At 61.7% G+C, this 45,174-nt stretch carries 45 protein-coding genes (1 of these 45 only partly in view); 17 read left to right on the top strand and 28 right to left on the bottom strand.

What is annotated here, in order from left to right; genetic code table 11:
• Positions 1–342: 342 nt before the first annotated feature.
• Positions 343–1,404 carry a DNA polymerase IV gene (gene dinB, locus ACODTD_RS18270; RefSeq protein ID WP_011332757.1) on the top strand — a complete coding sequence of 354 codons (1,062 nt, stop codon included), beginning with the start codon at positions 343–345 and terminating at the stop codon, positions 1,402–1,404.
• Between the two features lie 48 nt (positions 1,405–1,452).
• Here the strand turns inward: dinB and ACODTD_RS18265 are convergent, their stop codons facing one another.
• From ACODTD_RS18265 to ACODTD_RS18250, 4 genes are all read right to left on the bottom strand, one after another.
• A complete protein-coding gene (locus ACODTD_RS18265) occupies positions 1,453–2,406 on the bottom strand; it encodes a hypothetical protein (RefSeq protein WP_489105076.1) in 954 nt (317 codons plus the stop codon).
• 17 nt (positions 2,407–2,423) lie between these two features.
• On the bottom strand, positions 2,424–4,139 hold the full coding sequence (locus ACODTD_RS18260; RefSeq protein WP_285356680.1) for a proline--tRNA ligase: 1,716 nt from the start codon (positions 4,137–4,139) through the stop codon (positions 2,424–2,426).
• 115 nt (positions 4,140–4,254) lie between these two features.
• A complete protein-coding gene (locus ACODTD_RS18255; RefSeq protein WP_011332760.1) occupies positions 4,255–5,814 on the bottom strand; it encodes an AmpG family muropeptide MFS transporter in 1,560 nt (519 codons plus the stop codon).
• Positions 5,815–5,857: 43 nt separating this feature from the next.
• Positions 5,858–6,199, bottom strand: coding sequence for an MGMT family protein (locus tag ACODTD_RS18250; RefSeq protein ID WP_011332761.1), 342 nt, complete (start codon positions 6,197–6,199; stop codon positions 5,858–5,860).
• A gap of 177 nt (positions 6,200–6,376) precedes the next feature.
• On the opposite strand from ACODTD_RS18250, the gene ACODTD_RS18245 reads away from it, so the two are divergent.
• The gene (locus ACODTD_RS18245; RefSeq protein WP_011332762.1) at positions 6,377–7,384 is read left to right on the top strand and encodes a DUF481 domain-containing protein; all 1,008 of its coding nucleotides are present in this window, start codon (positions 6,377–6,379) and stop codon (positions 7,382–7,384) included.
• Positions 7,385–7,499: 115 nt separating this feature from the next.
• Here the strand turns inward: ACODTD_RS18245 and ACODTD_RS18240 are convergent, their stop codons facing one another.
• A complete protein-coding gene (locus ACODTD_RS18240) occupies positions 7,500–7,709 on the bottom strand; it encodes a cold-shock protein (RefSeq protein WP_002554837.1) in 210 nt (69 codons plus the stop codon).
• A 353-nt stretch (positions 7,710–8,062) separates the two neighbouring features.
• On the opposite strand from ACODTD_RS18240, the gene dcd reads away from it, so the two are divergent.
• Together dcd and ACODTD_RS18230 are read left to right on the top strand one after the other, a co-directional pair.
• Positions 8,063–8,629, top strand: coding sequence for a dCTP deaminase (dcd, locus tag ACODTD_RS18235; RefSeq protein WP_007954988.1), 567 nt, complete (start codon positions 8,063–8,065; stop codon positions 8,627–8,629).
• A gap of 106 nt (positions 8,630–8,735) precedes the next feature.
• Positions 8,736–8,945: a hypothetical protein gene (locus ACODTD_RS18230; protein ID WP_011332763.1), complete on the top strand. Its 210-nt coding sequence runs from the start codon at positions 8,736–8,738 to the stop codon at positions 8,943–8,945.
• Between the two features lie 39 nt (positions 8,946–8,984).
• Here the strand turns inward: ACODTD_RS18230 and pdeM are convergent, their stop codons facing one another.
• The 11 genes from pdeM to ACODTD_RS18175 form a co-directional block, all read right to left on the bottom strand.
• On the bottom strand, positions 8,985–9,641 hold the full coding sequence (pdeM, locus tag ACODTD_RS18225; protein ID WP_221615137.1) for a ligase-associated DNA damage response endonuclease PdeM: 657 nt from the start codon (positions 9,639–9,641) through the stop codon (positions 8,985–8,987).
• Positions 9,638–12,127: a ligase-associated DNA damage response DEXH box helicase gene (locus tag ACODTD_RS18220; protein WP_285356688.1), complete on the bottom strand. Its 2,490-nt coding sequence runs from the start codon at positions 12,125–12,127 to the stop codon at positions 9,638–9,640. Before ACODTD_RS18220 ends, pdeM begins: the two co-directional genes overlap by 4 nt.
• A gap of 59 nt (positions 12,128–12,186) precedes the next feature.
• Positions 12,187–12,951: an ABC transporter ATP-binding protein gene (locus ACODTD_RS18215; RefSeq protein ID WP_039771333.1), complete on the bottom strand. Its 765-nt coding sequence runs from the start codon at positions 12,949–12,951 to the stop codon at positions 12,187–12,189.
• Between the two features lie 13 nt (positions 12,952–12,964).
• Positions 12,965–14,083: a succinylglutamate desuccinylase/aspartoacylase family protein gene (locus tag ACODTD_RS18210; RefSeq protein WP_085655626.1), complete on the bottom strand. Its 1,119-nt coding sequence runs from the start codon at positions 14,081–14,083 to the stop codon at positions 12,965–12,967.
• Between the two features lie 12 nt (positions 14,084–14,095).
• A complete protein-coding gene (locus tag ACODTD_RS18205) occupies positions 14,096–14,806 on the bottom strand; it encodes an ABC transporter permease (RefSeq protein WP_011332767.1) in 711 nt (236 codons plus the stop codon).
• On the bottom strand, positions 14,803–15,531 hold the full coding sequence (locus ACODTD_RS18200; protein WP_085647837.1) for an ABC transporter permease: 729 nt from the start codon (positions 15,529–15,531) through the stop codon (positions 14,803–14,805). Before ACODTD_RS18200 ends, ACODTD_RS18205 begins: the two co-directional genes overlap by 4 nt.
• A 56-nt stretch (positions 15,532–15,587) precedes the next feature.
• Positions 15,588–16,370 (bottom strand): transporter substrate-binding domain-containing protein, encoded by a 783-nt coding sequence (locus ACODTD_RS18195; protein WP_011332769.1) that lies wholly within the window; start codon positions 16,368–16,370, stop codon positions 15,588–15,590.
• A gap of 333 nt (positions 16,371–16,703) precedes the next feature.
• A complete protein-coding gene (locus ACODTD_RS18190) occupies positions 16,704–18,392 on the bottom strand; it encodes an ATP-dependent DNA ligase (protein ID WP_011332770.1) in 1,689 nt (562 codons plus the stop codon).
• Positions 18,389–19,423 carry a ligase-associated DNA damage response exonuclease gene (locus ACODTD_RS18185; RefSeq protein WP_489105075.1) on the bottom strand — a complete coding sequence of 345 codons (1,035 nt, stop codon included), beginning with the start codon at positions 19,421–19,423 and terminating at the stop codon, positions 18,389–18,391. Before ACODTD_RS18185 ends, ACODTD_RS18190 begins: the two co-directional genes overlap by 4 nt.
• Before the next feature lie 208 nt (positions 19,424–19,631).
• Positions 19,632–22,082: a penicillin acylase family protein gene (locus ACODTD_RS18180; protein WP_489105074.1), complete on the bottom strand. Its 2,451-nt coding sequence runs from the start codon at positions 22,080–22,082 to the stop codon at positions 19,632–19,634.
• A gap of 143 nt (positions 22,083–22,225) precedes the next feature.
• Positions 22,226–22,870 (bottom strand): glutathione binding-like protein, encoded by a 645-nt coding sequence (locus tag ACODTD_RS18175; protein ID WP_201816822.1) that lies wholly within the window; start codon positions 22,868–22,870, stop codon positions 22,226–22,228.
• Positions 22,871–23,017: 147 nt separating this feature from the next.
• On the opposite strand from ACODTD_RS18175, the gene ACODTD_RS18170 reads away from it, so the two are divergent.
• Positions 23,018–23,575 (top strand): cysteine hydrolase family protein, encoded by a 558-nt coding sequence (locus tag ACODTD_RS18170; RefSeq protein WP_489105078.1) that lies wholly within the window; start codon positions 23,018–23,020, stop codon positions 23,573–23,575.
• Positions 23,576–23,722: 147 nt separating this feature from the next.
• On the opposite strand, the gene ACODTD_RS18165 is transcribed toward ACODTD_RS18170, so the two are convergent.
• From ACODTD_RS18165 to ACODTD_RS18150, 4 genes are read right to left on the bottom strand one after another with little or no spacing between them, the layout of a single operon-like run.
• Complete coding sequence (locus tag ACODTD_RS18165; protein WP_003198420.1) at positions 23,723–23,926, bottom strand: SEC-C metal-binding domain-containing protein; 204 nt, start codon at positions 23,924–23,926, stop codon at positions 23,723–23,725.
• 5 nt (positions 23,927–23,931) lie between these two features.
• Positions 23,932–24,417 carry an LEA/WHy family protein gene (locus tag ACODTD_RS18160; protein WP_489105073.1) on the bottom strand — a complete coding sequence of 162 codons (486 nt, stop codon included), beginning with the start codon at positions 24,415–24,417 and terminating at the stop codon, positions 23,932–23,934.
• Positions 24,418–24,448: 31 nt separating this feature from the next.
• The gene (locus tag ACODTD_RS18155) at positions 24,449–24,925 is read right to left on the bottom strand and encodes a YchJ family protein (protein WP_011332777.1); all 477 of its coding nucleotides are present in this window, start codon (positions 24,923–24,925) and stop codon (positions 24,449–24,451) included.
• A 4-nt stretch (positions 24,926–24,929) separates the two neighbouring features.
• A complete protein-coding gene (locus ACODTD_RS18150) occupies positions 24,930–25,427 on the bottom strand; it encodes a DUF6231 family protein (protein ID WP_011332778.1) in 498 nt (165 codons plus the stop codon).
• A 199-nt stretch (positions 25,428–25,626) separates the two neighbouring features.
• On the opposite strand from ACODTD_RS18150, the gene ACODTD_RS18145 reads away from it, so the two are divergent.
• The 4 genes from ACODTD_RS18145 (at position 25,627) to ACODTD_RS18130 (ending at position 28,326) form a co-directional block, all read left to right on the top strand.
• On the top strand, positions 25,627–26,322 hold the full coding sequence (locus tag ACODTD_RS18145; RefSeq protein ID WP_011332779.1) for a PA1041 family peptidoglycan-binding anchor lipoprotein: 696 nt from the start codon (positions 25,627–25,629) through the stop codon (positions 26,320–26,322).
• Between the two features lie 89 nt (positions 26,323–26,411).
• Positions 26,412–27,134, top strand: a complete 723-nt coding sequence (locus ACODTD_RS18140; protein ID WP_007952001.1) for a PA1041 family peptidoglycan-binding anchor lipoprotein — start codon at positions 26,412–26,414, stop codon at positions 27,132–27,134.
• 162 nt (positions 27,135–27,296) lie between these two features.
• Complete coding sequence (locus tag ACODTD_RS18135; protein ID WP_011332780.1) at positions 27,297–27,575, top strand: DUF1145 domain-containing protein; 279 nt, start codon at positions 27,297–27,299, stop codon at positions 27,573–27,575.
• Entirely contained in the window at positions 27,568–28,326 is a 759-nt protein-coding gene (locus tag ACODTD_RS18130; RefSeq protein WP_285356705.1) for a collagen-like protein, read from the top strand. Before ACODTD_RS18135 ends, ACODTD_RS18130 begins: the two co-directional genes overlap by 8 nt.
• 45 nt (positions 28,327–28,371) lie before the next feature.
• On the opposite strand, the gene ACODTD_RS18125 is transcribed toward ACODTD_RS18130, so the two are convergent.
• Entirely contained in the window at positions 28,372–28,836 is a 465-nt protein-coding gene (locus ACODTD_RS18125) for a CopD family protein (protein ID WP_011332782.1), read from the bottom strand.
• A gap of 99 nt (positions 28,837–28,935) precedes the next feature.
• On the opposite strand from ACODTD_RS18125, the gene dinG reads away from it, so the two are divergent.
• The 5 genes from dinG to pdxH all read left to right on the top strand — a co-directional run bounded on the left by dinG (position 28,936) and on the right by pdxH (position 36,788).
• Complete coding sequence (dinG, locus tag ACODTD_RS18120) at positions 28,936–31,080, top strand: ATP-dependent DNA helicase DinG (RefSeq protein WP_221615141.1); 2,145 nt, start codon at positions 28,936–28,938, stop codon at positions 31,078–31,080.
• Between the two features lie 95 nt (positions 31,081–31,175).
• Positions 31,176–33,656, top strand: a complete 2,481-nt coding sequence (locus tag ACODTD_RS18115) for a beta-galactosidase (RefSeq protein ID WP_011332784.1) — start codon at positions 31,176–31,178, stop codon at positions 33,654–33,656.
• Positions 33,657–33,762: 106 nt separating this feature from the next.
• A complete protein-coding gene (locus ACODTD_RS18110) occupies positions 33,763–34,908 on the top strand; it encodes an EstA family serine hydrolase (RefSeq protein WP_011332785.1) in 1,146 nt (381 codons plus the stop codon).
• A 113-nt stretch (positions 34,909–35,021) separates the two neighbouring features.
• Positions 35,022–36,116 carry an OmpA family protein gene (locus ACODTD_RS18105; RefSeq protein ID WP_011332786.1) on the top strand — a complete coding sequence of 365 codons (1,095 nt, stop codon included), beginning with the start codon at positions 35,022–35,024 and terminating at the stop codon, positions 36,114–36,116.
• A gap of 24 nt (positions 36,117–36,140) precedes the next feature.
• Positions 36,141–36,788, top strand: coding sequence for a pyridoxamine 5'-phosphate oxidase (gene pdxH / locus ACODTD_RS18100; RefSeq protein WP_011332787.1), 648 nt, complete (start codon positions 36,141–36,143; stop codon positions 36,786–36,788).
• A gap of 5 nt (positions 36,789–36,793) precedes the next feature.
• On the opposite strand, the gene ACODTD_RS18095 is transcribed toward pdxH, so the two are convergent.
• Positions 36,794–37,030, bottom strand: a complete 237-nt coding sequence (locus tag ACODTD_RS18095) for a hypothetical protein (RefSeq protein ID WP_007959143.1) — start codon at positions 37,028–37,030, stop codon at positions 36,794–36,796.
• 166 nt (positions 37,031–37,196) lie between these two features.
• On the opposite strand from ACODTD_RS18095, the gene ACODTD_RS18090 reads away from it, so the two are divergent.
• Positions 37,197–37,661: an outer membrane lipoprotein gene (locus ACODTD_RS18090; RefSeq protein WP_007969461.1), complete on the top strand. Its 465-nt coding sequence runs from the start codon at positions 37,197–37,199 to the stop codon at positions 37,659–37,661.
• 64 nt (positions 37,662–37,725) lie between these two features.
• On the opposite strand, the gene ACODTD_RS18085 is transcribed toward ACODTD_RS18090, so the two are convergent.
• The 3 genes from ACODTD_RS18085 to nhaA all read right to left on the bottom strand — a co-directional run bounded on the left by ACODTD_RS18085 (position 37,726) and on the right by nhaA (position 40,492).
• Complete coding sequence (locus ACODTD_RS18085; protein ID WP_011332788.1) at positions 37,726–37,977, bottom strand: pyocin S6 family toxin immunity protein; 252 nt, start codon at positions 37,975–37,977, stop codon at positions 37,726–37,728.
• Between the two features lie 18 nt (positions 37,978–37,995).
• Positions 37,996–39,183, bottom strand: coding sequence for an S-type pyocin domain-containing protein (locus ACODTD_RS18080; RefSeq protein ID WP_221615143.1), 1,188 nt, complete (start codon positions 39,181–39,183; stop codon positions 37,996–37,998).
• A gap of 121 nt (positions 39,184–39,304) precedes the next feature.
• The gene (gene nhaA, locus ACODTD_RS18075; protein WP_011332790.1) at positions 39,305–40,492 is read right to left on the bottom strand and encodes a Na+/H+ antiporter NhaA; all 1,188 of its coding nucleotides are present in this window, start codon (positions 40,490–40,492) and stop codon (positions 39,305–39,307) included.
• 244 nt (positions 40,493–40,736) lie between these two features.
• On the opposite strand from nhaA, the gene ACODTD_RS18070 reads away from it, so the two are divergent.
• Positions 40,737–41,831, top strand: coding sequence for a PLP-dependent cysteine synthase family protein (locus ACODTD_RS18070; RefSeq protein ID WP_074691413.1), 1,095 nt, complete (start codon positions 40,737–40,739; stop codon positions 41,829–41,831).
• 66 nt (positions 41,832–41,897) lie between these two features.
• On the opposite strand, the gene ACODTD_RS18065 is transcribed toward ACODTD_RS18070, so the two are convergent.
• The 3 genes from ACODTD_RS18065 to ACODTD_RS18055 form a co-directional block, all read right to left on the bottom strand.
• Positions 41,898–43,511 (bottom strand): NAD(P)/FAD-dependent oxidoreductase, encoded by a 1,614-nt coding sequence (locus ACODTD_RS18065; RefSeq protein ID WP_011332792.1) that lies wholly within the window; start codon positions 43,509–43,511, stop codon positions 41,898–41,900.
• 95 nt (positions 43,512–43,606) lie between these two features.
• On the bottom strand, positions 43,607–44,260 hold the full coding sequence (locus ACODTD_RS18060) for a COG3650 family protein (RefSeq protein WP_011332793.1): 654 nt from the start codon (positions 44,258–44,260) through the stop codon (positions 43,607–43,609).
• Positions 44,261–44,319: 59 nt separating this feature from the next.
• Positions 44,320–44,919, bottom strand: a complete 600-nt coding sequence (locus ACODTD_RS18055) for a short chain dehydrogenase (RefSeq protein ID WP_011332794.1) — start codon at positions 44,917–44,919, stop codon at positions 44,320–44,322.
• A gap of 103 nt (positions 44,920–45,022) precedes the next feature.
• Here ACODTD_RS18055 and ACODTD_RS18050 point away from each other — a divergent pair, with 103 nt between their 5' ends.
• Positions 45,023–45,174 carry the start of a LysR family transcriptional regulator gene (locus ACODTD_RS18050; protein ID WP_041475158.1) on the top strand. The gene runs 757 nt beyond the window's last position, so only the first 152 of its 909 coding nucleotides appear in the window; the start codon lies at positions 45,023–45,025; its stop codon lies beyond the right edge, outside the window.

Below are 45,174 nucleotides of genomic sequence, written 5' to 3'. Positions count from 1 at the left end.
GATTTGAACCGACGACCTTCGGGTTATGAGCCCGACGAGCTACCAGACTGCTCCATCCCGCGTCTGTGTGGCGGCATTCTACAGAGGATCGCCGGGGTGTCAACCTTCAATTCGGATAAAACCTCTTCAGCTTCAATCGGTTAGCGCTGACGGACGGTCTTTTCAAGGGCTGCAGGTCAGGCAGGGCAAGGGTTTCAGCTCTATTGGAGGTTGGCTTTCGATTGAGAAAATAAATTCAAAATCCGTTTCCTACAAACTGAAAAGAACATTCTTACCACTGGTGCTATATACAGGTGTCAGTGAGATACTGCCGGTCCGGCTCGCCATGTTTCCTTTTCTGTCATGACTCAGCGAAAAATCATCCACGTCGACTGTGACTGTTTCTACGCCGCCATCGAGATGCGGGATGACCCGAGCCTCGCCGGCAAGCCGTTGGCGGTGGGTGGCTCGGCAGACAGGCGCGGAGTGATCGCCACCTGCAACTATGAGGCGCGGGCTTACGGGGTTCGCTCGGCGATGTCGTCCGGACACGCCCTGAAGCTGTGCCCGGACCTGACTATCGTCAAGCCGCGAATGGACGCCTATCGCGAGGCGTCGAAGGAAATTCATACGATCTTCAGCGATTACACCGACCTGATCGAGCCTCTTTCCTTGGACGAGGCCTACCTCGACGTCTCGGACAGCGCGCATTTCGGCGGCAGCGCCACGCGGATCGCCCAGGATATTCGTCGTCGGGTTTCCAATCAGTTGCACATCACTGTCTCCGCCGGCGTGGCGCCGAACAAGTTTCTGGCCAAGATCGCCAGCGACTGGAGAAAACCCAACGGCTTGTTCGTGATCACCCCGGATCAGGTCGAAGAATTCGTCAGTGGCCTGCCGGTGAGCAAGTTGCACGGGGTGGGCAAGGTCACGGCCGACAAGCTGGGCAAGCTCGGTATCAATGACTGCCTGCAATTGCGCGAGTGGGACAAGCTGGCGCTGGTGCGGGAATTCGGCAGTTTCGGCGAGCGCTTGTGGAGTCTGGCCCGTGGGATCGATGAGCGGTTGGTGCACAACGACAGTCGTCGTCAGTCGATCAGCGTCGAAAACACCTACGATGTCGATCTGCCGGATCTGCGCAGCTGCCTCGACAAGCTTCCGGAACTACTGGAAACCCTGAAAACCCGCATGGCGCGGATCGACAGCAGCTACCGGCCGGGCAAGCCGTTCGTCAAAGTGAAGTTTCACGATTTCACCCAGACCACGCTTGAGCAGGCCGGGGCAGGGCGGGATCTGGGCAGTTACCAGTTGATGCTGACCCAGGCGTTCAATCGCGGTGGTAAGCCGGTGCGGTTGTTGGGGGTGGGTGTGCGGCTCGAAGATTTGCGCGGCGGTTTTGAGCAGATGGAGTTGTTTGAGCGATAAGCGGACAAAAAACTGCCCGAAGCAGGTTCGGGCAGTTTTTCAGGGGATTCAGTTCGGCCCCGGATCCGCCACCAGACGCCCCGCATCCCGGGTCAGGGACTTGAGGAATTCAGCTTGCAACTCGGGATCGTTGCGGGTCAGTTCGATCAGGCTTTGTTCCAGCTCACTGGCTTCTTCTTCCAGACCCAGTTCCGACAGACGCTTGACCCGGTGCACCCACTGGCTCACTTCGTCGTCTTCCAGATCGTCGTAGATCAGCCCGTGAGCCTCCAGCAGCTTGCCGCGCAGGTGAGTGCTGATCGCCAGGGACGAATCGGAATGCACGTCATCTTTGCCGTCTTCGACGCTGATCTGCAGTTTGCCCACATGATTGAGGTCGTTTTCGGCGAACGGGCTGTCCAGCAGGTTCAGACGCAGCATGCCGTTGCGATCGGTGGTCATGTCGAAGGTCTGTTTACCAGCCTTGACCTGAACCGGACGCTCGCTCCAGGGCAGGCTCGAATACTCCGTGCGCTTGTCGCGCTGGACTTCATCGATGCCGGCCAGGTTCTGCTGCGCGCGACCGTTGGATTGCACGTTCATGAACGGGTTGAGCCCGGCGAAACCGTAGCTGAGCCAGTCCCGTGTCACGCTGTCGGGCAGATTGCCGAGGGCAAACACGTTGACCACGTTCGCGCCGATGCCGCCGACCACCGCCACCGCACCCAGCGGGATCTCGTAGATCTCCCGCCACGGCTGGTAAGGCGTGTAACGGTCGTAATGGCGGGTGACTTCGAACTCGGTGACTTCGAAAGTCTTCTGTTCGTTGATCTTCACGCGCCGTTGCGGCAGCTCAAGCACCTTGGGCTCGCCGACATCGATCTGCAGGCTGTGATCGAGCAGTTTGCGCTCGACACGTTCCTCGTGCTCGCTGCGTTGTGACATGTGATTGGCACAGCCGCTGACCAGCAGGGTGCCGCACAGGGCGGCACCACCGAGGCCTAAGGTGTTTCGCTTGAACATGACGTCTCTATCTGGTTTCAGCGGCGGATACGGGCCTGAAGGAAGGACAGCACGTCGGCAACCGGCAGCGCTTGCGCCTGGCCTTCGGTACGGCTCTTGTATTCCAGGTTGCCTTCGGCGAGGCCGCGGTCGCTGACCACGATCCGGTGTGGAATGCCGATCAGCTCCATGTCCGCGAACTTGATGCCCGGGCTGGTTTTCTTGTCGCGGTCGTCCAGCAGCACTTCGAAGCCGGCCGCGGTCAGTTCCGCGTACAGCTTGTCGGTGGCTTCACGCACCAGCTCGGTTTCATAGCGCAGTGGCACCAGAGCGATCTGGAACGGTGCCAGGGCGTCGCTCCAGATGATGCCGTTCTCGTCGTTGTTCTGCTCGATGGCGGCAGCCACCACGCGGGACACGCCGATACCGTAGCAACCCATTTCCAGGGTCACCGGCTTGCCGTTCTCGCCCAGCACTTCGCACTTCATCGCCTTGCTGTACTTGTTGCCCAGCTGGAAGATGTGTCCGACTTCGATGCCGCGCTTGATTTCCAGGGTGCCCTTGCCGTCCGGGCTCGGGTCGCCGGCCACGACGTTGCGCAGGTCGGCCACGGTCGGAACCGGCAGATCACGCTCCCAGTTCACGCCGAAGTAGTGCTTGTCGTCGATGTTGGCACCGATGGCGAAGTCGCTCATCAGCTCGACCGAACGGTCGATGATGATCGGCAGCGGCAGGTTCAGCGGGCCGAGGGAACCGGCGCCGGCGCCAATGGCGTCACGCAGTTCGGCATCGGAAGCCATGACCAGCGGGCTGGCAACGCCTGGCTGGTTGGCAGCCTTGATTTCGTTCAGCTCGTGGTCGCCACGGATGATCAGGGCGATCAGCTTGCCTTCTTCTTCGGCGTGCACGATCAGGGTCTTGATGGTCTTTTCAATCGGCAGATTGAATTTCTCCACCAGGGCCGCGATGGTCTTGGTGTCTGGCGTGTCGACCAGACGCAGCTCTTCGCTTGGCGCGGCGCGCGAGGTTTCACGCGGCACGGCTTCGGCTTTCTCGATGTTCGCCGCATACTCGGAGCCGTTGCTGAAGACGATATCGTCTTCGCCGGACTCGGCCAGCACGTGGAATTCGTGGGAACCGGCGCCACCGATCGAACCGTTGTCGGCTTCCACCGGACGGAATTTCAGACCCAGGCGGGTGAAGATGTTGCAGTACGCTTCGTGCATGCGGTCATAAGTGATCTGCAGCGACGCCTGATCCGCATGGAACGAGTAGGAGTCCTTCATGATGAATTCGCGACCGCGCATCAGGCCGAAGCGTGGACGGATTTCGTCACGGAATTTGGTCTGGATCTGGTACAGGTTGATCGGCAGCTGTTTATAGCTGCTCAACTCGTTGCGCATCAGATCGGTGATCACTTCTTCGTGGGTCGGGCCCGCGCAGAAATCACGACCGTGGCGGTCTTTGATGCGCAGCAGTTCTGGGCCGTATTCTTCCCAGCGCCCCGATTCCTGCCACAGCTCGGCCGGTTGGGTGCTCGGCATCAACACTTCCAGAGAGCCGGCGGCGTCCATTTCTTCGCGAACGATGGCTTCCACCTTGCGCATCACTCGCAAGCCCATCGGCAGCCAGGTGTACAGGCCCGAGGCGAGTTTGCGGATCATGCCGGCGCGCAGCATCAGCTGGTGGCTGATCACGACCGCGTCGGAAGGCGTTTCTTTCTGTGTGGCGAGCAAAAATTGACTGGTGCGCATGGTTGGCCGTTGTCGGTTGCTATGACTGGAAATGACGGAGCAGTGTAACGGCGAGATCCGCCGACGTACAGAAGTGCAGCCCCGGCGCGAACCCTCTCGCCGGGTGCGAGATGTCTTACGATTCTTCCACGACGGAGGTCGGTGCGGGTTCCGGCGTCGGCGTCGGGCCTTCTCGGCGGCTTTCCTGGAACCAGTGCAGGGCGATCAGCACCAGGGTCGGAACGCCGAGCAGCGCGGTGATCAGGAAGAAGTTGTGATATCCGAATTTTTCCACCATCACCCCGGAGTAGCCGCCGATCAGGCGTGGCAGCAGGAGCATGATCGAGCTCAGCAGGGCGTACTGGGTGGCGGAGAATTTCAGGTTGGTCAGGCTCGACAGGTAGGCGACGAACGCCGAGGTGGCCAGGCCCGAGCTGAAGTTGTCGAGGGAGATCGTCACCACCAGCATCTGCAGGTTCGGGCCCATGTCGGCGAGCATCAGGAACAGCAGATTGGTACCCGCCGACGCGGCACCGCCGATGAACAGGATCGGCAGGATGCCGAAGCGCACGATCAGCAGACCGCCCATGCCGGCGCCAACGAGTGTCATGATCAGGCCGAAGATCTTGCTGACGCTGGCGATCTGGTCCTTGGTAAAGCCCTGGTCGATGTAGAACACGTTGGCCATCACGCCCATCACCGTATCGGACATCCGATAGGTAGCGATCAGGCCCAGCAGCAGCAGTGCCTGCCAGCGGTAGCGCAGGATGAAGTCGTTGACCGGTGTCAGTACCGGCGCCAGGCCACGGCGACCCATGGCCGAGAGGCACAGGCAGGTCAGCGTGGTGTAGAGAATGGCACGCAGGAACGCCCGGTCTTCCAGCAGCAGGTCCAGCGGACTCATGTCACCAAACAGCACGCTGGCGAAATCGGTGTTGTAGAGCTGGGTAAACATTGCTGGCACAGACACCAGCAAAATGATCAGCACGAACACTGACATCAACTGATGCATGAAGGTGTAACGCCCCGCCTGCAACTGGGTGCGCAACGGCACCGGCGGCTCGCGCATCAGCAGAGTGGTGAGCAGGGCAGGGACCATCAGGGCGCCGAACAGCACGTAGGTGCCGGTCCAGGCCGAATGCTGGTACTTGAATCCTGTAGAGCCGAAGCCCTCGGCGAAGAACAGCGCACCCGCGGTCGCGAGCAGGGCGGCGATCCGATAGCCGGACATATAGCTGGCGGCCAGCGCGGCCTGACGGCTGTCTTCGGCGATTTCCAGGCGATAGGCGTCGACGGCGATATCCTGAGTGGCGGAGGCGAATGCAACCACCACCGCGATAGCGATCAGCCAGGACAGGTGTTTTTGCGGGTCGCAAAAGCCCATGCCGATCAGACCGAGGATCACCAGCGTTTGTGAAAGTACCAGCCACGAACGGCGACGACCCAGCTTGCCGAGCAACGGCAGGCGCCATTGGTCGAGCAGGGGCGACCAGACCCATTTGAAGGCGTAGGCCAGACCGATCAGGCTGGCGTAGCCGATCGTCTCGCGGGCCACACCGGCTTCACGCAGCCAGACCGAAAGTGTCGAGAACACCAGCATGTACGGCAGGCCGGCGGCGAAACCCAGCAACAACAGCACGAGCGTCGAAGGACTGGCATAGGCGGCGAGCGCGGCGCGCCAGGTTTTACGGGGCATGGGCTGAAGTCTGCCTCAAGATTGCGAAAACAAAGCGCGCACTCTAACCGCTGTGCTCTACCGGACGCCAGCCATGGCGCCGAATATCCACGCGATTGTTCAGGACGGTGATGCCCTCCATGCGCAATCGCGCGCGCTGTTCGTCCCCGGACGGGCTGCCCGCCGGCAGGCTGATCCGACCGCCGGCGCCGAGTACGCGGTGCCAGGGCAGCTTGGTGTCGCCGGGCAATTGGCTCAGGGTCCGGCCGACCCAGCGGGCGGCGCGCCCCAACCCCGCCAGTTCGGCCAACTGACCATAGCTGACGACTTTGCCCTCGGGCACTTGGGCGAGGGTCGAATAGAGTGCCGTGCGTCGGATTTGCGGATCGTTTTCGCAGGCATGCATCGGGTCTGTCACGTGCGCGGTTCCTGAACTTGATCGCCTTATGGCCGTAAGCGTAATCGGTGGATGGGCAATTGAGAAATGAACTCAACAGAATTAGCCGGGTCACTCCTTGTCAGGGAATTATTCCTACGGATAATGCCGACCCTTTTTTCGCAAACTTGAGTCTTCGATTCGCTTATGTTGTCCAGAACCCTGCTGTGCCTTGCTGTCTTCAGTGCGTCCACACCTTTGCTTGCCGACACCGTCTGGTTGAAGAACGGTGACAAGCTGAGCGGCAAAATCACGCTGTTCGACGGCGGCAAGTTGCTGGTCCAGACCCAGTACGCCGGTGCCGTCACCATCGACTGGAAGCAGGTCAAGACCCTGGAAAGTGATCAGGAGTTGCTGGTCAAACAGGACGCCTACAACGGCGAGAAGGCCAAGTCGCTGAGCGCCGCCGAAGACGGCAAGGTCACCCTGGCCAACGGCGAAGCGCCGAAAACCGTGGAACTGGCGAGCATTCAGCAGATTCTCAAGCCCAAACCGGTGGTCGAGGATCTGGTGTGGAAGGGCAACGTTGACCTGGCGCTCGACTACCAGCGTGCCGAGAAAGATACCGATGATTACGATGTCGGCTTCAAGACCACTGCTCGTCACGGCCGCTGGCGCCATACCGCCGAAGGCGAATACAACCGCGAAGTGCAGGACGACGTGACCACCACCGATAACTGGCGCGCCGAGTACTCGCTCGACCGCTTCCTCACTGATCAATGGTTCTGGCAGGGCCGCCTGAACTACAAGCGTGATCACATTGAAGAGCTGGCCCGCCAGCGCGTGGTCGGTACCGGTCCGGGTTACCAGTTCTGGGACGATGAACTGGGAGCGTTCTCCCTGGGTTCGCTGCTCAACCGAACCGATTACGAGTACCGCGATGGCAGCAAGGACAACTTCTATTCGGTCGCCATGAAGTGGGACTACAACCGCTACCTGATCGGCAAGAAGGTCGAGTTCTTCACCAATGGCGAGGTCGGCAAGCCGTTGTCCGGCGTGGCCGACTACGCGCTGGATGCGGAAATGGGCCTGCGCTACAAGGTCACCGACTGGGCCTCGCTCAACCTCAAGGCCGAACGCGACATCATCAGCGGCACCGAGGATGCAGACCTGAGCAAGACCCGCTACACCGCCGGCTTCGGCGTCGCCTGGTAAACAACAAAAAAGATCGCAGCCTTCGCAGGCTGCGTTTTTTTGCGCCTGGAAAAACAGACGCCCACAAAAAAGCCCCGCTTTTGAGGGCGGGGCCTTTTACTAAAGAAGCTACAAGTTAGATAACTTGTACTTCTTCAGCTTGCATGCCTTTCTGACCGCGGGTAGCGATGAAAGAAACCTGTTGGCCTTCTTTCAGGCTTTTGAAGCCGTCGGATTGGATAGCTTTGAAGTGAACGAACAGGTCGTCACCGGATTGTGGAGTGATGAAGCCGAAGCCTTTTTCATCGTTGAACCACTTAACGGTACCGGTTTGGCGATTAGACATGGTGTAACTCCTTGAACAAAGATAACTGCGACTCAGGAAGAACCCTGGCCGAGACTGAGTGCAAAGAGCAGGAAAAATTCTTGTAGATGGTTGGATCGAAATTCAACATATCGTGTAGAGATTCTCAGTGACACAAGCAGCACAGTGGCGCCACCTTAACCCTTTTTCCGGAACGTGCCAATGCTTCTTGCGAAGGTTTCTCTGTTTTAGGGATCGACGGTGTGACGGTTCGTCGCCAGGGCGCGTAATTCCTGCACGTTCGCCGAGATTTGCAGCCCGGACTTTGAACCCGGCAGCGCGCCCGGTAAGATGCCGGACAGATTTTTTCCACCTCGCTATTCAGGACACCCGCCATGAGCATCAAATCGGACAAGTGGATTCGCCGCATGGCGCAGGAACACGGCATGATCGAGCCGTTCGTCGAGCGCCAGGTACGTGGCAGTGACGACAGCCGTGTGATCTCCTACGGTGTGTCGAGCTACGGCTACGATGTGCGTTGCACCAATCATTTCAAGGTGTTCACCAACATCAATTCGGCCATCGTCGATCCGAAAAACTTCGACGCCGGCAGTTTTGTCGACGTCCACAGCGATGTCTGCATCATTCCGCCGAACTCCTTTGCCTTGGCCACGACCGTTGAATACTTCCGTATTCCACGCAACGTCCTGACCATCTGCCTGGGCAAGAGCACTTACGCCCGTTGCGGCATCATCGTCAACGTCACCCCGCTCGAGCCCGAGTGGGAAGGCCAGGTGACCCTGGAGTTCTCCAACACCACCAACCTGCCGGCGAAGATCTACGCGAATGAAGGCGTGGCGCAGATGCTGTTCCTCGAATCCGACGAGGAATGCGAAGTGTCCTACAAGGACCGTGCCGGCAAATACCAGGGCCAGCGTGGCGTGACCCTGCCGCGCACCTGATCCGTCCATCCGGCAGTTACCGGGAATTCTTCGGCGGGTAGACACTCTATGAGGTGTACTGCCCGTTTCGCGAACAGCGGGACGGGCCTTCGCCGAGGAGTGCTCCATGAAGATCGATCCGCAAATCACTGCCGAACTGGCAAGGCTCGAGCCCAATCAGGTTGGCGTAATGGCCTGGTCGTTGTTGGCACACCCACCCATCACCACGGCCGGCGGAATCCCTCACCAGCCCGATCCCGATACCCCCAACGAAGAACCGACCGAGCCCGGCGAACCTACGTTGCCGGACAAACCGCCACCCGCGCCCGTCGCGTGATTGAATGCATGGCCCGTCGGCTGAATCCTGAACAGGACTTCAGCCGACGGGCCATATTTCGTTGTCGCCAATGACAAAGATCCGACAGCTGTCTTCCTTCTCCACTGGAAAACCACCGGTGAAGGCACCAAAGGCCGGCAGCAGGCTGATGCGTTCTCCGAGCCTGAAACACGCCAGCCGTAAACGCTGACGCCCCTTGCCGATCAATCGATAAACCGGGTGTACGTGCCCTGCGAGGACGTGCCGCTCAGGGTGCGGATCCGGCTCGTGTTGCAACGCGAAGGGCCCTAGCAGCAACGGCTCTGGCACCACCCGGATGTTCAGCGCTAGCGGCGGATCGCCCGCCCGCTTGTCGTGATTGCCGCGAATCAGCGTCATCGGCAGGTCGGCATGACGCGCCCGCCACTGCGCCAAAGCCTGCAAGGTGTCGGGGGCGTGGGAGCCAGGTCCGTGCAGAAAGTCCCCCAGAAAGATCAGTTGCCGACACGGCAGCTTCGCCAGCAATTGCTCGATCACCGCGATATTGCTCGTCGTAGTGCCCTGCGGAACCGGTTGGCCAAGTCGACGATAAGCGGCTGCCTTGCCGAAATGCACATCGGCAATCAGCAGCGCCTGTTGCGCTGGCCAGTAAAGCGCCTTTTCCGGCAGTAACCAGAGTTCTTCGCCTGCCAGACGCAAGGGGTAGGGCGCGTTCATCGGGATTGGCCTGTGTCGGCGGTTTTCTCCAGATCGCCAACCATGCGCCGGATCCGGTCGGCAAGTTTTTCCGAACTCATGCTTTCGCGCATGCGCTCCACCAGCAATGGAAAGCCGAGCGGTGTAGGACGTTTGATCAAGTGCATGTCCAGTTTCATCCGATTGATCCGCTCCAATGTCTGTTCAAGTCGACGAATATCCAGTTCTTCCCGCAGGACTTCTTCCCCGGCCTGCGCCAGTAGCAGGTTGTCGGCGTCGTATTGTTTGAACACTTCAAAAAACAGCCCGCTGGAGGCCTGCACCTGACGTGTACTTTTCGGCGCGCCGGGGTAACCGGCGAACACCAGGCCGGCTATCCGCGCGATTTCCCGAAACCTGCGCAGCGCCAGTTCGCCCGCGTTGAGGCTGGCCAGCACATCCCTCAACAAACCTTCGGGACTGAGCAGGGCCTGATTCAGCTGTACAGACCAGTCAACGGGCGTGGCGCTGAGCAGTTCCAGTCCGTAATCGTTGACCGCAATCGAGAAGGTCACAGGCAAGCGCTGACTGGCCCGCCACGCCAGCAGGCTGGCCAGCCCCAGATGCACCTGGCGTCCGGCAAACGGGTAGAGGAAAAGGTGCCAGCCTTCGCGGGATTTCAGCACTTCGGCCAGCAGGTTGTTGTCTGTCGGCAGGCCCGACCAGCGCATCTGTGTTTCCAGCAGCGGGCGCAAGGCGTGCATTTCCGGGCCGGCAAACTCACCGTGTGCCGCCGCGCTGAAGCGGCTGACCACGGCTTCCGCCAACTCATTGGAGAGCGGCATGCGTCCGCCATTCCAGCGCGGTACGGCGGCTTTTTTTGCGGTGCTGCGTTTGACGTAGGCGGTCATGTTTTCCACCCGCACCAGTTCCAGCAAGCGCCCGGCGAACAGAAAACCATCACCGGGTTTCAGGCGTGCGATGAAGCTTTCTTCCACGCTGCCCAGTTGTTTGCCGCCACCGCCCTTGCTCCAGAATTTCAGGTGAATGCTGGCATCGCTGACGATGGTGCCGATGCTCATGCGATGGCGGCGCGCCAGGCGGGCATCGGGGACGCGCCAGATCCCGTGCTCATCCGGCTCGACCCGGCGGTAATCCGGGTACGCCGTCAGCGACATCCCGCCGTGGCGTACGAACGCCAGCGCCCAGGCCCAGTCTGCTGGTGTCAGGTCGCGATAGGCCCAGGCACCACGGACTTCTTCGTACAGCTCATCGGGAACAAAGCCACCGCCCAGGGCCATGCTGACCAGATGCTGCACCAGCACATCCAGCGGTTTGTGCGGTGACAGTCGCGGTTCGATCCGCCGCTGTGCCACGGCATCGCCAGCGGCCGCAGCTTCAATCAGCTCCAGGCTGTGGGTCGGCACCAGCGTGACCCGAGACGTTCTGCCGGGCGCATGCCCCGAACGTCCGGCACGCTGCATCAGCCGCGCCACGCCTTTGGCCGAGCCAATCTGCAGCACCCGCTCCACCGGCAGGAAATCCACCCCCAGATCCAGGCTTGAAGTGCAGACCACGGCTTTGAGTTGGCCGTTCTTCAGCGCCTGCTCGACCCAGTCGCGGGTGTCGCGGGACAGAGAGCTGTGGTGCAGGGCAATCAAACCGGCCCAGTCCGGCCGCGCTTCCAGCAAGGCCTGATACCAGATTTCCGATTGCGCCCGGGTGTTGGTGAACACCAGGCTGCTGGCGCAGACGTCCAGTTCGGCGACCACCTGCGGCAACATCTTCAGACCGATGTGCCCGGCCCAGGGAAATCGTTCGATGGCCGGTGGGAGCAGGGTATCGACCTTGAGCGACTTTTCGCTTTGCCCCTGAATACTCACGCCGCCGCCCTGTGGGATCAGCACCTGTTCGGCGTGGGACTGATTGCCGAGCGTCGCGGAAACGCCCCAGACGATCAGCCCCGGCTGCCAGCGCCGTAGCCGGGCGAGGGCCAGTTGCAATTGCACGCCGCGCTTGTTGCCGAGCAATTCGTGCCACTCATCCACCACGACCATACGCAGCGTCGACAGCGCCGTTTGCGCGTCGGCCCGGGCGAGCATCAGGGTCAGGCTTTCCGGGGTGGTGATCAGCGTGGTGGGCAGGCGCCGGTTCTGCCGGGCGCGTTCGCTGCTGCCGGTGTCGCCAGTGCGCAGGCCGACGCTCCAGGGAATCTGCAGATCGTCCAGCGGCGCTTGCAGGGCGCGCGCGGTGTCGGCAGCCAGCGCGCGCATGGGGGTGATCCACAAGACTGTCAGCGGTTCGGCCGGCGGTGGGCGTTTGCGGGTGGTTTCAGCAGCAGGCCTGGAGCGGGCAAACCGATTGAGCGCGGCAAACCACACCGCGTAGGTTTTACCGGCGCCGGTACTGGCGTGCAGCAGGCCGGACTCGCTCCGTTTGACCGCGGCCCACACCTGTTTTTGAAAGGCGAAAGGCTTCCAGTCGCGGGCGCTGAACCAGTATTTGGCGAAGTCGGTGGAAGTGCCCATGCCGGCGACGTGTGCTCTGAAGGTGTTCCTTCAATGACCGCGCCGGCCGGGCAATAGTTTTACTTGAGATTGCCGCTGAGGAATTGCTTCAGGCGTTCGCTTTTCGGATTGCCCAGCACTTCTTCGGGTGCGCCTTCTTCTTCCACCAGCCCCTGATGCAGGAACAGCACCTGGCTTGAGACCTTGCGCGCAAAGCTCATTTCATGGGTGACCATGATCATGGTCCGGCCTTCTTCGGCCAGGCCCTGAATCACCTTGAGCACTTCGCCGACCAGCTCCGGGTCAAGTGCCGAAGTCGGTTCGTCGAACAGCATGACTTCCGGCTCCATCGCCAAAGCCCGGGCAATCGCCACCCGCTGTTGCTGGCCGCCGGAGAGAAACGCCGGGTACTGATCGGCCACCCGTGCCGGCAGGCCGACCTTTTCCAGATAACGCCGGGCGCGGTCGTCGGCTTCCTGTTTGCTGCAGCCCAGCACCCGGCGCGGGGCCATGGTGATGTTTTCCAGCACGGTCATGTGGCTCCACAGGTTGAAGTGCTGAAATACCATTGCCAGCCGGGTGCGCAGGCGTTGCAGTTCATCGGCGTCGGCGACGTGCATGCCGTGGCGGTCGGTGACCATGCGGATCGCCTGGCCATCGAGGCTCATCGCGCCGTCGTTGGGTTGTTCGAGAAAGTTGATGCAGCGCAAAAAGGTGCTTTTGCCCGAGCCGCTGGCGCCGATCAGGCTGATCACGTCACCGGTCCTGGCCTTGAGCGACACGCCTTTGAGCACCTGATGGTCGCCATAGCTTTTGTGCAGGCCTTCAACGGTCAATTTGTACATGGGACAGGCATCCTCAAGGCGAAAGTAGATAGCCGCTGCGATAGGCTTCGGCGCCCGCGACGTGGGCGATCACCATCCCGGCGGTGGCCATGCGCCGCAGCGAGCGGGCGTAGAGCAGACCGGAAGCGGTGCAATGGACTGGTGTGACCCGGTCGCTGATCGGGTCGATGATTTCGGCGATTTTCTGCCCGGCTTCCAGAAGCTGGCCGGGTGTGGCGGTGTAGACGAGCAGGCCGCCGACGGGAGTGGCCACCGGTTCTACGCCGGCCAAAGGTGTGGCGGGATGTGGCAGGGCCGGCAAGGCTTTGGGCTCGCCGACGATGGCTCCGAAATGAATCAGGTAATCGATCAGCGCCTGGCAATCGCGACTGGCCAGCGGATGGGTGACATCCCCCTGGCCACGCAACTCGACGGTGACCGAGAAACTGCCGAGCGGAATCTCGAAGTGTTCGCCGAAGCGCTCCTTCAATTGCCACCACAGCAGGGTGAAGCACTCATCGAACGACTGGCCGCCGGAGTCGGTGGCCAACAGGCTCGCCTGGGATTCGATGTAGCGCGCCAGCGGCTCGACCTGCGGCCAGGCCTCGGGCGTTGTGTAGAGGTGAACCACGGATTCGAAATCGCAATGCAGGTCGAGCACCATGTCCGCATCGCAGGCCAGCCGTTGCAGGGTCAGGCGCTGGGATTGCAGTTGGGTGCTGGCGGTCTGGCGGGCGAGGGCATTGCGCAGGCTGGCGCGGATCAGCTCAAGGTTGCGCTGCGGGTCGTCGCACAGCTGTGTTTCGATCTCGTTGCCGATTTCCTCGCTGAGGTCGACAAACCAGCGGTTGAAGTTCTGCCCGCTCTCCAATTCGTAGCGGCCCAGCGGCACATCCATCAGCACCTGTTCGAGGCCGACCGGGTTGGCCACCGGCACCAGCACGATTTCGCTGCGCAGGCGGCCGGCGGCTTCCAGCTCCGCCAGGCGCTGCTTGAGGTGCCAGGCCACGAGCATGCCGGGCAGTTCGTCGGCGTGCAGCGAAGACTGGATGTAGATCTTGCCTCGGGCCTTGTCCGGGCCAAAGTGAAAACTGTGGATCTGTCGTGCGGTCCCCGGCAGCGGGGCCAGCAGGTCGTGTATCTGATGACGCATCTCTAATGGGTCCTAGTGGGTCGGGCCGAGGAAGGCCAGCCATCGGCGTTCGGCAAGGCGGAACAGGCCGACCAGCGCAAAGGTGATGGTCAGGTAGATCAGCGCGGCGATGCCGAACGACTGAAAGGTCAGGAAGGTCGCCGAGTTGGCGTCCCGCGCGACTTTCAGGATGTCGGGGATGGTCGCGGTGAAGGCCACGGTGGTCGAGTGCAGCATCAGGATCACTTCGTTGCTGTAGTACGGCAACGAACGGCGCAGCGCCGACGGCATGATCACGTAGGCATACAGCTTCCAGCCGGTCAGCCCGTAGGCCTTGGCCGCTTCGACTTCACCGTGGTTCATGCTGCGGATCGCCCCGGCGAAAATCTCCGTGGTGTAGGCGCAAGTGTTGAGGGCGAAGGCCAGGATCGTGCAGTTCATCGCATCGCGAAAGAAACTGTCGAGCAGCGGCTGCGCGCGCACGGCGGCCAGGCTGTAGATCCCGGTGTAGCAGATCAGCAGCTGGATATAGAGCGGCGTGCCACGGAACAGGTAGGTGTAGAACTGCACCGGCCAGCGAATGTAGAAGTGCGGCGAGACCCGGGCGATCGACAGCGGAATCGACACGATGAAGCCGAAGAAGATCGAGGCGCTGAGCAGCCACATCGTCATCGCAAGACCAGTGATGTTCTGACCGTCGGTATAAAGGAAGGCTTTCCAGTATTCCTGCAGGAGTTCGATCATCGTACGGCCTCCCTTGCACCGGCGGCGTAGCGGCGTTCGAGCCAGCGCAGGATGAAGTTCGAGGCACTGGTGATGAGCAGGTAAATCAACGCGGCGAGCACCAGGAAGTAAAACAGCTGATAGGTGCTCTTGCCGGCGTCCTGCGCGGCCTTGACCAGATCGGCCAGGCCGATGATCGAAACCAGCGCAGTGGCCTTGAGCATCACCATCCAGTTGTTGCCGATGCCCGGCAGGGCGAAGCGCATCATTTGCGGGAACACCACGAAGCGAAAGCGCTGGCCGCGCTTGAGACCATAGGCGGTGGCGGCTTCGACCTGACCGCGCGGCACGGCGAGAATCGCCCCGCGGAAGGTTTCAGTGAAGTACGCGCCGTAAATGAAGCCCAGGGTCAGGACCCCGGCGCTGAACGGGTCGATCTCAATGTATTCCCATTCCAGGTAATCGGTGAGCGTCGTCAGCCAGGTTTGCAGGCTGTAGAAGATCAGCAGCATCAGCACCAGGTCCGGCACCCCGCGAATCAGCGTGGTGTAGAGCTGGGCGGGCAGGCGCAGCAGTTTGACTTTTGACAGCTTGGCACTGGCGCCGAGCAGGCCGAGCAACACGGCCACCAGCAGCGACAACGCCGACAATTTGATGGTCATCCAGGTGCCTTCCAACAGCAACGGGCCAAAGCCCTTGAGGCTGAAGGCGGAGAGCCCCAGATTTTGTAAGAGGGTTTCGAACATAAATCAGCAACCTGACTGAATGAAAAAGGCGCCCATCGAGGATGGGCGCCGGGGCATTATTTGCCGCTGTACAGATTCAGATCGCCAAAGTGTTTCTTTTGAATCTCGGCGTATTTGCCGTCATCGTGTAACGCTTTGATACCTTTATCCAAAAGCGCTTTCAGCTCGGTGTTACCTTTCTTAATACCGACAGCGGTCTTGGCTGGCAGCAAGTGGTTGTCGACCGGCTTGCTGACTTCATAATCAGCGCCTTGCGGCGACTTCAGAAAGCCCAGTTCGGCCTGCAACATGTCCTGAATGCCCGCATCGAGACGGCCCGAGGTCAGGTCGGAATACACCTGGTCCTGATTCTGATAGGCCTGGGTTTTCACGCCGGCTTTGTCCAGCACGGCTTTGGCATAGGCTTCCTGGATGGTGCCTTGCTCGTAGCCGACGGTTTTGCCTTTCAGGGAAGCGACGTCGTCGGTGATGCCCGAACCTTTTTTCGACACGTAGGCCGTCGGGCCGGAGAACAGCTCGCTGGAGAAGTCGATGACTTTTTCACGGGCTTCGGTAACGGTCATCGACGAGATCACACCGTCGAATTTATTGGCCTTGAGGCCCGGAATCATACCGTCGAAGTCACTTTCGACCCATTTGCACTTGACCTTCAGCTCGGCGCAGATCGCGTTGCCCAGATCGATGTCGAAGCCAACCAGGCTGCCGTCTGCCGCTTTCGACTCGAACGGTGCGTAGGAAGGGTCAACGCCAAACCGCAGTTCTTTGTATTCCTTGGCCAGCGCGGAGCCGGCGGCCATGCACAACGCCAGTGCAGAAAGGGTCAGCAATGCTTTTTTCATTATTCAATCCCTAAGAACCAATATGAGCGCTTGTGGCGCGGAATGATTGTTACTGGAGCGCTTACGACTTATAGAAAGTAGCAATTTCCGAACCAGAGTCCCGAACAAGTGTTTTAAAAGGTGCAGCAAGTGCATGCCGGGGCCGGTCAGTGCACGAAAACGGGCGCGCCGCAAAAGCTGCACCAGTATGGTTCAGAGGATCATTCCCACGCTCTGCGTGGGAATGCAGCCCGGGACGCTCCGCGTCCCAAAGCGGACGCAGAGCGTCCATTGAGGCATTCCCACGCGGAGCGTGGGAACGATCGGGGTGAGGGGGAGTATCGGGGGAAGGAGTCAGACCAACAGGTTTTGCAGGGTCGCCAGGCTGTCGGCCTCGTCCACGGTCTTGTCCTGGCGCCAGCGCAGCATGCGCGGGAAGCGCACGGCGATGCCGCTCTTGTGCCGACGGGAGAGGGCGATGCCTTCGAAACCCAGTTCGAACACAAGGCTCGGCTTCACGCTGCTGACCGGACCGAATTTTTCCACGGTGGTCTTGCGCACGATGCTGTCGACTTCGCGCATTTCCGCGTCGGTCAGCCCAGAATAGGCCTTGGCGAAGGGCACCAACGCCCGCGCACTGGCACCGGGCGGGCCGTCCCACACCGCAAAGGTGTAATCGCTGTAGAGGCTGGCGCGCCGGCCATGACCGCGCTGGGCGTAGATCAGCACCGCGTCGACGCTGAACGGGTCGACCTTCCATTTCCACCACACGCCCATGTCCTTGGTGCGACCGACGCCATACATCGCATCCCTGGCCTTGAGCATCATGCCTTCGACCCCCAGGCGTCTGGAGGCTTCGCGCTGGCGGGCGAGGTCGAACCAGTCATCACCCGTCAGAATCGGCGAAGGCAGCAGCACCGGGTTGTTGCAGCGGGCGATGACCTGCTCCAGTTGCTCACGACGTCTGGCCTGGGGCTGGTTGCGCCAGTCTTCGCCCTGCCATTCGAGCAGGTCATAGGCGAGTACCACCACCGGCGCGTCTTCAAGGATTTTCCGGTCCAGCGATTTACGGCCAATCCGTTGCTGCAACAGCGCGAAGGGTTGCACCGCCGGAGCTTCTGTCGACTGCGGATCGAAAGCATCTTCGGTGACCGGGCGCCGGTTTTTCCAGACCACGATTTCGCCGTCGATCACCGTGCCGTCGGGCAACCCGTGCACCAGTGTGTCGAGTTCGGGAAAGCGTTCGGTGACCAGTTCTTCGCCCCGGGACCAGACCCACAGTTTTCCGTCGCGCTTGACCACTTGCGCGCGAATGCCATCCCACTTCCATTCCACCTGCCAGTTACTGGCAGGCCCGAGCAGGGCTTCGAAGGTTTCCACCGGTTGCGCCAGCGCGTGGGCGAGGAAGAACGGGTAGGGCTGGCCGCCGCGCTGGGCGTGCTCGTCGCTGGATTCGGGGGCGATCAGTTTCAGGTAGCTGGCAGCGTTCGGCCGGTTGGACAGGTCGGTGTAACCCACCAGCCGTTGCGCCACTCGCTTGCTGTCGAGCCCGGCCATGGAAGCCAGAGCGCGGGTCACCAGCAGCTTGGATACGCCGACCCGGAAGCTGCCGGTGATCAACTTGATGCACAGCATCAGGCTCGGCCGATCCAGTTGCGCCCACAGTGCGGGCAACTGATGGGCGAGGTATTCCGGGGTTTCACCGCGCAGGGGCAGCAGTTTGTCTTCGATCCATTCGGCGAGGCCGGCCTCGGAGGTGTATGGATGTTCCGGCAACACCAGCGAGATGGTTTCCGCCAGGTCGCCGACCGCTTGATAGCTCTCCTCGAACAGCCATGGCGCCAACCCGGACATTTCGACCGCGAGATCGCGCAGGATCCGCACCGGCACCAGTTGCCGCGGCCGACCGCCGGACAAGAAGTACACCGCCCAAGCGGCATCCTGCGGTTGCGCCTGGGCGAAGTAGGTTTGCATGGCCGCCAGTTTGGCGTTGCTGGAGGTGGTGGCGTCGAGTTCGGCGTACAACCCGGCGAAGTCTTTCATGGTTGCACCTCGGCAACGGGGGGCGTGGCGGCAGGCAGCTCTTCCTCATCGTCACCGTATTCGGTGTTGAAACCCTGTGCGTCCAGACCCTGCTCGCGCAGATGGCGCACCAGCACGCCAATCGAGCCGTGGGTGACCATCACCCGCTCGGCGCCGGTCTGTTCGATAGCCCATAAAAGACCGGGCCAGTCGGCGTGATCCGAGAGCACGAAGCCGCGATCCACGCCGCGCCGCCGACGGGTGCCGCGCAGGCGCATCCAGCCGCTGGCGAAGCTGTCGCTGTAATCGCCGAAACGGCGCATCCAACTGCTGCCGCCGGCCGAGGGCGGGGCGATGACCAGCGCCTGGCGCATCATCGGGTCGTTCTTTTTCACCTCGCCGGCGTAGATCGTTGGCGGCAGGTAGACACCGGCCTCGCGGTACACACGGTTCAGCGGCTCCACCGCACCGTGGCTGAGGATCGGCCCGAGGGTTTCGTCGATGCCGTGGAGAATCCGCTGGGCCTTGCCGAACGAATAGCAGAACAGCACGCTGGCCTTGCCGGCCTCGATGTTGGCCTGCCACCACTGATTGATCTCGGCGAACACCTGCGCCTGCGGCTGCCAGCGGTAAATCGGCAGGCCGAAGGTCGATTCGGTGATGAAGGTGTGGCAGCGCACCGGTTCGAACGGCGCACAGGTGCCGTCGGGTTCGATCTTGTAGTCCCCGGATGCGACCCAGACTTCGCCGCCGTATTCCAGCCGCACCTGGGCCGAGCCGAGCACATGACCGGCGGGATGAAAACTCAAGGTGACGCCGTGGTGGGTCAGGCGCTGGCCGTAGTCGAGGGTTTGCAGGTTGATGTCCTGGCCCAGACGCGCGCGCAGAATCCCTTCACCGGCGCTGGCAGCCAGATAATGCTGGTTGCCGCCACGGGCATGGTCGCCGTGGGCATGAGTGATGACCGAGCGCTCGACGGGTCGCCACGGGTCAATATAGAAATCCCCGGCGGGGCAGTACAAACCTTCGGGGCGGGCGATAACAAGGTCCATGGCGTTACCGGAATGGAAGACTTGTTAGCTATGAGGTTGGCGCGAAGTCAGAAGTTCTATTGATTTTCTGAACTGTCGCATGATCGTTCCCACGCTCTGCGTGGGAATGCCTCAAGGGACGCTCTGCGTCCAGTGACGCGGAGCGTCACGGGCTGCATTCCCACGCGGACGGTTCGACGCCTCGACGTGGGAACGATCAGATGGGGATTTATTTGCCGGGGGTAAGCGTCAACCGCGTCTTGCCATACACCCGGTCAAAGTTCTGCGGCTGCATCGGCAAGCCGATGTACTGGCCCTTGAGCCACGGGTCGATGCCGTTCAGGTAGTTCGGGTTCACCGGATTCCCCGATTGCCCCGTCCCGTTCTGCCCCATCAGCGGTTCGCTCTGACCGAAGTCGACGATAAAGCGCATCGACGGCGCACGCGTGGTGTTGAAGTCCTGGCCCCAGGCAAATGCCGCCGTGTTCAGGGTGGTATGGTCACCGCCCGCCGCGATCGGACCGCGAACGCTCTGGCCGTTGGCATTCTTCCACTCGTAGCGGTGCAGTTTGCCCCACTGCCAGGCTCTGCGATCACCGCCCAACTGACTGTCGCCAGCGCTGATCGCTGCTGCCAGACTGCGAGCGAGGATCGCCGGTTTGTCTTCTTTTTGCGGGGTGCGGGCGTCGTCCCAGAACGGACTGTCTTCGCGGCCGAGCAAGTGATCGGCCTGGGCGGCGTAGGACAAGTCGCCATTGGCGATGAACGCTTTCCACGCCGGACTGTTTTGCGGGCCGAGTTCGTCGAGGAAGATCTGCTTCATGCTTTCCTGCAGGAACAGCTCGTAGATCGCCGCGTCGGCGGAGGTCGGGCTGAGCTTGCCGTCGAACGCCATCAGACGGGTGTAGGCCTCGCGGGCCTTGCTGCGCTCGGCTTCCGGCAGTGCGTCGATCGCCTGTTTCAGCGGCTGCGCCATGCCCGGTGCTTCAAACATTTTCTTCAGTTTGGCGGCGAAGGTGGTGGTCTGGTCGTACTGCATGGCAATCACGCTGCGACTGTCATGCTTGCCGCTGCCGGCCAGTTCGGCCAGGCGCTCGCCACGCTCCGGCGCTGCCCAGGAATTGGACAGTTGCATGCCGTAGCCGTGGGGAATGACCCGCTGGTTGGCGGTGCCGAGCCAGCCCTGGGCCGGGTCCTGATCGTAGGGGTGGAGCATCGGGTCGGCGTAACCGTCCCAGTCGTAGCGACCTTCCCAGCCCGGCGACGGCAGCAAACCTTCACCTTCACGGCGGTTCGGGAAGCGCCCGGTGACTTGCCAGCCAATGTTGCTGGCGTCGGCAAACACCAGATTCAGCGCGATGGCGCGGATTTCCCGGGTGGCGTCCGAGGCGCGTTCCACGTTCTGCGCGCGGCTCAGATCGAAAAACGCATCGAGTGATTTGTCGTCGGTGAAGCTCGGCGTCTGCAAGGCCAGGCCAAAACCTGTGCCCTGAGCGGCAGCCTGGGTGCTGTTGAGCAGCGCGCCATGGCGGGTTTCGTACACCGCTTCGCGAATCGGCCGCTGGCCTTTGACGAAGTAGGTTTCGTTGCGCACGGCGACCGGTTGCCATTTGCCGTTGACCTCGTAGGTCAGGCTGCTGCCCTGACGACGGATTTTTTCCAGGAACAGATCCTGGTTATCGCCGAGCACGCTGGTCAGGCTCCACGCCACTTTGCCGTTGAAACCGCCGAGCACCATCGGCAGACCGGCCACGGTCACGCCGGCGGCCTGGTATTTCGGAGCGCGGATCTGCACGAAACTCCACAGCGACGGCGCGGCCAGCGGGCCATGGCTGTCGCTGGCCAGCAGGCTCTTGCCGCTGCGGCTGCGTTGCGGGGCGATGGCCCAGTTGTTCGATGACTGAGTGCCCAGCAGGTTGAGGGCGGCCAGTTGTTCGCTGGCGTTGCTCAGTTCCGTCAGCCCCGGAATCTGCCCGTTGAGCTTGATGCCTTGCAGCTTGTCGGCTTCGGCCAGCGGCAGGTTTTCGTCGGGAGCGGACGGGGTCAGCCACGCCAGTTTGTCGTTGGTCACGGTCTGTGCCAGCACCAGCGAAGCGATTTCCTCCGGCAGGTTGGCCGACTGGCTGAAGTTCAGCAGGCAGAAGATCAGCGCCGAATCTTCCGGTTTCCAGTACTCAGGCTTGTAGCCGCTGGAAGCCAGATCCCCCGGCAATTTGTCGGCATAGCGGAACAGGTAGGCGTTGACGCCCCGGGCATAAACCTCAAAGAAGCGCTTGAGCCGTGGCGACGAGGCCTTGTACAGCTCGCCAGCGCTTTTCTTCAGGTTGACGGCGCGCATGTAACGGTCGGCGTCGAGCATCGACGAACCGGACATTTCCGCGAGACGACCCTGGGCCAGCAGGCGCAGGGTGACCATCTGATTGATCCGGTCGCTGGCGTGCACATAGCCGAGGGCGAACAACGCGTCGTGGAAACTGTTGCTTTCGATCAGCGGCATGCCCATGGCATTGCGGCGTACCGAAACGTTCTGCGCCAGGCCCTTGAGCGGCTGCACACCGGAGGTCGGCGGGAGGGTGTCCTGGGCGTTCCAGGTCTGACAACCGGTCAGGCTCAGAACACCGGCCACTGCTGCGGCAACGCCGAACCGGGGAAGAAAATGTGAAAGGGCTGGCGAGGCCATGGCAAAGCTCCTGCGGGGTGTAGAGGCTGGGGGCGCAATAAAGCCGCTACGTTAGTGAGCAGGAGGGGGCCGCGCAAGCGGGGCGAGCGGTTATTTCTTCCCGTTGATCGTTCCCGCGCACGGGAACGATCAGGCCGGGTGACTCAAGCCTTCGGCGGATTGATCTTCTGCACCAGCGCGTAGGCCTTCACGGTCGCCGGGCGATCCTTGATGTGGTTGAACCAGCGCTGCACGTTCGGGAAGTCTTCGAGGTTCTGGCTTTGCCACTTGTGGGAGACGATCCACGGGTAGATCGCCATGTCGGCGATGCTGTATTCGCTGCCGGCGACGAACTCATTGTTGGCCAGTTGCTTGTCCAGCACCCCGTACAAACGGGCGGTTTCATCGACGTAGCGCTTGATCGCGTAGGGGATTTTTTCCGGCGCGAACTGGCTGAAATGATGGTTCTGCCCGGCCATCGGTCCCAGCCCGCCCATTTGCCAGAACAGCCATTGCAGCGCCACTTGGCGGCCACGCAGATCCTTGGGCAGGAACTTGCCGGTCTTTTCCGCGAGGTACAGCAGGATCGCCCCGGACTCGAACAGCGACAACGGCTCGCCGCCATCGGCCGGCTCATGATCGACGATGGCCGGGATGCGGTTGTTCGGGGCGATTTTCAGAAAGTGCGGCTGGAACTGCTCGCCCTGGCTGATGTTGATCGGGTGCACGTCGTAGCGCAGGCCCGCTTCTTCGAGGAACAGGGAAATCTTGTGGCCGTTGGGCGTGGTCCAGTAATACAGGTCGATCATGGAAAGCTCCAAATCAGGAAAATGGCTTACGTGCGGACAGCAAACGCCGGCTTCAGGTTGTCCTGTGTGCGTTCGATAGCTTGCTTAGTCACAGGAGGTGATGCTCAAGTACGGGAAATTCAATGACCCCGCGTGAGAAAAATCGCCATGGAGCTCAAGGCCAACGCTGCACTGATCATCATCGACCAGCAAAAAGGCATTCTGCAGCCGCGTCTGGGGCGGCGGAATAATCCTTTGGCCGAAGAACGAATCCTCGACTTGCTGAACTTCTGGCGGCGCAGCGGTCGGCCGGTGATCCACGTGCAGCACTTGTCGCGCTCACCGGATTCGGTGTTCTGGCCCGAGCAAGAAGGGGTGGAGTTTCAGGAAAGGTTTCTGCCGCAGGACGGCGAGTGGCTGATCCAGAAGCAGGTGCCGGATGCGTTTTGTGCGACGGGGCTTGAGGCTAAGTTGCGTGAGGCGGGGATCGGGCAGTTGATCATTGTCGGCGTGGCGACGAACAACTCGGTGGAATCCACGGCGCGCACGGCGGGCAATCTGGGGTTTGACGCGTGGGTGGCGGAGGATGCGTGCTTTACCTTCGACAAGGCCGACTATTTCGGCGCGTTGCGTTCGGCTGAGGAGGTACATGCGATGTCGCTGGGGAACTTGCACGGGGAGTATGCGACGGTGGTCAGCAGTGCCGGGATTCTTGAGGCAGTCTGATACTGATCGGGGAGTGCGCCGGCCTCATCGCTGGCAAGCCAGCTCCCACATTCGACCGAGTTGCTCCTGATGGAGCGCGATCCCTTGTGGGAGCGAGCTTGCTCGCGATGGCGGTGTGTCAGGCGAAGTAGGTCTTCGCCCGAAACATCAAGCGCCGTGGCACTTCTTGAATTTCTTGCCGTTGCCGCAGGGGCAAGGGTCGTTGCGGCCAACGTCTTTCAGGGCGTTGCGCACCGGTTCCTGGTGGGCGTGGCCGCAGTTCGGGCCGTGGACATGGCCATGGTCGTGATCATGGTGATGGTCATGATCGTGGTTGCAGTCTGGGCCATGGACATGAGGTTGCTGGGTCATCGGGGTCACTCCGTAATCAAATCGGCGGGGATTATCACGCCATTGCGCACCAGGTGCACGTAGTGCGCGATGAATAAACCGGTTTCCATCTCGCCCTCCAGTCGGTAGGGAATCTGCTGGTTGGGGTTTTTCAGCATTTTCACCACCTCTTTCACCTTTGGCCACAGGTTGGTACGGATCGGCACCTTGTAAAACGCGCTGCTTTTGGGGTTCACCGTGATCCAGTGTTCGTGCTCGCCTTCGGCCAGCAGCATGTCGGCCAGGTGTATGCGGTATTCCAAGCCGCGCACGGTCAGGTCGCTGTCATTGGGGTTGTCGATGCGAAAGTGCAGGATGAATTTCTGTTCCAGCAACTTGGCGCGCACCACTTCGACTTTCACCAGGTGCACGGCGGGGTCGCGGGCGTCGTCGGTAAACCAGGACGCGCAGCCGCCGAGCCCCAGAAACATGAGCAGTGAGAAGACCTGGATTGTGCGCCAATGACCGAGCATGGTTTAACTCCCTTTGCTGCCCAGTCTAGCCTCAGCTGCCGAAATACCCCGCACAGCATTTCTTGAACTTCTGGCCGCTGGCGCACGGGCAGGCGTCGTTGCGGCCCAGCTTCAGTTGCACGGTCGGGTCGATGAAGTACCAGCGCCCGCTGTTCTGCACGAATGACGAGCGCTCGCGGTGGCTGTGTTCGCCCTGACCGTCATGCCAGCGCGCGGTGAAGGTGACGAACGCGTGCTCCGGCTGGCCGCCGAGCACTTCCGAGCTTTCCACGTCCAGACCGAGCCAGGTGCTCTGGGCGCTCCAGTTGCTGATCGACTGGCGATCCAGCCCCGCTTGCTGGGCGGGCAGGGTGGTGGCCACCAGATAATCGATCAGGCCCAGCACGTAGGCGCTGTAGCGCGAGCGCATCAGGGCTTCGGCGCACGGGGCCGGGTGGCCGGCGTGATAGTGACCGCAGCAGGCATCCAGCAGGTTGCCGCTGCCGCAAGGGCAAATGGCTGTACTCATTGCATTACCACCAGTATTTCCCGAAGTTTTCCGGATTGGCCCAGAACCGCGAGTTGAGCCAGTCGGGGACTTGTTTGTAGTCAAGCAGATCGTAGGTGAAGAGTGTCAGTACCTGCTCGTCACGGGCGAAGCGTTCGCTGGCTTGCAGGGCCAGAGAGTAAAAATCGGTTTCCTGCCAGCCGCTGGCCGGCAGATCCGCCAGCACGGCGATGCGGCTGGCGTTGAGGTTGCGGATCCCGCCCAACAGATTCAGGCCGTCGCGCTTGGGCAAATGTTCCAGGCAATCGACCACCAGCGCCAGGTCGAAACGCCGGGCCGCCAGTTCCGCCGGTAACGCACCGGGCGCGGCGTGCGCGACGCAGGTGTCCGGGTGCGCTTCCTTGAAGGCAGCCAGCGCCGGGAACTCGCTGGCGCCGATCAGCAGCAGACGTGCCGGGGCGTAGCGGTCGAGCAGGGCGGCCAATGCCTGCTGTGGCGTGCGGGAAGAAATGGCGACGTTCATCGAAGCTCCTCAATCTGAGCGCCAAGACTAGCCTGCCCGGACGCCAAGGCCTAGATCTCTGTCCTGCGGGTTTGCGGCAAATTCGTCGAAGTCCCGTGAACAGGCGCACAAACAGCAATGGCCTATTGCTGGCGGAGATTAAAACTCCGGTCTTTACTCCCTGAATCGGTTCTAAGCCGATCCCTCAGGAGAAAACTAGATGAGCATAGTTCGGACAGCATTACCCTTGGTTCTGCTAACCAGTGTGTTGACTGGTTGCGCAGGTTTGCAGAAAACCGACTGGCCGACCTGTGCGGCAGTCGGTGGTGTCGTCGGTGCGGGTCTCGGCGCGACCGAAAGCTCCGCATGGGCGGGGTATGGCGCGTTACTCGTCGGCGGTACGGCAGCAGCCTATTGCTGGGTTCACGGTGATGGCGACGAAGACGGCGATGGTGTGCCGGACAGTCGCGACAAGTGCCCGGGCACGCCTAAAGGCGTACAGGTCGATGCTGACGGCTGCCCTCCACCAGCCCCTGCACCAGTGGTCGAAGAAGCTGTAGTGGTCAAGGAAGAAACCATTGTCATCCGCGATGTTCACTTCCAGTTCGACAAGGCCACGTTGACCCCGGCCGACAAACTGGTCCTGGATAAGGTCGCTTCGCGCCTGAAACAGGAATCCAGCACGGCGCAACTGACCGTGACCGGCCACACCGACAGCGTCGGCAGCGATGCCTACAACCAGAAACTGTCGGATCGCCGTGCGCACTCGGTGGTCAAGTACCTCGTCGAAAGCGGCGTACCGCAAAGCAGCTTCGTTTCGGTGACCGGTGCCGGTGAAAGCCAGCCGGTGGCGGACAACAAAACTGCCGACGGTCGCGCGCTGAACCGTCGTACCGAAATCAAAATCAACCGCTAGCCCCCTCGCATCCGCGGCTTGTGCAGTCGCGGATGCGGGTCTTTACTCCTGTGTAACCGGTATGGGCCGGTGACACAGGAGCTTTAACGATGAGTGTTCTTACAAGGTCCGTCTTGCCGGTTCTGCTGCTGGGCAGTCTGTTGACCGGTTGCGCCACCCACAGCGATGGCACCGCTCCCCTCAATCAACGTACCTGGCCGATCTGCAGCCTTATTGGCGGGCTGGTCGGCGGCGGTCTCGGCGCGCTCGAAAGTGGCGGCTGGGCCGGCGGTGGCGCTGCGCTGGGGATCCTCACCGGCGGATTGATCTGTTATGCCCAGGATGGCGATGAAGACGACGACGGCGTGTTCGATCGCCGCGACCGTTGCCCCGATACCCCGGCCAACACCCCGGTCGACCACCGTGGCTGTCCGCTGCCGCAATATCCGGTCACCGAGAAACCTGCCGAACCGGCCCCGCAAACCGAAGTCATCACCCTCAACGATGCCGGCAACGTGCTGTTCGACTTCGACAAGTCCGATCTGAAACCGGCCGCGAAAAGCCAGCTGGACACGCTGATGGACAAACTGCGCAATGCCGACGTGGTGAGCATCAAGGTCATCGGTCACACCGACAGCAAGGGTTCGGACGCCTACAACCAGGCACTTTCGGAGCGCCGCGCCAGCAGTGTGGCGGAGTATTTGCTGAGTCAGGGGCTGGCGCCGAACAAACTCACCAGTGAAGGGCGTGGCGAGAGCGAACCGGTCGCCGATAACAACACGGACGAGGGGCGTGCACAAAACCGTCGGGTGGAACTGCACATCAATCGTTAGGATGCGTCTGTAGTCCGCAGGCTAGAGCTGTCGGTCGATGATCCTTGTCGAACCGGCAGCCATCCGGCGGTGGATCGGTTTTTTTCATTTTTCCCTCTGGCTTATCCCCTGCAGAAGCCGTTACTGTGCGCCCAAAGAATAATTCGCAACACGGGGGAGCGTATGAAGGTGTTCTGTGGGCTGGGGCGATTGTTGACCCTGCTGTTCTGCTGCGTGGTGCTGGCCAATCAGCTGGTGCCGTTTGTTCATCCGCTGCACCTGCTGGTCAATCTGGCCGGCGCTCTGCTGCTGGCGATCCACGTGCTCGAAGTGCTGCTGTGCAACCGCAGCCTCAAGGGCCGTCCGCGCCCTTGGCGTGATCGTGGCCGTATCCTGTTGTTTGGCGTATTCCACCTGCAAACCATCCCGGCCCCGGCCGCTCCGGAGGCTTCCCATGCGTAAACTCTGCCTGCTCGCTGCATTCATCAGTCCATTGGCCTGCGCCCAGGTGGTCAGCGTCGAAACCAATTCCCTGATGCGTCTGCCCAACACCGCCAGCACTTTGCAGCTGGAGAAACTGGTGGTCGCCGATTACGGCACTTTGCTGATTCCTTCGAACGTGACCGAGCTGAGTGTCGGCGAATTGCAACTGGGCCATGAGGCGCGCATTGCCATTGTGCCAAGCGAACAGGCGCTGGATATGAAAGTCATCCGCGCTCAATTTGCCGAGGGCAGCCAGATCACCGCCCGTGGCGCCCCGGGCACCTACGAAAAAGCCGCCCGCGCCGGGCGCAATCTGAACCTGCAATTCAAGGCGTTGAATGCGCCGAAACTGGTGGTCGATGCCCGTGGCGGCACCGGTGCACCGGGCTTTGTCGGGCTCGATGGCGCCAATGGTCAGGAGCCGGGTTGCACCTGGGGTCAGGCGGGACACGGTTTTGATGGCAGCAACGGCAGCGATGGTCAGCCGGGTGCACCGGGCGCACTGGTGCGTCTTGAAGTGCCGCGCGAATTTCCGGCCGAGCTGATCAAGGTCGAAGTTGCCGGCGGTGCCGGTGGCCCGGCCGGTCCTGGCGGCAAACCGGGGGCGGGTGGCAAGTCCAAGGGCTGCCTGGTCTATCGCGCCGATGGCGGCAAGAGCGGCAAACCGGGGGCTGACGGGCAGCCGGGGCCTGCGGGTGCGGCGGGGTCTGTCACCGTACAGCGGTTGTAATCTGTCACCTGATCGCTCCCGCGCCGTGCGCGGGAGCGATCGCGATTAAATCATCGGCCGCGCGGCAGCCACCGCCACCAGCAGCATCCCGACCAGCAGATTGAACCCCACCACCTTGCGAATCCGCCCCAGCACCGCCGCACCCGCCGGCCAGTCCTTCGCCTGCACCGCCGTGCGCAGTTCCGGCAGCATCAAGGCCTGAATCCGGATGAACAACGCGGTCATCACCACATACAACCCCATCATCACCTGTACATAGCGCGGCGCGTTATCGAAAGCGATGTGTTGCAGGTGCAGCATGCCCACTCCGGTCACCGGTAGCAGAATCACCGCTCCCCACACCCAACGAAAAAAACCTTGAAACACTTCCACCCAGAGCGTCAGGCGCCCGGGGCCGTCCAGGGCCTTCATCGCCGCAGGGCGCAGCACCATCCAGGCGAAAAACATGCCGCCGACCCACACCAGCGCGGCCAGTACATGGATGGGGTAAATGAGGCTAAAAGGTGTCATTGGGGTACTCCGATCTGCGCAGGATTGATTCGCGGGGTATGATAGCCCCCCATCCGAACCACTGAAAATTTATCCAGCGTTTTTTGCGCCCGACATTCAATGATCAGCACTGAACTCAAAACCACGATCCAGGGCGCCTACTCGCGTTTTCTAGAGGCCAAGAGCCTCAAGCCGCGTTACGGCCAGCGCCTGATGATCGCTGAAGTCGCCAAGGTCCTCGGTGATATCGACACCGACGACGAAGGCCGGCGCAGTGGCGACCCCGCGATTGTCGCGGTGGAAGCCGGCACCGGTACCGGCAAGACCGTGGCCTACAGCCTGGCGGCGATCCCGACCGCCAAACTGGCCGGCAAACGCCTGGTGATCGCCACCGCCACCGTCGCCCTGCAAGAGCAGATCGTCTACAAGGATTTGCCCGACCTGATGCGCAACAGCGGGCTGAACTTCAGCTTCGCCCTGGCCAAGGGCCGTGGCCGCTACATGTGCCTGTCCAAGCTCGACATGCTGTTGCAGGAAGGCCATGCGCAGACCGCCACCGCGCAGCTGTTCGAAGAAGAAGGCTTCAAGATCGAGGTCGATGAGGCCAGCCAGAAGCTGTTCACCAGCATGATCGAGAAGCTCGCCGGCAATAAATGGGACGGCGACCGTGACAGTTGGCCCAACGCGCTGGAAGACGCCGACTGGGCGCGCCTGACCACCGATCACAGCCAGTGCACCAACCGTCATTGCCCGAATTTCGGCCAGTGCGCCTTCTATAAGGCCCGCGAAGGCATGGGCAAGGTCGACGTGATCGTCACCAACCACGACATGGTGCTGGCCGACCTGGCGCTGGGTGGCGGGGCCGTGTTGCCGGATCCGCGCGACACCATTTATGTGTTCGACGAAGGCCACCACCTGCCGGACAAGGCCATCGGCCACTTCGCTCATTACACGCGCCTGCGTTCCACTGCCGACTGGCTGGAAACCACCGCCAAGAACCTCACCAAACTGCTGGCCCAGCACCCGTTGCCGGGCGACCTCGGCAAGCTGATCGAGCAGGTGCCGGAGCTGGCGCGGGAGATCAAGACCCAGCAGCAGTTCATGTTTACCGCCTGCGAGCAGGTCGCCGATTTCAAGCCCGGCGAAGACGTCGAAGGCCGCGAGCGCCCGCGTCATCGCTTCATCGGCGGGGTGATTCCGGAACACATGCGCGAGATGGGCATCGAGCTGAAAAAAGGCTTCGCCCGCCTCAATGACCTGTTTACCCGCCTGACCGATCTGCTCAAGGAAGGCATGGACGGCGAGGTCAACATCGGTATCGCCAGCAATCAGGCCGAAGAATGGTATCCACTGTTCGGCAGCCTGTTGTCCCGTGCTTCCGGCAACTGGGAGCTGTGGACCGCGTTCACCGCCGAAGACCCCGAAGACAACCCGCCGATGGCCCGCTGGCTGACCCTGGCCGAAAGCGGTTCGCTGTTCGACATCGAGGTCAACGCCAGCCCGATCCTTGCCGCCGAAACCCTGCGCCGCAGCCTGTGGAACGTGGCCTATGGCTGTCTGGTGACCTCGGCGACCTTGACCGCACTCGGCACCTTCGACCGTTTCCGCATGCGTGCCGGTCTGCCGAAAAAAGCCGTCACCGCCGTGGTGCCGAGTCCGTTCCATCACGCCGATGCCGGTGTGTTGCGGGTGCCGGACCTGAAGGCCGATCCGCGCGACGCCGCCGCCCACACCGCCGCGATCATCCGTGATCTGCCGGAACTGGTCGAAGGCTCGCGCGGCAGTCTGGTGCTGTTCTCGTCGCGCAAACAGATGCAGGACGTGTTCGACGGCCTCGACCGCGACTGGCGCAAGCAAGTGTTCATTCAAGGCAACCTGTCGAAACAGGAAACCCTGAACAAGCACAAGGCGCGGGTCGATGGCGGCGATTCCAGCGTGCTGTTCGGCCTCGCCAGTTTTGCCGAAGGCGTGGACTTGCCGGGCGCCTACTGCGAGCACGTGGTGATCGCCAAGATCCCGTTCTCGGTGCCGGACGATCCGGTCGAAGCCGCACTGTCGGAATGGATCGAAGCCCGGGGCGGCAATCCGTTCATGGAAATCTCGGTGCCCGACGCCTCGCTGAAGCTGGTCCAGGCCTGCGGCCGTCTGCTGCGCACCGAAGAAGACCGCGGCACCATCACCTTGCTGGATCGGCGGCTGGTCACCCAGCGCTACGGCAAGGCGATCCTCAATGCGTTGCCTCCTTTCCGTCGTGAAATATCCTGAGACATCGGTGGGCAGTTTTGCCCGCCGCGCTGTCTATCTCTCTGTCACTGCTTTTCCATTGGCCCTTGCGGGTCGTTAGGGAGAATTCCGTTCTCATGATTCGTCGTTCGTTGCCTGCCGTTTTTGCCCTGGTTTTCGCTGCGCCTTTATTCGCGGCACCTGCCGGCCAGCAGACCCTGTTCAACTTTGTCCGCCCCGCCGATGTGGTGAAAGTGGCGACCGAAAACGCCGACCTGCCGCAAGCCAACGCCGAGCAGACCCCCGAAGGCGAAGTGCTGCGCCGGGTGACGTTCAACCCGACGGCCCGCCCGACCCTGCGTCTGTCCCCGCAGACTGGCGCCTGGGACTGGTCGCAGTCCGGCATGATGAGCCTGCGCATCCAGAGCGCGATGAACTGGGCCGTGACCGTCTACGTACAAATCCAGAGCAATGACGGCAAGACCTTGGTCAGCCGCGTTGACCTGCCGGCCGGCCCGGCGCAGACCTTGCTCGTGCCGTTGACCGCGACCTCGCCACTGAGCCAGGGCATGAAAGCCGGGCCGGCGATGCCGATGATGATCGACGGGCAGCGCATCCTGCTGGCGAGCAGCAGCGGTGAGCTGGATCGCAGCCAGGTGGTGTCGGTCAGCCTGTCGATGGATCAGCCGAAAGCCGCGCAAAGTCTGTTGCTCGAGCGCTTTGGCGTGCAGGACGAAGGCGAAGTGATCAAATCTGCCTACGGCAATCTGGTGGACGCCTATGGCCAGTCGACTCGCGGCAAGTGGCCGGAGAAAGTCGCCAATGACGAACAACTGAAATCCGCCGCCGCCAAAGAACAGCAACAACTGAGCACCTGGCTGGCCGAGCGCGAAAAGTCCTCGCTGGACAAGTTCGGTGGCTGGAGCAAAGGCCCGGCGTTCAAGGCCAGCGGTTTCTTCCGCACCGAGAAACGTGACGGCCGCTGGTATCTGGTGACGCCCGAGGGCCATCCGTTCTATTCCCTGGGCGTGAACACCGTCAGCCCGGAGGTCAACCAGACCTACGTGGCCGGCCGCGAATACATGTTCGAATCCCTGCCCAAACCGGAAGAGCCACTGGCCAGCCACTTCGGCGAAGGTGACAACCGTGGTGGCAACGGTGTCGATCAAGGCCGTGGCTACAACTTCGGGCGCTGGTACGACTTCTACGGCGCCAACCTTCAGCGCCTTTATGGCGAGCCATGCATCCCGGATAGCGGCAACAAGGCCGGTGTCGCCGAAGCCGCCAAGGCTGGCGCCGCCGAAGAGGCGGCAACCAACGCCAGTGCACCGGTAGCCGCCTCCGAACAGCCGAAAGCCGGGGTCGCCGAATCTGCAGCCACCAGCGGGCAAAGTGTCGCGACGCAGTGCAAAAACACGGTCGACGAGCAAAAGTGGGCCAGCCACACCCTTGATCGCCTTCAAGCCTGGGGCTTCAACACCATCGGTAACTGGAGCGCCCCCGCCCTCAGTGACGCCGAGCGCATGCCGTACACCTTGCCGCTGTCGATTGTCGGCGATTACACCAGCATCAGCACCGGTACCGACTGGTGGGGCGGCATGCCTGATCCGTTCGATCCGCGTTTTGCCATGGCCACCGAGCGCGCCGTAGCGATTGCCGCCCGCGATCATCGCGATGATCCGTGGCTGATCGGCTACTTCGCCGATAACGAGCTGGCCTGGGCGGGTCCCGGTGATGACCCGAAATCCCGTTACGCGCTGGCCTACGGCACCTTGAAAATGACCACTGACGTTCCGGCCAAGCGCGCGTTCCTCAAGCAGTTGCGCGACAAGTACCGCAATCAGGCGGGTCTGTCGAAAGCCTGGGGCATTGATCTGCCGGCGTGGGAGTTGATGGAAGACCCGGGTTTCGAGGCGCCGCTGCCGAATCCGGAGCATCCGGAAATCGAGGCCGACTTCAAATACTTCCAGAAGGTCTTCGCCGATACCTACTTCAAGACCATTTCCGACTCGCTGAAATGGCACGCGCCGAACCAGTTGCTGCTCGGCGGCCGTTTCGCCACCAGCACCCCGGAAGCCGTGGCGTCCTGCGCCCAGTATTGCGACGTGCTGAGCTTCAACATGTACACCCTGCAACCGCAGGACGGCTATGACTTCGCCGCGCTGCACAACCTCGACAAACCGGTGCTGATCACCGAATTCAACTTCGGCTCCACCGACCGTGGCCCGTTCTGGGGCGGCGTGACCCCGTTGAGCAAGGAAGAAGACCGCGGCCCGGCCTACGCCAACTTCCTCAAGCAGGCCCTGAGCGAACCGTCGATTGTCGGCGTGCACTGGTTCCAGTATCTGGACCAACCGGTGACCGGGCGCCTGCTCGATGGCGAGAACGGTCACTTTGGTCTGGTCGGGGTCACTGATCTGCCGTTTCAGGGCTTTGTCGAAACGGTGCGCAAAAGCAACCTGGCGACCGTCGATCAGTTGAGCAAAGAGGCGCAGAAAGCGGCTGCCGCAGCGGACAAGGCCGGCCACGAAACCGAAGGCGCCCGCAAGGCTGACGCCGTCAAAGGCCCGGGGCAGGGCGCAGGCCATACAGGCGGGCATTCCGGCAACGGCCACTGATCATTACAAAACCTGAAGACCGCCCGGCCCGCAGCGGTTCCCAAAACCCTCTCGGGCTGGAACAATGCGGGCCACTTTGTAGAGCGTTTTCGCGGGGGAGTTGCGGGTGCAGATTCAGGGCCATTACGAGCTTCAATTCGAAGCGGTGCGCGAAGCCTTCGCCGCACTGTTCGACGATCCCCAGGAACGCGGCGCCGCGTTGTGCATCCGGGTCGGCGGTGAAACCGTCCTCGACCTCTGGTCCGGTACCGCCGACAAGGACGGCGCCGAAGCCTGGCACAGCGACACCATCGCCAACCTGTTCTCCTGCACCAAGACTTTCACCGCCGTCACCGCGCTGCAACTGGTCGCCGAAGGCAAGTTGCAGCTCGATGCGCCGGTCGCCCGTTACTGGCCGGAATTCGCCGCTGCCGGCAAGGAGTCCGTCACCCTGCGCCAACTGCTTTGCCATCAGGCCGGCTTGCCGGCCCTGCGCGAATTGCTGGCGCCGGAAGCGCTGTATGACTGGCAAACCATGGTCGACGCCCTCGCGGCCGAAGCACCGTGGTGGACGCCGGGCACCGGTCACGGCTATGCCGCGATCACCTACGGTTGGCTGATCGGCGAATTGCTGCGGCGTGCCGACGGTCGCGGGCCGGGGGAGTCCATTGTGGCACGGGTCGCCAAACCGCTGGGGCTGGATTTCCATGTCGGTCTGGCCGACGAAGAATTCCACCGAGTGGCGCACATCGCTCGCGGCAAAGGCAACACCGGCGACGCCGCTGCCCAGCGCCTGCTGCAAGTAACCATGCGCGAGCCGACGGCCATGACCACCCGGGCCTTCACCAATCCGCCGTCGGTGCTCACCAGCACCAACAAACCGGAATGGCGACGCATGCAGCAACCGGCGGCCAACGGCCACGGCAATGCCCGCAGTCTGGCCGGGTTCTACGCCGGTCTGCTCGACGGCAGCCTGCTGGAAAGCGAAATGCTCGACGAACTGACCCGTGAACACAGCCTCGGCGAGGACAAGACCTTGCTGACCCGCACCCGTTTCGGTCTCGGTTGCATGCTCGATCAACCCGACGTGCCGAACGCCACTTACGGCCTCGGCCCGCGTGCATTCGGCCATCCGGGTGCTGGCGGTTCCATCGGTTTTGCTGATCCGGAGCACGATGTGGCCTTCGGATTTGTGACAAATACCCTGGGGCCGTACGTCTTGATGGATCCGCGCGCGCAGAAGCTGGCGCGGGTACTTGCCACTTGTCTGTAAAGCGTCGTCCGAGGTTCCAGGGCCGGAACCTCATGGCGATTTTCGTTTCAAAGCGTCTGTTTATCCGGGCGAAAGTCCTCTGATTGTTCACTAATTCTTTTTGTGGGTTTCCAATGTCGTCCAAACAAACTCTCGCCCTGGCCCTGTGTTTCGCAATCACCGGTTGTGCACAGACTCCGAAGAACGACGCCGATGGCGGTAGCTGGTGGCCGTTCGGTTCTTCCGACAAAGTTGCAGCCAAGGAGCCGGCTCCGGCTCCTGCCCCATTGAAACCGGCCGCCACCGCGCCGGTGGCCAAGGCTGAGAGCAGCAGTCCGTGGTACTGGCCGTTTGGCTCGGACGACTCGGCGGCAGCCAAGCCAGAAGTGAAAGCTGAAGCCAAGCCCGAAGCAAAACCGGTCGAAGTCGCCAAGGCCGAGGCCGACAAGGGTGGCAAATGGTGGTGGCCGTTTGGCGGCAAGGAGCAGGACACGGCCAAAGTCGTGCCGATGCCCGATCCGAAAGTGACCCAAGCGTGGCTGGATGACTACGAACCGCGCCTGCGCACCGCAATCAAGGACAGCAACCTGCAACTCGAACGCCGTGAAAACGTGCTGGTCGTGACCGCGCCGGTGGAAGGCTCGTTCAACCCGGATCGCCCGGCCATGCTGCTGCCAGTGACCCTCGGTCCGTTCACCCGTGTGGCGAAAATCCTCGAAGCCGACCCGAAAACCGCCGTACTGGTGCTCGGTCACAGTGACACCACCGGTGCTGCGCCGGCCAACGTCAAGTTGAGCCAGGAACGCGCCCAGGCTGTGGCGGCGATCTTCCGCCTGAGCGGTCTGCAACGTGATCGCCTGATGCTGCGCGGCATGGGTTCCGAAGCACCGCGTGCCGCCAACGACAGCGTTGAAGGCCGTGCCCTGAACCGCCGTGTAGAACTGTTGGTGACCCCGCAGAACACCATGGTCGCGCTGCTGAGCAAATACAACATGCCAGCACCGAAGCCAGTGACCATGGTCGCTGCCCAGGACGTCAAGCCTGCCGCCAAACCGGTGACCCCGGCGCCGGCGGCGAAGAAAGCCGCTGTACCGGCCACCAAAAAGGCCCCGGCCAAGAAAGCCGCCGCCAAGGCTCCAGCGAAAAAGGCCCCGGCGAAAAAGACTGCACCCGCCAAAGCTGCCGCAACCGACAAGAAAGTCGCTGCGACCGATACCACCAAAAAGTGATCCGCTAACGAAAAGGAATGCGCCGTGACCCAGTCTCTGGCAGATATGCGTCGTGATTACACCCGGGATGGCCTGACCGAGGCGCAAGCCCCGGCGGAGCCCTTTGCGTTGTTTCACCAGTGGTTTGCCGAAGCGGTCAAAACCGAGCAGGCGCCGGTGGAAGCCAACGCCATGACCCTGGCCACGGTGGATGCGGACGGCCGGCCGCATTGCCGCATTCTGCTGCTCAAGGGGCTGGACGAGCAGGGCTTCACCTTCTTCACCAACTACGAAAGTGCCAAGGGCCAGCATCTGGCGGCGAACCCGTTCGCCGCCATGACGTTCTTCTGGCCGACCCTTGAGCGCCAGGTGCGCATCGAAGGTCGGGTGGTGAAGGTCACACCCGAAGAGTCCGACGCTTATTATCAGGTGCGACCGCTGGGCAGCCGACTCGGCGCCTGGGCTTCACCGCAGAGTCGGGTGATCAACGGCCGGGGTGAGCTGGAAGATTTGCTCAAGGCGACCGAGCAACGCTTCACCGACACTCAGCCTCACTGCCCGGAACACTGGGGTGGCTACCGCCTGCTCCCCGAGCGCGTGGAATTCTGGCAGGGCCGCGCGAGCCGCCTGCACGATCGCCTCAACTACCGAGTGCAGGGCGCCGACTGGATTCTTGAACGTCTGGCACCTTGAGCAGTCTACCGAGCGGGATAGCCTGCCGCAGCGGCTTCGAGCCACTTCGGCAGGTCCCGGCGCTTGATCTTCTGCGCCTGAGCCTGCTTCAGCCGTTCGAGCATGAAGGCGCGTTTGCCTTCATCCTTGCCGGCCAGTGACAGGGCCAGGTCGCGATCCATCCAGCGTTTGATCCGCACATACAGCCACCAGTGGAAGTACAGACCGGCGGCGGTGGTGACGACAATGATGAAGTAATCCATGGAAATCCTTGGGTCGGCGGCGCAGGAAACGGATTTTGGCGCTACTGTTGGGTGAGTTCGCGGGTGCCTGTACGGGGCCTGAATGAAAGCAACTTTATCCGGGCGACGCCGTGACAGGCGTCAAGCTGCGGAGTTTAATGAATACCTGTCCTTTGGAGTTGATGCTATGCGTAAGTCTGTTCTGCTGGTTGCTTCCTTTTCCACGATGGCGATGTTGCTGACCGGCTGCCAGTCGAGCCTGACCGGTGACTCCTACTCCCGTGACGAAGCGCGTCGCGTGCAGACGATTCGCATGGGCACCATCGAATCCCTGCGTCCGGTGAAAATCGAAGGCACCAAGACCCCGATCGGCGGCGCTGCCGGTGCAGTGGTTGGCGGTGTTGGCGGTAGTGCCATCGGCGGCGGCAAAGGCAGCATCGTGGCAGCCGTTATCGGCGCCGTGGCCGGCGGCCTGATCGGTTCGGCCACTGAAGAAGGCCTGACTCGCACTCAGGGTGTTGAAATCACCGTGCGCGAAGACGACGGCAGCATGCGCGCCTATGTGCAGCAAGTGCAGGAGAATGAAGTGTTCCGTGTGGGTGAGCGGGTACGGATTTCCACCGTTGGCGGGACCAGCCGCGTTTCGCACTAATCGCGAACGCGCGGTAAAGGAAAACCCCGATCAGGTGACTGGTCGGGGTTTTTTTATTGGTTGTTTACGAGCCCGCCCGAGTGCCAATGAAATATTCCAGGCCTTTCGGAAAGTCGACTTTCAAAAGCTCTGACGCCTGCCTGACCTGACTTTCAGTCATCTCCAGCTCTCCTGGTTCAACTTCCTCAAGAGTTTTGGATTCAGTGATTTGCGCTAATGCTTGGCTCAGTTCGTAATCTTTTACCTTGAGCTCGAATTGCAACGAGTCATCCTGCTTCTCATCCGGGAAAAATCCGGTGATCGATAAATAGCGCATCTTTCTCTCTTTAGTGAGTTATCTGGGAGTCGTTCTGCCTGGCTTTGCTTTTTTTGTTCGCTCTCCCGTCAAATGATTGAATTCTCCCAAATGAATTCCCAGCTTGTCGTACAGCTCTATAGCGCCGGTTTTGGAGTCCCATTCATATATCCGGCCTTTTCCATCAAGCCAGCGGGCTCTCTTTTTCCCACCACCTCGCACTGAGGCCTTTGACTTCACCCTTTGAGTGTCGGGGAACGCAGGAAGCGTTTCGGGATCATCGTAGTACTTATGGTCTCCAGGTTTGCTGACAACAATGTACAGCGGCCGAACCCCGGACTCCGCCGGAAACACCAATATGAAATCCCAATACTCCGGCGGATAAACCGGATTCACCAGAATCCCGTCCGCCGCTTTCGTCGGCGGATACACCCAGATATGCGGCGCCTGCGGAGCAGCCTCCAGTGCCGGAATACCGAGGATGTCGGAACCGTCCACGGCAGGCGTCCAGACCAGCTCAACACCTTCACCAAGGTCTGCGACAAACCGGTTACCGCGTGCAGCGAACTGCACAACATCAACCATCTCCCAATCGCGATTCTTGCCGGTGTAGAAGCCATAACCCTTCAGGTTCCCATCGGCCTGCTGTTCAACGCGCAGACGCACACGGGTTCGGGCCTGCTTGAGGGCGAGTAACTGGTCCTCGGTGTAGAGAGCGCTATCGCCCAGGTTCGAGGGCATGAACATCGCCACCAAACCGAGCAACGGGCTGATGACTGCAGCAGATGCCAGCGCGGGCAATGCCTTGAACCCCTCACCGGCAAGGGCAAAAGTGCCCAGCCCCGCAGGAATGGCCGTGCCGCTGATTTTCTTGAGCTCAACCCCACCGCTGTCATCGACCTGACGGCCACCGAGCAAAATCAGCTCGCCGTAATCCTTCAGACTGTCAGTCGGCACCATCCCCGAAGGATTCGAGTAATCGATGATCGCGTCCGGCAGCTTGCACGACTTGGTGAACACGCAGCCCGCGCGCACCGGCTCAGGCTTGTTCGCCGCGACCTCACGGCTGCGTTCGAAGGCGTCCTGTCTCGCCAGCATGGCGTCGTACTTGTCTTGTCGGTCTTGCTGATCGGCCAGTTCGGTAGCCGTCATATAGCGGTAGGAGACGTGATGCCCGTCGCCCGCCGGTGGGTTGGGAACCCGGGGAATGTCCTTTTGACCAGCCACTGATTGTCCTTTCGTTCATGCATCGGCAACCCCTCGCAAGGGGCTGCACGACGTTAACGAAGCAGGAAAATCGTGGCTGTAGGACGTATCTCTAAAGACGTGGGGATTGTTCGCTACGGCATCAGGAAGGCAGCGCGGTGTTCTTTCTACTCGCAGCCGCCGTCACCGCATAACCGATCAATGCCGCAAACACCGAGCCGGTGAGAATGCCCATCCGGTCCATCCCGGCGTATTCACTGGCGCCCGGCACGAAGGCGAGGGAGCCGACAAACAGGCTCATGGTGAAGCCGATCCCGCAGAGGATCGCCACGCCCAGCACCTGGCCCCAATTGGCACCCTGGGGCAAGGCGGCGATGCCGGTCTTCACGGCGAGCCAGGTCAGGCCGAACACGCCGAGGGTCTTGCCCAGCAGCAGGCCGACGGCGATGCCCATCGGCACGTGGTGGGTGAAGCTCTCGACAGTCACGCCGCTCAGCGACAGACCTGCGTTGGCGAAGGCAAACAGCGGCAGAATGCCGTAAGCGACCCACGGGTGCAGCGCGTGTTCGAGGGTCAGCAGCGGCGAAGGTTCGGCGTTTTTCGTGCGCAGCGGGATGCAGAACGCCAGGGTTACGCCGGCCAGCGTCGCGTGGACACCGCTCTTGAGCACGCATACCCAGAGGATCAGACCAATGATCATGTATGGCCCGAGCTTGACCACCCCGAGCCGGTTCATCGCTACCAGCGCCGCAATGCACGCCGCCGCAAGGCCCAGCGACAGGGTCGAGAGTTCGCCGGAATAGAAGATCGCGATGATCACGATGGCGCCGAGGTCATCGATGATCGCCAGGGTCATGAGAAACAGCTTCAGCGATACCGGCACGCGCTTGCCGAGCAAGGCCAGTACGCCAAGGGCGAAGGCGATGTCGGTGGCGGTCGGAATCGCCCAGCCGTCGAGGGCTGCCGGGTTGTCACGGTTGAGGAACCAGTAGATCAGCGCCGGCACCAGCATGCCGCCAATTGCGGCCGCACCGGGCAGGACGATCTGCGATGGTTTCGACAGCTGACCGTCGAGCACTTCGCGCTTCACTTCCAGGCCGATCAGCAGGAAGAACAGCGCCATCAGGCCGTCGTTGATCCACAGCAGCAGGGGTTTGGCGATTTTCAACGCGCCGATCTGCGCCACCACCGGGGTGTCGAGCAGGCCGTTGTACAACCACGACAGCGGCGAGTTGTTGATGATTAGAGCCAGGATGGCCGCGGCGATCAGTAACAGACCGCTGGCAGCTTCCAACTGAAAGAAACGCGTGAAAGTGCTACGCAGAGGCAAGGTCGCTCTCCATCGATAAAGTCAAAAGGTGGGACACCCTAACCCGTACCGTTAGTTGTTAAAACAAAAGTTATATTCTTTTTTGTTATATGTGGTTACAGGGCGCCGGCCAACGTGCAGGAGAGCCTAGCAGTTGCCCAAGGTATTGAAGTTCAGCTGTATCTGTCGGTGCTGTAGGTTTTTTCCTAAGCTTGGGGCTGAGCCTGTGAAGGCATTTTTGCCCGATTCAACGAGAACAACAGCCATGAGCGACAACCGACAGTGGGCCCGCGAAGCCATCCGGATCATCGAAGCGGACTTCCAGCGCAGCGCCGACACCCACCTGATCCCTTTGCCGCTGCCGGGTTTTCCGGGCATCGAACTGTACTTCAAGGACGAGTCCAGCCACCCGACCGGCAGCCTCAAGCATCGGCTCGCCCGGTCGCTGTTTCTTTACGCGTTGTGTAATGGCTGGCTCAAACCCGGGGCGCCGGTGATCGAGGCGTCCAGCGGATCGACGGCGATTTCCGAAGCGTACTTCGCACGGATGCTCGGCCTGCCGTTCATTGCGGTGATGCCGGCGACCACCTCCAAGGAGAAGATTGCGCAGATCGCCTTCTACGGTGGCCAGAGTCATCTGGTGGATGATCCGACCCAGATCTACGCCGAATCCGAACGCCTGGCCCGCGAGCACGACGGTCACTTCATCGACCAGTTCACCTACGCCGAGCGCGCCACCGACTGGCGGGCGAACAACAACATCGCCGAGTCGATCTTCCAGCAGATGCGCTATGAGCAGCATCCATGCCCGGCCTGGCTGATTTCCAGCCCCGGCACCGGTGGTACCACGGCGACCCTGGGGCGTTACGTACGTTATCGCCAGCACTGCACTCGCGTGCTGTGCGCCGATGCCGAGCGTTCGGTGTTCTTCGACTTTTACCAGAGCGGCGATGCCAGCCTGCGTCTGGACCACGGTTCGCGGATCGAAGGGATCGGCCGGCCGCGGGTAGAAGCGTCGTTCCTGCCGAAGGTAATCGATGCGATGGTCAAGGTGCCGGACGCCTTGTCGCTGGCGGCCATGCATTACCTGGCGCAGCGTCTGGGCCGGCATGTTGGCGGGTCGAGCGGCACTAACCTGATCGGCGCATTGATGGCGGCGCAGCAGATGAAAGCGGCGGGGGAGTCGGGCTCGATCGTGGCGATCCTGTGCGATGGTGGCGAGCGTTACGCGGACACCTATTACGATCAGGCGTGGCTCAAGGCGCAAGGCTATGAACTGGATGGATTGATGGCGGCCGTGGCAGCGAGTGCCGAGCAGGGTGAGGCGCTGCCGGCCTCGGTTCTGCGTGCCAATATCTGACGCTGAAAACGACTGTGGGAGCGAATTTGCTCCCACAGGTTTTTACAGTGTTTCAGGTGGTGCGGATCAGTCTTTCAGACCGAGGATGTCACGCGCCACCGCTTCAGCAATCCGAATCCCGTCAACACCCGCCGACAGAATCCCGCCCGCATAACCCGCGCCTTCACCGGCCGGGAACAGACCTTTGACGTTCATGCTCTGCAGCGTCTCGTTTCGGGTGATGCGCAGCGGCGACGAGGTACGCGTCTCGATCCCGGTCAGCACCGCATCGTGCAGCGAATAACCGCGAATCTGCTTTTCGAACGCCGGCAAGGCTTCCCGAATGGCTTCAATGGCGAAGTCCGGCAAGGCCAGGGCCAGATCGCCCAATGCCACACCCGGCTTGTACGACGGCTCGACTTCGCCCAGCGCGGTGGATGGTGTGCCGGCGATGAAGTCGCCGACCAGTTGCGCCGGCGCCTTGTAATCGCTGCCGCCGAGGATGAAGGCGTGGGACTCCAGACGTTCCTGCAACTCGATCCCGGCCAGCGGGCCGCCCGGATAATCGACTTCCGGGGTGATGCCGACGACGATGCCGGAGTTGGCGTTGCGCTCGTTACGCGAGTACTGGCTCATGCCGTTGGTGACCACGCGGTTCGGCTCGGAAGTCGCCGCGACCACGGTGCCGCCCGGGCACATGCAGAAGCTGTAGACCGAGCGGCCGTTCTTGGCGTGGTGCACCAGTTTGTAGTCGGCGGCGCCCAACTTGGGGTGGCCGGCGTATTTGCCCAGTCGCGCACGGTCGATCAGCGATTGCGGGTGCTCGATGCGGAAACCCACCGAGAACGGCTTGGCTTCCATGAACACGCCACGGCTGTGGAGCATGCGGAAGGTGTCGCGGGCACTGTGACCCAGCGCCAGGATCACGTGTCTGGAGTGCAGGATTTCGCCGCTGGCCAGTTCGACGCCGACCAGTTGGCCGTCCTCGATCAGCACGTCGGTGACGCGTTCCTGAAAGCGTACTTCACCGCCGAGGGCGCGGATTTCTTCGCGCATGGTCTCGACCATGCCGGTCAGACGGAACGTACCGATGTGCGGTTTGCTGACGTAGAGGATTTCTTCCGGCGCGCCGGCCTTGACGAACTCGTGCAGGACTTTACGGCCGAGGAATTTCGGGTCCTTGATCTGGCTGTACAGCTTGCCGTCGGAGAACGTGCCCGCGCCGCCTTCGCCGAACTGCACGTTGGACTCGGGGTTGAGCACGCTTTTGCGCCACAGGCCCCAGGTGTCCTTGGTGCGCTGGCGCACTTCGGTGCCGCGTTCGAGGATGATCGGCTTGAAGCCCATCTGTGCCAGCAGCAGGCCGGCGAAGATCCCGCACGGGCCGAAACCGACCACGATCGGGCGCTGGTTCAGGTCGCTTGGTGCCTGACCGACGAATTTGTAGCTGACATCCGGCGCCACGTTGACGTTACGGTCGTCGGCGAACTTGCCCAGCACTTTGGCCTCGTCGCGCACTTCGAGGTCGATGGTGTAGATGAAGCACAGTTCGGAGGACTTTTTGCGCGCATCGTAGCTGCGCTTGAACAAGGTGAAATCGAGCAGGTCATCGCTGGCAATGCCCAGGCGTTGCACGATGGCAGCGCGCAGGTCTTCGTCGGGATGGTCGATCGGCAGCTTGAGTTCGGTGATTCGTAACATGACAGGATCCGGTTCGCGGGGCGCACAACTGCGCCAGGGCGTTTGAAGGCGGCGATTATAAGCCGCAACGGCCGGATCCCGTGAGGGTAAAACGATCAGTCGTTACGCGAACCGCCGAAATACCCGCAACCGCGCTGTACCTGGCCGTCGATACGCAACTCGGCGCTCATGTGCTGCACGCTGCCGGTGCTGCTGTCGACGCAACGCTGCGGCGCGACCCACAACTCGATGCGCTGGTTGTTGGCTTCGCTGCTGAGGTTGAAACGACCGTCGCCCAGTTGCTCTTCGACGTAAGGCACGGCGAGCGGTGGCTGGCCTTCGCGGTCGATGACCAGGCCCTTGCCGCTGACCTTGACGTTCCATTCCGGGCCATGACCGGCGGCGCGCAGGATCAGCTGTTTGAAGTTGGGGTCGTCGCAGGCGGTGCCGGAGCGTTCGACGCGATAGAGCTGGGTCAGGTCGAGGCGATCGCCGGCGATCTTCCCGCGCACGTCGGCGAACAGCTTGCCCTGTTGATCGGCCAGGGTGGCGGCCTCCTGCAGGACGCTGGTGCCGCCGACGTCATTGACCACGTACTGGCGCTGCTCGCCGCAGGCCTGGAACACCAGTTTGCCGTCGGTAGCGGTCAGTTGCCCCTGCATCCGCGTCTGGCCGACGTGGGAGGCGCTTTCCCGCGCACCATCGAACAACTGGCACGCGGCAAACAACGGGAGCAGGGCAACAACGATCAGGGAACGGGCAACACGCATCTTTGGCTCTCCAGACAAGTGCCGCCACGTTACGCAGGCTGACCGTTCATCACAAGGGTTTAGCCCACGTGAAATGTCTGACCTGTCTGCAAGCCTTCGACACTTTTGGCGTAGGCCAATGCCACATCCGCCGCAGGAACCGGCTTGTAGCCACGGAAGTACGGGGCATAGCTGCCCATGGCTTCGACCAGCACGGTCGGGCTGATCGAATTCACGCGCAGGCCGCGTGGCAGTTCGATGGCCGCTGCGCGGACGAAGCTGTCCAGCGCGCCGTTGACCAGTGCAGCCGAGACGCCGCTGCGGATCGGATCGTGGCTGAGCACGCCGGTGGTGAAGGTGAACGATGCGCCGTCGTTGGCGAATTCGCGGCCGATCAGCAGCAGATTGACCTGGCCCATCAACTTGTCTTTGAGGCCGAGGGCGAAGCTGTCTTCGGTCATTTCACCCAGCGGGGCGAAGGTCACGTTGCCGGCGGCGCAGACCAGCGCGTCGAACTTGCCGGTCTGTTCGAACAGCTTGCGGATCGATGCGCTGTCGCTGATATCCACCTGGAAATCGCCGCTGCTGCGGCCGATACGAATGACTTCATGACGCTGCGACAGCTCTTTGTCCACGGCCGAACCGATGGTGCCGCCCGCGCCGATCAACAGAATTTTCATCGTGATTGCCTCAAGTGATTGAACGAGGTTTCAGTCTAGAGTGGTTTTTTCTGCGGATAAGCGCACTAATGGGCAACCTTTGGTTTTCAAATGGAAACAATCCATGAGCGAGATGGATGATCTGGCGGCGTTCGCGGTGTTGATCGAAGCCGGCAGTTTTACCTTGGCGGCGCAGCAATTGGGGTGCAGCAAGGGGCAGTTGTCCAAGCGCATCAGTCAGTTGGAGGCGCGGTTTTCCGTGGTGTTGCTGCAACG

This window comes from Pseudomonas sp. FG35, assembly GCF_057809295.1.
The sequence above is the reverse complement of the archived record's forward strand: the minus strand, read 5'-3'. Positions and strand labels throughout refer to the sequence as shown.

Bases quoted from the DNA above. Each gene is read 5' to 3' on its own strand.
- dinB (WP_011332757.1), top strand. From the start codon at position 343: ATGACTCAGCGAAAAATCATCCACGTCGACTGTGACTGTTTCTACGCC.
- ACODTD_RS18265 (WP_489105076.1), bottom strand. From the start codon at position 2,406: ATGTTCAAGCGAAACACCTTAGGCCTCGGTGGTGCCGCCCTGTGCGGC.
- ACODTD_RS18260 (WP_285356680.1), bottom strand. From the start codon at position 4,139: ATGCGCACCAGTCAATTTTTGCTCGCCACACAGAAAGAAACGCCTTCC.
- ACODTD_RS18255 (WP_011332760.1), bottom strand. From the start codon at position 5,814: ATGCCCCGTAAAACCTGGCGCGCCGCGCTCGCCGCCTATGCCAGTCCT.
- ACODTD_RS18250 (WP_011332761.1), bottom strand. From the start codon at position 6,199: ATGCATGCCTGCGAAAACGATCCGCAAATCCGACGCACGGCACTCTAT.
- ACODTD_RS18245 (WP_011332762.1), top strand. From the start codon at position 6,377: ATGTTGTCCAGAACCCTGCTGTGCCTTGCTGTCTTCAGTGCGTCCACA.
- ACODTD_RS18240 (WP_002554837.1), bottom strand. From the start codon at position 7,709: ATGTCTAATCGCCAAACCGGTACCGTTAAGTGGTTCAACGATGAAAAA.
- dcd (WP_007954988.1), top strand. From the start codon at position 8,063: ATGAGCATCAAATCGGACAAGTGGATTCGCCGCATGGCGCAGGAACAC.
- ACODTD_RS18230 (WP_011332763.1), top strand. From the start codon at position 8,736: ATGAAGATCGATCCGCAAATCACTGCCGAACTGGCAAGGCTCGAGCCC.
- pdeM (WP_221615137.1), bottom strand. From the start codon at position 9,641: ATGAACGCGCCCTACCCCTTGCGTCTGGCAGGCGAAGAACTCTGGTTA.
- ACODTD_RS18220 (WP_285356688.1), bottom strand. From the start codon at position 12,127: ATGGGCACTTCCACCGACTTCGCCAAATACTGGTTCAGCGCCCGCGAC.
- ACODTD_RS18215 (WP_039771333.1), bottom strand. From the start codon at position 12,951: ATGTACAAATTGACCGTTGAAGGCCTGCACAAAAGCTATGGCGACCAT.
- ACODTD_RS18210 (WP_085655626.1), bottom strand. From the start codon at position 14,083: ATGCGTCATCAGATACACGACCTGCTGGCCCCGCTGCCGGGGACCGCA.
- ACODTD_RS18205 (WP_011332767.1), bottom strand. From the start codon at position 14,806: ATGATCGAACTCCTGCAGGAATACTGGAAAGCCTTCCTTTATACCGAC.
- ACODTD_RS18200 (WP_085647837.1), bottom strand. From the start codon at position 15,531: ATGTTCGAAACCCTCTTACAAAATCTGGGGCTCTCCGCCTTCAGCCTC.
- ACODTD_RS18195 (WP_011332769.1), bottom strand. From the start codon at position 16,370: ATGAAAAAAGCATTGCTGACCCTTTCTGCACTGGCGTTGTGCATGGCC.
- ACODTD_RS18190 (WP_011332770.1), bottom strand. From the start codon at position 18,392: ATGAAAGACTTCGCCGGGTTGTACGCCGAACTCGACGCCACCACCTCC.
- ACODTD_RS18185 (WP_489105075.1), bottom strand. From the start codon at position 19,423: ATGGACCTTGTTATCGCCCGCCCCGAAGGTTTGTACTGCCCCGCCGGG.
- ACODTD_RS18180 (WP_489105074.1), bottom strand. From the start codon at position 22,082: ATGGCCTCGCCAGCCCTTTCACATTTTCTTCCCCGGTTCGGCGTTGCC.
- ACODTD_RS18175 (WP_201816822.1), bottom strand. From the start codon at position 22,870: ATGATCGACCTGTATTACTGGACCACGCCCAACGGCCACAAGATTTCC.
- ACODTD_RS18170 (WP_489105078.1), top strand. From the start codon at position 23,018: ATGGAGCTCAAGGCCAACGCTGCACTGATCATCATCGACCAGCAAAAA.
- ACODTD_RS18165 (WP_003198420.1), bottom strand. From the start codon at position 23,926: ATGACCCAGCAACCTCATGTCCATGGCCCAGACTGCAACCACGATCAT.
- ACODTD_RS18160 (WP_489105073.1), bottom strand. From the start codon at position 24,417: ATGCTCGGTCATTGGCGCACAATCCAGGTCTTCTCACTGCTCATGTTT.
- ACODTD_RS18155 (WP_011332777.1), bottom strand. From the start codon at position 24,925: ATGAGTACAGCCATTTGCCCTTGCGGCAGCGGCAACCTGCTGGATGCC.
- ACODTD_RS18150 (WP_011332778.1), bottom strand. From the start codon at position 25,427: ATGAACGTCGCCATTTCTTCCCGCACGCCACAGCAGGCATTGGCCGCC.
- ACODTD_RS18145 (WP_011332779.1), top strand. From the start codon at position 25,627: ATGAGCATAGTTCGGACAGCATTACCCTTGGTTCTGCTAACCAGTGTG.
- ACODTD_RS18140 (WP_007952001.1), top strand. From the start codon at position 26,412: ATGAGTGTTCTTACAAGGTCCGTCTTGCCGGTTCTGCTGCTGGGCAGT.
- ACODTD_RS18135 (WP_011332780.1), top strand. From the start codon at position 27,297: ATGAAGGTGTTCTGTGGGCTGGGGCGATTGTTGACCCTGCTGTTCTGC.
- ACODTD_RS18130 (WP_285356705.1), top strand. From the start codon at position 27,568: ATGCGTAAACTCTGCCTGCTCGCTGCATTCATCAGTCCATTGGCCTGC.
- ACODTD_RS18125 (WP_011332782.1), bottom strand. From the start codon at position 28,836: ATGACACCTTTTAGCCTCATTTACCCCATCCATGTACTGGCCGCGCTG.
- dinG (WP_221615141.1), top strand. From the start codon at position 28,936: ATGATCAGCACTGAACTCAAAACCACGATCCAGGGCGCCTACTCGCGT.
- ACODTD_RS18115 (WP_011332784.1), top strand. From the start codon at position 31,176: ATGATTCGTCGTTCGTTGCCTGCCGTTTTTGCCCTGGTTTTCGCTGCG.
- ACODTD_RS18105 (WP_011332786.1), top strand. From the start codon at position 35,022: ATGTCGTCCAAACAAACTCTCGCCCTGGCCCTGTGTTTCGCAATCACC.
- ACODTD_RS18095 (WP_007959143.1), bottom strand. From the start codon at position 37,030: ATGGATTACTTCATCATTGTCGTCACCACCGCCGCCGGTCTGTACTTC.
- ACODTD_RS18090 (WP_007969461.1), top strand. From the start codon at position 37,197: ATGCGTAAGTCTGTTCTGCTGGTTGCTTCCTTTTCCACGATGGCGATG.
- ACODTD_RS18085 (WP_011332788.1), bottom strand. From the start codon at position 37,977: ATGCGCTATTTATCGATCACCGGATTTTTCCCGGATGAGAAGCAGGAT.
- ACODTD_RS18070 (WP_074691413.1), top strand. From the start codon at position 40,737: ATGAGCGACAACCGACAGTGGGCCCGCGAAGCCATCCGGATCATCGAA.
- ACODTD_RS18065 (WP_011332792.1), bottom strand. From the start codon at position 43,511: ATGTTACGAATCACCGAACTCAAGCTGCCGATCGACCATCCCGACGAA.
- ACODTD_RS18060 (WP_011332793.1), bottom strand. From the start codon at position 44,260: ATGCGTGTTGCCCGTTCCCTGATCGTTGTTGCCCTGCTCCCGTTGTTT.
- ACODTD_RS18055 (WP_011332794.1), bottom strand. From the start codon at position 44,919: ATGAAAATTCTGTTGATCGGCGCGGGCGGCACCATCGGTTCGGCCGTG.